General features: G+C 72.6%; 45 protein-coding genes (1 of these 45 running past the window's edge). 26 read left to right on the top strand and 19 right to left on the bottom strand.

Features of this window, described 5'->3' with window-relative positions; all coding sequences use genetic code 11:
- Nucleotide 1: 1 nt before the first annotated feature.
- The 12 genes from AB0A69_RS22740 to AB0A69_RS22685 all read left to right on the top strand — a co-directional run bounded on the left by AB0A69_RS22740 (nt 2) and on the right by AB0A69_RS22685 (nt 10321).
- Nucleotides 2–61, top strand: a complete 60-nt coding sequence (locus AB0A69_RS22740) for a putative leader peptide (RefSeq protein ID WP_361424838.1) — start codon at nt 2–4, stop codon at nt 59–61.
- A gap of 126 nt (nt 62–187) precedes the next feature.
- The gene (locus AB0A69_RS22735) at nt 188–1885 is read left to right on the top strand and encodes a nitrite/sulfite reductase (protein WP_361424814.1); all 1698 of its coding nucleotides are present in this window, start codon (nt 188–190) and stop codon (nt 1883–1885) included.
- Complete coding sequence (locus AB0A69_RS22730; RefSeq protein ID WP_361424811.1) at nt 1882–2061, top strand: hypothetical protein; 180 nt, start codon at nt 1882–1884, stop codon at nt 2059–2061. Before AB0A69_RS22735 ends, AB0A69_RS22730 begins: the two co-directional genes overlap by 4 nt.
- Nucleotides 2058–2759 (top strand): phosphoadenylyl-sulfate reductase, encoded by a 702-nt coding sequence (locus tag AB0A69_RS22725; RefSeq protein ID WP_361424808.1) that lies wholly within the window; start codon nt 2058–2060, stop codon nt 2757–2759. Before AB0A69_RS22730 ends, AB0A69_RS22725 begins: the two co-directional genes overlap by 4 nt.
- The gene (gene cysC, locus AB0A69_RS22720; protein ID WP_361424805.1) at nt 2759–3316 is read left to right on the top strand and encodes an adenylyl-sulfate kinase; all 558 of its coding nucleotides are present in this window, start codon (nt 2759–2761) and stop codon (nt 3314–3316) included. Before AB0A69_RS22725 ends, cysC begins: the two co-directional genes overlap by 1 nt.
- Nucleotides 3313–4254 carry a sulfate adenylyltransferase subunit CysD gene (gene cysD / locus AB0A69_RS22715; RefSeq protein ID WP_361424802.1) on the top strand — a complete coding sequence of 314 codons (942 nt, stop codon included), beginning with the start codon at nt 3313–3315 and terminating at the stop codon, nt 4252–4254. The genes cysC and cysD overlap by 4 nt, the downstream gene beginning before the upstream one ends.
- A 2-nt stretch (nt 4255–4256) precedes the next feature.
- Nucleotides 4257–5591, top strand: coding sequence for a GTP-binding protein (locus tag AB0A69_RS22710; RefSeq protein ID WP_361424799.1), 1335 nt, complete (start codon nt 4257–4259; stop codon nt 5589–5591).
- Nucleotides 5592–5820: 229 nt separating this feature from the next.
- On the top strand, nt 5821–6936 hold the full coding sequence (locus tag AB0A69_RS22705; RefSeq protein ID WP_361424796.1) for an aliphatic sulfonate ABC transporter substrate-binding protein: 1116 nt from the start codon (nt 5821–5823) through the stop codon (nt 6934–6936).
- A gap of 64 nt (nt 6937–7000) precedes the next feature.
- Nucleotides 7001–7792: an ABC transporter ATP-binding protein gene (locus tag AB0A69_RS22700; RefSeq protein WP_361424793.1), complete on the top strand. Its 792-nt coding sequence runs from the start codon at nt 7001–7003 to the stop codon at nt 7790–7792.
- Complete coding sequence (locus AB0A69_RS22695; protein ID WP_361424790.1) at nt 7779–8678, top strand: ABC transporter permease; 900 nt, start codon at nt 7779–7781, stop codon at nt 8676–8678. Before AB0A69_RS22700 ends, AB0A69_RS22695 begins: the two co-directional genes overlap by 14 nt.
- Before the next feature lie 5 nt (nt 8679–8683).
- On the top strand, nt 8684–9418 hold the full coding sequence (locus AB0A69_RS22690) for a sirohydrochlorin chelatase (protein ID WP_361424787.1): 735 nt from the start codon (nt 8684–8686) through the stop codon (nt 9416–9418).
- 42 nt (nt 9419–9460) lie between these two features.
- Nucleotides 9461–10321 (top strand): aldo/keto reductase, encoded by an 861-nt coding sequence (locus AB0A69_RS22685; RefSeq protein ID WP_361424784.1) that lies wholly within the window; start codon nt 9461–9463, stop codon nt 10319–10321.
- Here AB0A69_RS22685 and AB0A69_RS22680 read toward each other — a convergent pair.
- The 4 genes from AB0A69_RS22680 to AB0A69_RS22665 form a co-directional block, all read right to left on the bottom strand.
- Nucleotides 10314–10703, bottom strand: coding sequence for a nuclear transport factor 2 family protein (locus AB0A69_RS22680; protein WP_361424781.1), 390 nt, complete (start codon nt 10701–10703; stop codon nt 10314–10316). The two genes, AB0A69_RS22685 and AB0A69_RS22680, sit on opposite strands and share 8 nt — an antisense overlap.
- Nucleotides 10696–11265, bottom strand: coding sequence for a DUF1697 domain-containing protein (locus AB0A69_RS22675; RefSeq protein WP_361424778.1), 570 nt, complete (start codon nt 11263–11265; stop codon nt 10696–10698). Before AB0A69_RS22675 ends, AB0A69_RS22680 begins: the two co-directional genes overlap by 8 nt.
- 76 nt (nt 11266–11341) lie before the next feature.
- Nucleotides 11342–12544 carry a S8 family serine peptidase gene (locus AB0A69_RS22670; protein ID WP_361424775.1) on the bottom strand — a complete coding sequence of 401 codons (1203 nt, stop codon included), beginning with the start codon at nt 12542–12544 and terminating at the stop codon, nt 11342–11344.
- Nucleotides 12545–12894: 350 nt separating this feature from the next.
- Nucleotides 12895–13326 carry a hypothetical protein gene (locus AB0A69_RS22665; RefSeq protein WP_361424772.1) on the bottom strand — a complete coding sequence of 144 codons (432 nt, stop codon included), beginning with the start codon at nt 13324–13326 and terminating at the stop codon, nt 12895–12897.
- Nucleotides 13327–13772: 446 nt separating this feature from the next.
- On the opposite strand from AB0A69_RS22665, the gene AB0A69_RS22660 reads away from it, so the two are divergent.
- Nucleotides 13773–14201: a VOC family protein gene (locus AB0A69_RS22660; protein WP_361424769.1), complete on the top strand. Its 429-nt coding sequence runs from the start codon at nt 13773–13775 to the stop codon at nt 14199–14201.
- A gap of 114 nt (nt 14202–14315) precedes the next feature.
- Here AB0A69_RS22660 and mgt read toward each other — a convergent pair whose 3' ends face one another.
- The 4 genes from mgt to AB0A69_RS22640 all read right to left on the bottom strand — a co-directional run bounded on the left by mgt (nt 14316) and on the right by AB0A69_RS22640 (nt 18832).
- The gene (gene mgt / locus AB0A69_RS22655; protein WP_361424766.1) at nt 14316–15515 is read right to left on the bottom strand and encodes a macrolide-inactivating glycosyltransferase; all 1200 of its coding nucleotides are present in this window, start codon (nt 15513–15515) and stop codon (nt 14316–14318) included.
- A 55-nt stretch (nt 15516–15570) separates the two neighbouring features.
- Nucleotides 15571–16869 (bottom strand): sugar ABC transporter substrate-binding protein, encoded by a 1299-nt coding sequence (locus tag AB0A69_RS22650; protein WP_361424763.1) that lies wholly within the window; start codon nt 16867–16869, stop codon nt 15571–15573.
- Nucleotides 16869–17648, bottom strand: a complete 780-nt coding sequence (locus tag AB0A69_RS22645; protein WP_361424835.1) for a carbohydrate ABC transporter permease — start codon at nt 17646–17648, stop codon at nt 16869–16871. Before AB0A69_RS22645 ends, AB0A69_RS22650 begins: the two co-directional genes overlap by 1 nt.
- A 302-nt stretch (nt 17649–17950) precedes the next feature.
- Nucleotides 17951–18832, bottom strand: coding sequence for a sugar ABC transporter permease (locus tag AB0A69_RS22640; protein WP_361424760.1), 882 nt, complete (start codon nt 18830–18832; stop codon nt 17951–17953).
- Nucleotides 18833–19081: 249 nt separating this feature from the next.
- On the opposite strand from AB0A69_RS22640, the gene AB0A69_RS22635 reads away from it, so the two are divergent.
- Nucleotides 19082–19933, top strand: a complete 852-nt coding sequence (locus AB0A69_RS22635; protein ID WP_361424757.1) for an aminoglycoside phosphotransferase family protein — start codon at nt 19082–19084, stop codon at nt 19931–19933.
- A 41-nt stretch (nt 19934–19974) separates the two neighbouring features.
- Nucleotides 19975–20823, top strand: coding sequence for an alpha/beta fold hydrolase (locus tag AB0A69_RS22630; RefSeq protein ID WP_361424754.1), 849 nt, complete (start codon nt 19975–19977; stop codon nt 20821–20823).
- Between the two features lie 7 nt (nt 20824–20830).
- Here AB0A69_RS22630 and AB0A69_RS22625 read toward each other — a convergent pair whose 3' ends face one another.
- Nucleotides 20831–21565: a 3'-5' exonuclease gene (locus AB0A69_RS22625; RefSeq protein ID WP_361424751.1), complete on the bottom strand. Its 735-nt coding sequence runs from the start codon at nt 21563–21565 to the stop codon at nt 20831–20833.
- A 119-nt stretch (nt 21566–21684) separates the two neighbouring features.
- Nucleotides 21685–22926, bottom strand: coding sequence for an SAV2148 family HEPN domain-containing protein (locus AB0A69_RS22620; RefSeq protein WP_361424748.1), 1242 nt, complete (start codon nt 22924–22926; stop codon nt 21685–21687).
- Between the two features lie 414 nt (nt 22927–23340).
- Between AB0A69_RS22620 and glgX the strand changes: the two genes are divergently transcribed.
- Nucleotides 23341–25545 carry a glycogen debranching protein GlgX gene (gene glgX / locus AB0A69_RS22615; protein ID WP_361424745.1) on the top strand — a complete coding sequence of 735 codons (2205 nt, stop codon included), beginning with the start codon at nt 23341–23343 and terminating at the stop codon, nt 25543–25545.
- Here the strand turns inward: glgX and AB0A69_RS22610 are convergent.
- A complete protein-coding gene (locus tag AB0A69_RS22610; protein ID WP_361424832.1) occupies nt 25542–26756 on the bottom strand; it encodes an MFS transporter in 1215 nt (404 codons plus the stop codon). The genes glgX and AB0A69_RS22610 overlap by 4 nt on opposite strands.
- A 90-nt stretch (nt 26757–26846) precedes the next feature.
- Between AB0A69_RS22610 and treY the strand changes: the two genes are divergently transcribed.
- A complete protein-coding gene (treY, locus tag AB0A69_RS22605) occupies nt 26847–29171 on the top strand; it encodes a malto-oligosyltrehalose synthase (protein ID WP_361424742.1) in 2325 nt (774 codons plus the stop codon).
- 47 nt (nt 29172–29218) lie between these two features.
- Here the strand turns inward: treY and AB0A69_RS22600 are convergent, their stop codons facing one another.
- Nucleotides 29219–29776: a DUF1707 and FHA domain-containing protein gene (locus AB0A69_RS22600; protein ID WP_361424739.1), complete on the bottom strand. Its 558-nt coding sequence runs from the start codon at nt 29774–29776 to the stop codon at nt 29219–29221.
- Nucleotides 29777–29904: 128 nt separating this feature from the next.
- Here AB0A69_RS22600 and AB0A69_RS22595 point away from each other — a divergent pair, with 128 nt between their 5' ends.
- Both AB0A69_RS22595 and treZ read left to right on the top strand, forming a co-directional pair.
- The gene (locus AB0A69_RS22595) at nt 29905–30813 is read left to right on the top strand and encodes a GNAT family N-acetyltransferase (protein ID WP_361424736.1); all 909 of its coding nucleotides are present in this window, start codon (nt 29905–29907) and stop codon (nt 30811–30813) included.
- 141 nt (nt 30814–30954) lie between these two features.
- Nucleotides 30955–32709 carry a malto-oligosyltrehalose trehalohydrolase gene (gene treZ, locus AB0A69_RS22590; RefSeq protein ID WP_361424733.1) on the top strand — a complete coding sequence of 585 codons (1755 nt, stop codon included), beginning with the start codon at nt 30955–30957 and terminating at the stop codon, nt 32707–32709.
- Nucleotides 32710–32725: 16 nt separating this feature from the next.
- Here treZ and AB0A69_RS22585 read toward each other — a convergent pair whose 3' ends face one another.
- A complete protein-coding gene (locus AB0A69_RS22585) occupies nt 32726–33850 on the bottom strand; it encodes an aminopeptidase P family protein (protein WP_361424730.1) in 1125 nt (374 codons plus the stop codon).
- A 99-nt stretch (nt 33851–33949) separates the two neighbouring features.
- Nucleotides 33950–34585, bottom strand: coding sequence for a nucleoside/nucleotide kinase family protein (locus AB0A69_RS22580; RefSeq protein WP_361424830.1), 636 nt, complete (start codon nt 34583–34585; stop codon nt 33950–33952).
- Nucleotides 34586–34634: 49 nt separating this feature from the next.
- Here AB0A69_RS22580 and AB0A69_RS22575 point away from each other — a divergent pair, with 49 nt between their 5' ends.
- The 4 genes from AB0A69_RS22575 to AB0A69_RS22560 all read left to right on the top strand — a co-directional run bounded on the left by AB0A69_RS22575 (nt 34635) and on the right by AB0A69_RS22560 (nt 39114).
- Complete coding sequence (locus AB0A69_RS22575; protein ID WP_361424727.1) at nt 34635–35033, top strand: VOC family protein; 399 nt, start codon at nt 34635–34637, stop codon at nt 35031–35033.
- 33 nt (nt 35034–35066) lie between these two features.
- Complete coding sequence (locus AB0A69_RS22570) at nt 35067–35897, top strand: PaaX family transcriptional regulator C-terminal domain-containing protein (protein WP_361424724.1); 831 nt, start codon at nt 35067–35069, stop codon at nt 35895–35897.
- A gap of 308 nt (nt 35898–36205) precedes the next feature.
- On the top strand, nt 36206–37519 hold the full coding sequence (locus tag AB0A69_RS22565; protein WP_361424827.1) for an MFS transporter: 1314 nt from the start codon (nt 36206–36208) through the stop codon (nt 37517–37519).
- A complete protein-coding gene (locus AB0A69_RS22560; RefSeq protein ID WP_361424721.1) occupies nt 37516–39114 on the top strand; it encodes a prolyl oligopeptidase family serine peptidase in 1599 nt (532 codons plus the stop codon). Before AB0A69_RS22565 ends, AB0A69_RS22560 begins: the two co-directional genes overlap by 4 nt.
- Here AB0A69_RS22560 and AB0A69_RS22555 read toward each other — a convergent pair.
- The 5 genes from AB0A69_RS22555 to AB0A69_RS22535 form a co-directional block, all read right to left on the bottom strand.
- A complete protein-coding gene (locus AB0A69_RS22555) occupies nt 39034–39954 on the bottom strand; it encodes a squalene/phytoene synthase family protein (RefSeq protein WP_361424718.1) in 921 nt (306 codons plus the stop codon). The genes AB0A69_RS22560 and AB0A69_RS22555 overlap by 81 nt on opposite strands.
- A 15-nt stretch (nt 39955–39969) precedes the next feature.
- Nucleotides 39970–40377 (bottom strand): peptide-methionine (R)-S-oxide reductase MsrB, encoded by a 408-nt coding sequence (msrB, locus tag AB0A69_RS22550; protein ID WP_361424715.1) that lies wholly within the window; start codon nt 40375–40377, stop codon nt 39970–39972.
- 10 nt (nt 40378–40387) lie between these two features.
- Nucleotides 40388–41818: a UDP-N-acetylmuramate--L-alanine ligase gene (gene murC, locus AB0A69_RS22545; RefSeq protein WP_361424712.1), complete on the bottom strand. Its 1431-nt coding sequence runs from the start codon at nt 41816–41818 to the stop codon at nt 40388–40390.
- A 43-nt stretch (nt 41819–41861) separates the two neighbouring features.
- Nucleotides 41862–42347 (bottom strand): indole-3-glycerol phosphate synthase, encoded by a 486-nt coding sequence (locus AB0A69_RS22540; protein ID WP_361424709.1) that lies wholly within the window; start codon nt 42345–42347, stop codon nt 41862–41864.
- Between the two features lie 136 nt (nt 42348–42483).
- Nucleotides 42484–43284, bottom strand: coding sequence for a pyrimidine reductase family protein (locus AB0A69_RS22535; RefSeq protein WP_361424706.1), 801 nt, complete (start codon nt 43282–43284; stop codon nt 42484–42486).
- 60 nt (nt 43285–43344) lie between these two features.
- On the opposite strand from AB0A69_RS22535, the gene zapE reads away from it, so the two are divergent.
- The 3 genes from zapE to AB0A69_RS22520 form a co-directional block, all read left to right on the top strand.
- Nucleotides 43345–44409, top strand: a complete 1065-nt coding sequence (gene zapE / locus AB0A69_RS22530; RefSeq protein ID WP_361424824.1) for a cell division protein ZapE — start codon at nt 43345–43347, stop codon at nt 44407–44409.
- Between the two features lie 41 nt (nt 44410–44450).
- The gene (locus AB0A69_RS22525; RefSeq protein ID WP_361424703.1) at nt 44451–44876 is read left to right on the top strand and encodes an OsmC family protein; all 426 of its coding nucleotides are present in this window, start codon (nt 44451–44453) and stop codon (nt 44874–44876) included.
- 229 nt (nt 44877–45105) lie between these two features.
- A protein-coding gene (locus AB0A69_RS22520) for an alkaline phosphatase PhoX (RefSeq protein WP_361424700.1) crosses the window boundary here: on the top strand, nt 45106–46156 show its 5' portion. 305 nt of this gene lie beyond the right edge of the window; 1051 of the gene's 1356 nt are visible here — the first part of the coding sequence; it begins with the start codon at nt 45106–45108; the stop codon falls past the right edge of the window.

Raw genomic sequence — 46156 nt, 5'->3', positions numbered from 1 at the left:
GGTGAGTCGGCGGCACGTCGACCTCGGCCGCATGTCCAGCGCCATCTGTCCGGTGAGCTGAGCCCAGCAGCACCACCGCGATCCCCGAACCCCCGCAATCCACTGCGCACCGCCGCGCCGCGCCTTGTGCCGCGCGCGAGTGTGCAGGTCAGAGCCGCCCTCCTGCAGTCCCGAAGGACGTATCGTCATGGCCTCCACCCCGGAAACGCCCGCCTCCGCCACGCCCCGCCGCAAGCCCGGGCGGCACCGTGGTGAGGGTCAGTGGGCCAGGGGCCACTTCACGCCCCTCAACGGCAACGAGCAGTTCAAGAAGGACGACGACGGTCTCAACGTGCGGACACGCATTGAGACGATCTACTCCAAGGCCGGCTTCGACTCGATCGACCCCAACGACCTGCGCGGCCGCATGCGCTGGTGGGGCCTGTACACCCAGCGCAAGCCCGGGATCGACGGCGGCAAGACCGCGATCCTGGAGCCGGAGGAGCTGGACGACGAGTACTTCATGCTGCGCGTCCGCATCGACGGCGGCCGGCTGACGACGCAGCAGCTGCGGGTGATCGGCGAGATCTCGCAGGAGTTCGCGCGCGGCACCGCCGACATCACGGACCGGCAGAACATCCAGTACCACTGGATCCGCATCGAGGACGTGCCCGAGATCTGGCGCCGCCTCGAAGAGGTCGGCCTGTCCACGACCGAGGCGTGCGGTGACACCCCGCGTGTCATCCTCGGCTCCCCCGTCGCCGGCATCGCCGAGGACGAGATCATCGACGGCACCCCCGCCATCGACGAGATCCACCGCCGCATCGTGGGCAACAAGGACTTCTCCAACCTGCCCCGCAAGTTCAAGTCGGCGGTCTCCGGCTCCCCGCTGCTCGACGTGGCGCACGAGATCAACGACATCGCCTTCGTCGGCGTCGAGCACCCCGAGCACGGCCCGGGCTTCGACGTCTGGGTCGGCGGCGGCCTCTCCACCAACCCCAAGATCGGTGTGCGGCTCGGCACCTGGGTCTCGCTCGACGAGGTCCCGGACGTGTACGAGGGCGTCATCTCGATCTTCCGCGACTACGGCTACCGCCGGCTGCGCAACCGCGCCCGCCTGAAGTTCCTCGTCGCCGACTGGGGTGCGGAGAAGTTCCGCCAGGTCCTGGAGGACGAGTACCTGAAGCGCAAGCTGTCCGACGGCCCCGCGCCCGCGCAGCCCGTACAGCAGTGGCGCGACCACGTCGGTGTGCACCGGCAGAAGGACGGCCGCTTCTACGTCGGCTTCGCGCCGCGCGTCGGCCGTGTCGACGGCGCCACGCTCACCAAGATCGCCGAGGTCGCGGAGGCGCACGGCTCCGGCCGGCTGCGTACCACCGTCGAGCAGAAGATGATCGTCCTCGACGTCGAGGAGGCGCAGGTCGAGCCGCTGGTCTCCGCTCTGGAGGCGCTGGACCTCACCGTCACGCCGTCGCCGTTCCGGCGCGGCACGATGGCCTGCACCGGCATCGAGTTCTGCAAGCTGGCCATCGTCGAGACCAAGGCGCGCGGTGCCTCGCTCATCGACGAGCTGGAGCGCCGCATCCCGGACTTCGACGAGCCGATCACCATCAACATCAACGGCTGCCCCAACGCCTGCGCCCGTATCCAGGTGGCGGACATCGGTCTCAAGGGCCAGCTGGTCCTGGACGACGACGGCAACCAGGTCGAGGGCTACCAGGTCCACCTCGGCGGCGCGCTGGGCCTCGAGCCCGGCTTCGGCCGCAAGGTGCGCGGTCTGAAGGTGACCTCGGACGAGCTGCCCGACTACGTCGAGCGGGTCCTCAAGCGCTTCCAGGCGGAGCGCGAGGACGGCGAGCGCTTCGCCACCTGGGCGGCGCGCGCGTCGGAGGAGGCCCTCTCATGAGCGAGCGCGCGGCGCCGTTCTACTGCCCGTACTGCGGCGACGAGGACCTGCGGCCCAGCGAGACCGGGCACGGCACCTGGGAATGCGCGGCGTGCAATCGAGCCTTCCAGCTGAAGTTCCTCGGGCTGCTGGCCCGGGGGGTTCAGCGCAACGACGGCGGAGGGGAAACGTCATGACGGCGGTTCAGAGCAAGGAAGAGCTGAAGGCGCTCGCCGAGCAGGCGGGCCGTGACCTCGAAGAGGCCACGCCCCTGGAGATCCTGACGTGGGCGGCCGAGACGTTCGGCAAGCGCTTCTGCGTCACCTCCTCCATGGAGGACGCGGTCGTCGCCCACCTCGCCTCCCGCGCCTTCCCGGGCGTCGACGTCGTCTTCCTCGACACCGGCTACCACTTCCCGGAGACCATCGGCACCCGTGACGCCGTGGACGCCGTGATGGACGTCAACGTCATCACGCTGACCCCGCGCCAGACGGTGGCCGAGCAGGACGCCGAGTACGGCCCGAAGCTGCACGACCGCGACCCGGACCTGTGCTGCGCGCTGCGCAAGGTCAAGCCGCTCGAAGAGGGCCTGACCGCGTACGACGCGTGGGCGACCGGGCTGCGCCGCGACGAGTCCCCGACCCGGGCGAACACCCCGGTCGTCGGCTGGGACGAGAAGCGCCGGAAGGTCAAGGTGTCGCCGATCGCCCGCTGGACGCAGGACGACGTGGACGCGTACGTCGCCGAGCACGGCGTCCTGACGAACCCGCTGCTGATGGACGGGTACGCCTCCGTCGGCTGCGCGCCCTGCACGCGCCGGGTGCTGGAGGGCGAGGACGCGCGCGCCGGCCGCTGGGCGGGGCGCGCCAAGACCGAGTGCGGGCTGCACGGCTGATGACGACTGTGGGAGAAGAGAACGTGACTGGGGCCACCATCTGGCTCACCGGGCTGCCGAGCGCCGGCAAGACCACCATCGCGTACGCGCTGGCGGACCGGCTGCGCGGCGAGGGCCACCGCGTCGAGGTGCTGGACGGCGACGAGATCCGCGAGTTCCTCTCGGCGGGCCTCGGCTTCAGCCGTGAGGACCGGCACACCAACGTGCAGCGGATCGGCTTCGTCGCCGAGCTGCTGGCGTCGAACGGCGTGAAGGTCCTGGTGCCGGTGATCGCCCCGTACGCGGACAGCCGTGAGGCGGTGCGCAAGCGCCACCAGCAGGAGGGCACCGGGTACGTCGAGGTGCACGTGGCCACGCCCGTCGAGGTGTGCTCGGAGCGCGATGTGAAGGGCCTGTACGCCAAGCAGGCGGCGGGCGAGATCAGCGGCCTGACCGGCGTCGACGACCCGTACGAGGAGCCGGACTCCCCGGATCTGCGTATCGAGTCCCAGAACCAGACCGTGCAGGAGTCCGCGGCAGCGGTCCATGCGCTGCTCACCGAAAGGGGTCTCGCGTGACCACCACCGCTGCCAACGCCCTCGACGAGGCGACCGACACCCCGTACGCCCTGAGCCACCTGGACGCACTCGAGTCCGAGGCGGTGCACATCTTCCGCGAGGTGGCGGGCGAGTTCGAGCGGCCGGTGATCCTCTTCTCCGGCGGCAAGGACTCCATCGTCATGCTGCACCTGGCGCTGAAGGCGTTCGCCCCCGCGGCGGTCCCCTTCTCGCTGCTGCACGTGGACACCGGGCACAACTTCCCCGAGGTCATCGAGTACCGCGACCGCACGGTCGAGAAGCACGGGCTGCGGCTGCACGTCGCCTCCGTGCAGGAGTACATCGACGCCGGCAAGCTGCGCGAGCGCCCCGACGGGACGCGCAACCCGCTGCAGACGGTGCCGCTGACCGAGGCGATCCAGCAGCACCGCTTCGACGCCGTGTTCGGCGGCGGGCGCCGCGACGAGGAGAAGGCGCGCGCCAAGGAGCGGGTGTTCTCGCTGCGCGACGAGTTCTCGCAGTGGGACCCGCGCCGCCAGCGCCCCGAGCTGTGGCAGCTCTACAACGGCCGCCACGCGCCCGGCGAGCACGTGCGCGTCTTCCCGCTGTCCAACTGGACCGAGCTGGACGTGTGGCAGTACATCGCCCGCGAGAACATCGAGCTGCCCGAGATCTACTTCGCGCACGAGCGCGAGGTGTTCCTGCGCAACGGTATGTGGCTGACCGCCGGCGAGTGGGGCGGCCCGAAGGACACCGAGACGGTCGAGAAGCGGCTCATCCGCTACCGCACCGTCGGCGACATGTCCTGCACCGGCGCGGTGGACTCCGACGCCACCACGCTGGACGCCGTGATCGCCGAGATCGCCGCCTCCCGGCTCACCGAGCGGGGCGCGACCCGTGCCGACGACAAGCTGTCCGAGGCCGCGATGGAAGACCGCAAGCGCGAAGGGTACTTCTAACCATGACCAGCACCACCGAGCAGCTCAGCGCCACCACGCTGCTGCGCTTCGCGACCGCGGGCTCCGTCGACGACGGCAAGTCGACCCTCGTCGGCCGGCTGCTGCACGACTCCAAGTCGGTCCTCGCCGACCAGCTGGAGGCCGTCGAGGCCGCGTCCATCAAGCGCGGCCAGGAGGCACCGGACCTGGCGCTGCTCACCGACGGCCTGCGTGCCGAGCGCGAGCAGGGCATCACCATCGACGTCGCGTACCGCTACTTCGCCACGCCCCGGCGCCGGTTCATCCTGGCCGACACCCCGGGCCACGTGCAGTACACCCGCAACATGGTCACCGGCGCCTCCACCGCCGAGCTGACCGTGATCCTGGTCGACGCCCGCAACGGCGTCGTCGAGCAGACCCGCCGCCACGCGGCCCTCGCGGCGCTGCTGCGCGTCCCGCACGCCGTCCTCGCCGTCAACAAGATGGACCTGGTCGGGTACGAGGAGTCCGTCTTCGCCGCGATCGCCGAGGAGTTCACGGCGTACGCGACCGAGCTGGGCGTCCCGGAGGTCACCGCGATCCCGATCTCGGCGCTCGCCGGGGACAACGTGGTGGAGCCGTCGGCGCACATGGACTGGTACGGCGGTCCGACCGTCCTGGAGCACCTGGAGACGGTGCCGGTCAGCCACGACCTGACGGGCTGCCACGCGCGCTTCCCGGTGCAGTACGTGATCCGCCCGCAGACCGCCGAGCACCCCGACTACCGGGGGTACGCCGGCCAGATCGCGGCCGGTACCTTCCGGGTCGGCGAGCAGGTGAAGGTCCTGCCCTCCGGGCGTACGTCGACGATCACCGGGATCGACCTGCTGGGCGAGCCGGTGGACGTGGCGTGGACCCCGCAGTCGGTGACGCTGCTGCTCGCGGACGACATCGACATCTCGCGCGGCGACCTGATCGTGCCCGCCTCGGACGCGCCCGCCACCACGCAGGACGTCGAGGCGACCGTGTGCCACGTCGCCGACCAGCCGCTCACCGTGGGGCAGCGGGTGCTGCTCAAGCACACCACCCGCACGGTCAAGGCGATCGTCAAGGACATCCCGTCCAAGCTGACGCTGGACGACCTCTCCCAGCACCCGGCGCCGGGGCAGCTCGTCGCCAACGACATCGGCCGCGTCCGGGTCCGTACGGCCGAGCCGCTCGCGCTCGACGCGTACGCCGACTCGCGCCGTACCGGTTCCTTCCTGCTGATCGACCCGGCCGACGGCACCACGCTCGCGGCCGGCATGGCGGGCGAGTCCTTCGCCGGGGCCAAGGCGGCCGCGGCCGTCGAGACCGACGACGAGGGCTGGGACTTCTGACGTGACCACAACCGACGTCTACGCGACCTTCGCCAAGGAGGGCGGCCGGGTCGGCAGCGGCTCCCTCGGCGCGGGAACCGGGGGTGTCGCGCGATGTGCCCGATGACGCCGCGCCCGCTCCCGTACCACGCGTACCGCCGAAGAACGACGACACCGCCGACTTCCCGGCCGCGCCCCTGACGACGATCAGGAGGGCGTAGCGCCGGGCCGACGAGAGGAACGCCCTCCCGTGCCTGCCACCATCCGCGTCACCGCCCTGCGCCTGCGCCGCCGCTTCGCCGCGGCGATCGCCCTGCCGCTGCTGTTCGGCACGCTCGCCTCCTGCGGCTACGGCTCGCAGGCCCCGAAGGAGACCCGGGCGGAGGCCAAGGGCGAGAAGCTCTCGGCCGACCGGGTGCGGCTCGGGTACTTCCCGAACCTCACCCACGGCACGGCTCTCGTGGGTGACCAGGAGGGCTTCCTCCAGAAGGAGTTGGGCGGCACCCGGCTGGACGTGTCGCTCTTCAACGCGGGCCCGTCCGCGATCGAGGCGCTCAACGCCGACTCGATCGACATCGGTTTCATCGGCCCCTCCCCCGCGATCAACGGCTACACCAAGTCCAAGGGCGGCAACCTGCGCATCATCGGCGGGGCGGCCTCCGGCGGGGTCAAGCTGGTCGTGAACCCGGAGAAGATCAAGACCCTGGACGACGTCAAGGGCAAGAAGATCGCGACCCCGCAGCTGGGCAACACGCAGGACGTCGCCTTCCTCCACTGGGCCGCCACGAAGGGCTGGAAGGTCGACTCGCAGAGCGGCCAGGGCGACGTCTCGGTGGTCCGTACGGACAACAAGGTGACGCCGAACGCCTACCAGACCGGCGCCATCGACGGCGCCTGGGTGCCGGAGCCGACCGCGTCGAAGCTGGTCAGCGAGGGCGCGAAGGTGCTGCTCGACGAGTCGGCGCTGTGGCCCGGGAAGAAGTTCGTGATCACGAACATCGTCGTCTCGCAGAAGTTCCTCAAGGCGCACCCGGACGTCGTCGAGGCGGTGCTGCGCGGTGTGGTGAGGACGAACGACTGGATCAACGCCAACCCCGACAAGGCGAAGGCGTCCGCGAACGCCAAGCTGAAGACCATCACGGGCAAGCCGCTGGGCGCGGACGTGATCGACGCCGCCTGGCCGTCGATCCAGTTCGTCGACGACCCGCTGGCCGCCACCCTCAAGGCGCAGGCCGACCACGCGGTGCAGGCGGGTCTGCTGGAGAAGCCCGACCTGAACGGCATCTACGACCTGGGGCCGCTCAACAAGGTCCTCAAGGCCGAGGGCAAGCCCGCGGTCGCCGACGCCGGTCTCGGCGTCAAGTGAGACCGGCCCGCCTCTCCCCCGCACCCGCACCCGCTCTGAACGACTCTTCCAGGAGGTGACGACCATGGCCACCACGCTCGCCAAGGCCGAGGACCGTACCGCGGTGACCACGCACGCCGCCCGTCTCGAGCACGTCTCGAAGTCCTTCACCACCCCGGCCGGGCGGCAGCTCGTCCTCGACGACATCTCGCTCGACGTCGCGCCGGGCGAGTTCGTGACCCTCCTGGGCGCCTCGGGCTGCGGCAAGTCCACGCTGCTCAACCTGGTCGCGGGGCTCGACCGGCCGTCCGCGGGGTCGATCGACACCCCGGGCGGGCGGCCGGCGCTGATGTTCCAGGAGCACGCGCTCTTCCCGTGGCTGACGGCGGGCAAGAACATCGAGCTGGCACTGCGGCTGCGCGGCGTCCCGAAGAACGAGCGGCGCGACGAGGCGGAGCGGCTGCTGGAGCTCGTCCGGCTGAAGGGCTCGTACGGCAAGCGGGTGCACGAACTGTCCGGCGGCATGCGGCAGCGCGTGGCGCTGGCGCGGGCGCTCGCGCAGGACAGCGACCTGCTGCTGATGGACGAGCCGTTCGCGGCGCTGGACGCCATCACCCGGGACGTGCTGCACGACGAGCTGACCCGGATCTGGAGTGAGACGCGGCTGTCGGTGCTGTTCGTCACGCACAACGTGCGCGAGGCGGTACGGCTGGCCGAGCGCGTGGTGCTGCTGTCGTCCCGTCCCGGGCGCATCGCCCGGGAGTGGGAGATCGGCATCCCGCAGCCGCGCCGCATCGAGGACGCCGCGGTGGCGGAGCTGTCCATCGAGATCACCGAAGAACTGCGTGGGGAGATCCGCCGTCATGGCCAGCACTGATACGACGACCGTCACGAAGGGCGCCCGGTCCGACGACCTCGCCGGTCTGGAGGCGGGTCTCGACGCGCTGGACGCCGTGCAGGTGGCGCGGACCCCGGTGCGCGACGTCCTGCTGAAGAAGGTGCTGCCGCCGCTGCTGGCCATCGCGCTGGTGCTGGTGGTGTGGCAGTTGCTGGTGTGGGCGAAGGTCACGGACGAGTACAAGCTCCCCGCGCCGTCCGCCGTGTGGGACAGCCTGTCCACCATGTGGCTGCAGGGCACGCTCTTCGACGTGCTGTGGACCAGCGTGTCGCGGGCGCTGCTGGGCTTCCTGATGGCGCTGGCGATCGGTACGCCGCTGGGTCTGCTGGTCGCCCGGGTGAAGTTCGTGCGGGCGGCGATCGGGCCGGTGCTCTCGGGGCTCCAGTCGCTTCCGTCGGTGGCGTGGGTGGCTCCCGCGGTGCTCTGGATCGGCCTCAACGACTCGATGATGTACACGGTGATCCTGCTGGGCGCCGTGCCGTCGATCGCCAACGGCCTGGTGGCGGGCGTCGACCAGGTGCCGCCGCTGTTCCTGCGGGCCGGGCGGACGCTCGGCGCGACCGGGCTGCGGGGCGCCTGGCACATCGTGATGCCGGCCGCGCTGCCCGGCTACCTGGCCGGCCTGAAGCAGGGCTGGGCGTTCTCGTGGCGGTCGCTGATGGCCGCCGAGATCATCGCCTCCTCGCCCGAGCTGGGCCTGGGTCTCGGCCAGTTGCTGGAGCACGGGCGCAACAACATCGACATGCCGGGGATCTTCCTGGCGATCATCCTGATCCTGGTCGTCGGCATCGCCATCGACCTGCTGATCTTCAGCCCCCTGGAGCGGGCCGTGCTGCGCAGCCGCGGCCTGCTGGTGAAGAGCTGATCCCCATGAACGATCCCGTCCTGCTCGTCATCGCCCACGGCAGCCGCGACCCGCGGCACGCCGCGACCGTCCACGCCCTGGTGCGGGCGGCGGGCGCGCTGCGCCCGGGGCTGCGGGCGGAGACGGCGTTCCTGGACTTCAACGTCCCGTCGGTACCGGCCGTGCTGGAGCGGCTGGCGGCGGAGGGGGCGCGCGAGGTGGTCGCGCTCCCGCTGCTGCTGACGCGCGCCTTCCACGCGAAGGCCGACATCCCCGCCGTACTGCGCGAGGCCCCTCCGTCGCTGCGTGTGCGGCAGGCGGAGGTCCTCGGCCCGTCGCCGCTGCTCCTGGCGGCGGTGGAGCGGCGGTTGTACGAGGCGGGGCTCACCCCCGCCGACAAGGGCTCGACCGGGGTCGTCCTGGCCTCGGCGGGCTCCACGGACCCGGAGGCGATCGCAGTGATCGCAGAAACGGCGCGGGAGCTGCGGCGCACTGGTTGGTGTGCCGTGCGGCCTGCGTTCGCCTCCGCATCTCTTCCCAGGACCGAGGACGCGGTACGGGCGCTCCGCGCCGACGGGGTGCGCCGCGTGGCGGTGGCGCCGTACGTCATCGCGCCCGGCCGCCTGCCGGACCGCATCGCCGAGGGCGCGGCCGGGGCGGACGTCCTCGCCGATGTGCTGGGCCCGTCACCGGAGCTGGCGCGGCTGCTGGTCGAGCGGTACGACGGGGCGCGCGCGGAGGAGCGGGCGGCCGCGGCGTAGGGAACCCGCGGCGCCCCGCGGGTCGCACCGTACAGTGGCGTCGTGATCTCGGAGACGTTCAGGCTCGGCGGCGACCTGCCCGTACGGCGGCTCGGCTTCGGTACGGCGCAGTTGACCGGTCCCGGTTACTGGGGGCCGCGCGGTACGCGCGCGGACGCGGTCGCGGTGCTGCGCCGGGCGGTCGAGCGGGGCGTCACGCTCATCGACACGGCCGACAACTACGGTCCCGGCCTCGCCGAGGAGTTGGTGGCCGAGGCGCTGCATCCGTACGCGTCGGGCCTGGTCGTGGCGACCAAGGGCGGTGTGGTGCGCACCAGCGACAGCGCCTGGCACGTGGCGGGCCGCCCCGAGCAGCTGCGCGCGATGTGCGAGGCGAGCCTGCGGCGGCTGCGTACGGAGACGATCGACCTGTACCAACTGCACCGGCTCGACCCCGAGGTGCCGTTGGAGGAGCAGCTCGGGGCGCTGGCGGAGCTGCGGCGGGAGGGGAAGATCCGGTACGTCGGGCTGGACACGGTGTCCGCCGGGCAGCTGGAGCGGGCGCTCGCGCTGGACGTGGTCCCGGTCGCGTCCGTGCAGAACCGTTTCAACCTGCTCGACCGGTCCTCGGAGGCCGTCCTGCGGGTGTGCGAGGCGCACGGCCTGGCGTTCCTGCCGTGGTTCCCGCTGGCGAACGGTTCCCTGACCGGTTCCCCGGCGGCCGGCCTCGACGCGGTCGCCGCCCGGCACGGCGCCACCCGTGGCCAGATCGCCCTGGCGTGGCTGCTGCACCGCTCACCGGTCCTGCTGCCCACCCCGGGCACCGGCTCGCTCGCCCATCTCGACGAGAACCTCGACGCCGCGTCCGTACGCCTGGACGCGGACGATCTGGCGCGGCTGGACGGGCTCGCCGCCGCTAGCTGAACGGCGTGCCCTGGTGGAAGTAGAGCAGCCAGCCCCGGCCGGTGCGGCGCCACACCGAACTGCGGTGGGTCCAGTGGCCGTTGCGTTCGGTGTCGAAGGTCAGGTGCACCACGTCGTCGGCCAGCTGCACGCCGCGCATGCGCGAGGTGGTGAGGGGCGCGGACGGCGAGGCGTCGTCCGCGGTGGCCGTGGTGATCTCGGCGATCATGGAGGCCCGGTCCCAGTGGCGGCCGGACCTGCCGAACTCGTGGAAGTCCGGGTGCAGCAACGCCGCGAAGAGGGCGGGGTCGCTGCGTACGGCGGGGTCGAGCAGGCGGAGTTCCCCCTCGATCGCCGCCGCGACCGCCGGGGTGTGGTCGCGGTCCCGGGCGCGGTCAGTCACGGGTGAGCTCCACCAGTTTGACGACGGTGTTCCAGTTGCGGGTGGTGCCGATGATGCCCTTGGTGAGGGCCGGGCGTCCGAGCGCCTCGGCCAGTTTGGAGCGGCCCAGGCCCTCGGGGGCGTACAGGTAGAGCGCCCGGTCGCCGATCCGGAACTCCTCGGGCAGGAAGGCGGCTTGGTCGAGCGCGGCGAACCGCTCCGGGCCGACCCGCTCGGAGAAGAAGGTGACGTGCAGCTGCTTGCCCTCCAGCTCGGCGGCGGGGAAAGGGCAGGCGTCGGCGATGGCGCGCAGGTACGTTCCCTCACGGACGACGCAGTCGACGGGGAAGCCGAAGTGCTTCTCGACGGCCCGCTCCAGCCGGACGCGGAGCGCCTCCTCGCCGTCCTCGACGTCCTCGCCGTCGTCGGATCCGCTGCTGAAGACCGCGTTGCCACTCTGCAGATACGTCTGTACGTCACCGAGTCCGAGCCCCGCGAGCACCGTGCGCAGCTCGGCCATCGGAACCTTCCGGTGGCCGCTGACATTGATGCCGCGCAGCAGCGCGGCGTACCTCGTCGCCATGAGCACACCATAGGACGGCCGCCGTGCCCCGTGGGGGAGGGCACGGCGGCCGCCGGTCAGGGGCTCCGCGGAGCTGCTACTCGACGATCTTCAGCAGCTTGTTGGGGGTGGAGCCGGTGGGGTTGGAGATCTTGCCGGGCGTGGCGCCGTCGACGAGGGCCTTGGCGACCTGCTCCGGGGTGGCGTCCTTGTGGCCCGCGAGATAGACGGCGGCGGCGCCGACGACGTGGGGCGTCGCCATGGAGGTGCCGGAGATGGTCTTGGTGCCCTCGTCGCTGTCGTTCCAGGCGGAGGTGATGTCGGAGCCCGGGGCGTAGAGGTCCACGACCGCACCGTGGTTGGAGAAGTCCGACTGCTGGTCGTCCTTGGTGGAGGAGGCCACGGTGATGGCCTCCTGGACGCGGGACGGGGAGCCCTGGCCGGCGTCCTGGGACTCGTTGCCGGCGGCCACGCCGAAGGTGACGCCGGCGGCGATGGCCTTGCGGACGGCCTCGTCGAGGGCCTCGTCGGCGCCGCCGCCGAGGCTCATGTTGGCGACGGACGGGCCCTGGTGGTTCTTGGTGACCCAGTCGATGCCCGCGACGACCTGCTCGGTGGTGCCGGAGCCGTTGTCGTCGAGGACGCGTACGGCGACGATCTTCGCCTTCTTCGCGACGCCGTGGGCGGCGCCGGCGATGGTGCCGGCGACGTGGGTGCCGTGGCCGTTGCCGTCGTCGGCATCGTTGTCGTTGTCGACGGCGTCGAAGCCGGAGACGGCGCGGCCCTCGAAGTCCTTGTGACTGACGCGGACGCCGGTGTCGATGACGTACGCGGTGACGCCCTCGCCCGCGCCGTCGGGGTAGGTGTACGCGCTGTCGCCCGCGGTGTCGGCCTGGTCGACGCGGTCGAGGCCCCAGGACGGCGGGTTGGCCTGCGTGGCGTCGATGGTGAACTTCTTGTTCTGGACGACCTTGGCGACGGCCGGGTCGGCCGCCAGTCGCTTGGCCTCGGTCTCCGAAAGCCCGTTGGCGGAGAAGCCGTTGACGGCCGAGCTGTACGCGCGCTGGAGCTTGCCGCCGTACTCCTGCGCGAGCTTCGCCTTGTCCGCCTTCTCGTCCAGCAGGACGATGTAGCTCCCGGCGACGGCGCCTTCGGCGCCCAGGCCGTACACGGTGCCCTCGGCCGCGGCCTCGGGCGCGGTACCGGCGGAGGCGTGGGGCGCGCTGAGGGCGGTCACTCCGGCGACGGCGGCGATGGCCGCGGCGAGCTTGATCCGGCGGGCGCGCTTGTGGGTGGTCATGAAGAGGGGTCTCCTCGTCATCATTTGTGGGGGGATTGACCTCCGGACGGAAGATCTCCGGGGGTTGGTTCGAAACCCTGACCGATTGACGCGCCTAGATCAAGAGCTTCATACGCCTGTGACTTACTCAACAAGTGTTCGTAATGAGAAATGGGGGCAAGTCGAGTAAAGCGGTCTGCTTGAATCCTTTACGACCCCATCGACTTCACGAGACCTCCACGAAAGGTCCGCAGGCCAGAGGGCCTCCTTCGCCCCAACTCCGCGCCGGGATCGAGGCGTTCGCCGACCACACCGGGCGTGCGGCCTGGCGCGAGCCGGAGCTCCGGCGCTCAGCAGGAGCCGGAATATCCTCACGGTTCCGGAATGAAGGCGGGGTCGATGCCCATCGCGGCCACGCCCTCGCGCACGGAGCGGTCGAACCGCTTGATCTCCGCCACGAGAACGCCCCAGGCGACGGGTGCGGTCCAGAAGTCCGGCGAGAAATCCGAGCCGATGCGCCAGCCCTCAGCGGAGTTCACCATGCGGATCAGCCCTGGTTCCGCCTGCATCGAGTCGAGCGCGAAGTCCGCATGGCCGGCATCCGGGCTCCGGAGCCAGAGCGCCAGGTGGTACGCCAGCTCGGCCACGGGGAACGCCTCCTCGGACCACACCTCACGCCCTGACTCCCGGATGGACAGCTCCGCCTCGATGTCGAGGAGCAGCACCTCCGCGGGTGCCTCCCCCGGGGTGAGCCCGCGCCGTGGCAGGTCCGACAGTCCGAAGTTCCGGCACACGAACCGCACCGCCCGGCCTCCATGAGAGCTGAGGCCCGCTGAACGTCCAGGCCGACCAAATGCGGACAACCGTACCAACGGGCTCCAGGCGTGCCACCGAGCCCTCCCCGAGCCGGACGGTACGGACGCCGACTCGGCTCGTCAGCGGCTGGGCCCGACCCCGCGCACCTACGTCTCTACCGCGGGCCCCGGGCCGTCGACGCGTTGCGGGTCTCGGTCCGAAAGGCCACCTGTCTGCGAGGGAGGGCGGCGGCGTCCCGTCGTCACGCACAAAGGCGCACGCCCATCAGCAACCGCGTCCGCCATGGGTGCCACAGCGCCCGGAGGAGGTGTTGGGCTGTCGCCCGCCGGTACTCCTCACCGTGCGCCACAGTGCGTCGAGCGACTGGGATCATGCGAAGCACCGTCGGACGGCAGCGTGTTGGGGAGATGGAGCACCTTGCTATGGTGCGCCGATGTCATCGATCAAGGAGTTCCAGGTCACCTTCGACTGCGCGGAACCCGAGCGCGTCGCTCGTTTCTGGTGCGAGGTGCTGGGGTACGTCGTGGCTCCTCCGCCGAAGGGGTTCGCCTCGTGGGAGGCTTTCGATCGCTCTCGGCCTCCTGAGCGGCGGGGTGCGGCGTTCGCCTGCGTCGACCCCTCGGGGGCGGGTCCGCGCCTGTTCTTCCAGCGCGTTCCCGAAGGGAAGGTCGTCAAGAACCGGGTACATCTCGACGTGCGGGTCGCCACCGGGCTCGTGGGTGAAGAGCGCCTGGCCAAGCTCGAGGCCGAGTGCGCACGACTGGTCGCGCTCGGCGCGGTTCACGTGCAGACGCTGTATGACGGCAATGAGGCGTGCATCCCGATGCTGGACATCGAGGGCAACGAGTTCTGTCTCGACTGAGCGCCCCTGCCCCGGCACCTCGGGACCCGCGCCCAGGGGCCCCGCGCCCCGCGCCCTTCGCCCTTCGCCCTTCGCCCTTCGCCCTTCGCCCTTCGCCCTTCGCCCCGGCAAGGGTCACGCCATCGGCAGCTCCGCCTCGATGAGGTCCGCCGCGCGCGGCGTGCCGCCCTCGGTCGACATCTGCCGGCGGATGGTCTCGGCGCGCGCGGCGACCCGGGGGTCGGCGACCAGGTCGAGCACGGCCGTGCGCAGGGCGTCGGCCGTGGCGTCGGCCATCGGGAGGTGGCGGGCGACGCCGAGGGACTCCAGCATGTCGGCGTTGCCGAACTGGTCGACGGCCTGCGGGACCGCGACCATCGGCGTGCCCGTCGCGAGGCCCTCCTGGCAGCCGCCCGCACCCGCGTGGGTGATGAACGCGTCGGCCTGGCGCAGGATCGCCAACTGGGGCACCCAGTCGTGGACTTCGATGGTGTCCGGTACGTCACCGAGTTCGGCCGGGTCGACGTACTTGCCGATCTGGAGGACGACGTGCCACCCGGGCAGGTCGCCGAAGGCCTTGACGCACTCCCGGTAGAAGTCCGGCTGCTTGGTGAACGTCGAGCCCAGCGACACCAGCAGGACCTTCTCCGCGCCGGCCGGCCGCTGCCAGTCGCCCTGCTCTACGCGGTCGTCCCGGCAGGCGCCGACGAAGGTGAACACGGACCCGTCGACCCGGTCGGCGTGGGGCTGGAGCGCCTTGGGGATCAGGACGACCGCCTTGCGGGGCCGGGATATCAGCCGGTCGGGGTGGGTGTCGACGCCGTTCTCGGCGAGCCATGCCTCGAAGCGGGCGTAGTACGCCTTGCCGCGCTCGGACGCCTTGAGGTCCGCGAACATCGGCTCCGCGACCTCCTCCTCGTACCCCTCCCAGGGGACGAGGTTCGGCCACAGGGATACGGCGGGGACGCCCCACCGGTGGGCGAGGACGGGCGCCGGATAGGAGGTGATGTCGTGGAGGACGAGGTCCGGTTCGTCGCCGTCGAACGCCGCGGCGAGCTGCGGGAGGACGTGGATGGCGTCGTCGAGGAACGGCTCGATGTTGTCGATCAGTTCCGTCCCCCAGGCCTCCGGGTCGCCGTCCGTCGGCAGGGTGGAGGTGTAGACGACCGGCTCGGCGCCGGTGGCGGCGACCTTGTCCGCGAAGGAGGCGGGGATCGCGTAGCTGACGCGGTGGCCCCGGGCGACGAGCTCCCGGATGACGTCGAGGCTGGGGTTCACATGGCCGTGGGCGGCGATGGAGAACATGGCGATGTGGGCGCGGGCGACTGAGGTCATGCCCCCACCATAGGCGAGACGAGACGTCTCGTGCAACTTCGACTTTCCAGTCGGCCTATCTCTGGTAGCGGGCCAGCACCAGGTTCCCGTCCCGCACCAGACGTTTCTCCAGTTCCTCGACGTCGATGGCGCCGCTGTAGTACTCCTGGAACGCGGGGGTGGCGACCTTGTCCTTCCACTCCGGATACCCGCGTACCGACTGCGCCGGAGCCGGACGCAGGTGCTCCGCGAGCGCCACGCCGGTCGCCCAGCCGTCCTTCGCGGTGTGCAGCGACGGGTCCCCGAGCGCCTGCGTCCCGGTCGGCAGCATCCAGTCGCCGCGCGCCAGGCGGACCATGTTGCGCGGCTGCAGCAGGAAGTCGATGAAGCGCGCGGCCTCCTTCTTGTACGGACTGTCCTCGGCGATCGACAGGGTCTGCGGACTGACCCCCTGGGCGAGCCCGCCCTCCCCCGCCGGCGCGGGCAGCACCATCCACTCGAAGCCCTCGGGCGCCTGCTGCGCGATCTGCTGGCGGTACGAGAAACCGAGCGGCACCATCGCGTACCGGCCGCCGAAGAAACCGGGCAGGGTGTCCGAGCCGCCCATGCCGAGGGTGGAGCGGGGCGCGGTGCGGTCGGCGGTGATCTGGTCGTGGACGGTGCCGGGCATGACGGCGTCGCCGTCGGTGAAACGGATGCGGACCTTGCCGTCGCCCTCGCGGTGGAAGAGCCGACCGCCCGCCGACAGGCCCAGGTTGAGGGAGACGGAGACCGGCTCCTTCAGCGGCCAGGCGACGGCGTACCGGCCCTCCCCCATCGTCGCCGTGAGGTCGCGCGCGACCTGGCGGAACTCCTCCCAGCTCCACGGTTTCGCGGGCGTGGGGATGCGGACGCCCGACGCCTCCAGGAGCTTCTTGTTCGCCATGATCACGCGCGGCTCCTGGAGGAACGGCACGCCGTACACGCCGCCGCCGAAGGTCGTCGTCTGCCAGCTGCGCTCGGGTATGTCCGCCGTCAGGCGGTCGGGCAGCAGGCCGCGCAGGTCGGCGAGGTAGCCGCCGTAGGCGAAGTCGGCGAGGTCGTCGGAGGCGTCGTGGATGACGTCGGGCGCCTCGCCGCCCTCGAAGGAGGTGAGGAGCTGGTCGTGGACGCTGTCCCAGCTGCCCTGGACGTACCGCACCTGGACGTCGGGGTGGGCGGCGTTCCACTCCGCGACGAGCTGTTTGTTGGCCTCGACCGACTCCTGCTGCCAGGCGAGGGACTGGAAGCGCAGCACGATGCGCCCGGGCGTGCGGTCGGCTCCGCCGCCGGAACAGCCGGCCAGCAGCAGCCCGAGCGCGGCGACCACGGCGATGACGGTCCGTCGCGGATCCATCAGGACTTCACCGCCCCGGCGAGCATGCCGCCCGTGATCCGTTTCTGGATGACGGCGAAGACGACCAGCGACGGCAGCGTCGCGAGGAACGCGGCCGCGGCGAGCGGGCCGAGGTCGGCGACGCCCTCCGCGCCGAGGAAGTGGGTGAGGACGACCGGCAACGTCTGCTTCTCCGGGGTCTTGAGCAGGACGAGCGCGAAGAAGAACTCGTTCCACGCGGTGATGAAGGCGAAGAGCGCGGTGGCGACGATGCCGGGCGCCAGCAGTGGCGCGGTGACCGAGACGAGCGTACGGAGCCGGCCCGCCCCGTCGACGGCGGCCGCCTCCTCCAGCTCGGCCGGCACGGCCCGTACGTAACCCGCCAGCATCCACAGCGCGAACGGCAGCGACCACACCACGTACACCATGACCAGCCCGGGCAGCGTGTTGATCAGCTGCAGTTTCTTCAGCACCAGGAAGAGCGGAATGATCACCAGGACGAACGGGAACGCCTGGCTGACCACGACCCACCCGGTGGCGGCGGCCGAGAGTCTGCCGCGGTGCCGCGCCATGACGTAGGCCATGGGCGTGGCGAGGGCGACGGTGATCAGGGCGGCGCCGAGCGCCGCCGTCAGGCTGTTGGCGGCGGCCTGGAGCAGGGGCTGTTCGCCGAGGGCCTGCCGGAAGTTGGCGAGGGTGGGGTCCTCGGGGATCCAGGTGGGGTGCAGGGAGCCGAGCTCGCGGGCGGGCTTGAAGGCGGTGGAGACCAGCCAGAGGAAGGGGAAGGCGAGGAAGACCAGGTACGCGAGGAGGGCGGCGTACTGCCCGGCCCGGCCGGCCCGCCGGGACCGCCGGACATGGCCGGCCGGGGCGGTACGCCGGAACCGGCCGGCATGACCGGCATGGCCGACATGGCCGACATGGCCGACATGGCCGGCCGGGGCGCCCGCACGGTGCGCACGTCCGAGCCGGGCGGCCACGCCCCGGACCCGCCCGAGCCGACCACCCGCCTTCCGGGCCCCTCCGGGCCGCGCACCCGCACCGTGGCCCCCTCCGGGCCGCGCACCCGCGCCGGGGGCGCCGAAATCCGTGCGTGCATCCCTCACCGCTCCTCGCCTCCCCTCAGCCGCCCCACGAGATACAGCGCCAGGAGTACGGAGATGACGGCGACCATCACGCAGCCCATCGCCGCCGCGTAGCCGAACTGCCCGTAGCGGAAGGCCTCCTCGTAGGCGAAGAGCATGGGCAGCCGGGTACGGCCGCCGGGACCGCCGCTGGTCAGGACGTACACCAGCGCGAAGGAGTTGAAGTTCCAGATGAAGTTGAGCGCGGTGATGGCGAGGGCGACGGGCCTCAGCGCGGGCCAGGTGACGGTTCGGAACCGGCGCCACGCGCCCGCGCCGTCGAGGGCCGCCGCCTCGTGGAGTTCGCGCGGGGTGTTCTGGAGCCCGGCGAGCAGCGCGACCGTCGTCTGCGGCATGCCCGCCCAGATGCCGACGAGGATCACCGCGGGCAGCGCGGTGGCGAGGCCGGTGAGCCAGGCCCGGCCGTCACCGAGGCCCAGGTCGCGCAGGGTCTCGTTGAGGACCCCGGCGTCCGGGTGGTAGACCAGCCGCCACATGATGCCGACGACCACCTCGGGCATGGCCCAGGGGATGATCGCGAGCGCCCGCGCCAGCCAGCGGAAGCGGAGATTCTGGTTCAGCAGCAGGGCGAGGCCCAGGGCGAGGAAGAACTGCGGAACGGTGACGCCCAGCGCCCAGAGCAGCCCGATGCGGAACGACTCCCAGAAGAGCGTGTCGTGCAGCAGGTCCTGGAAATTGAGCGTGCCGACCCAGCGCGTGGCCTGGGTGCGCCCGGACTGGGCGTCCGTGAAGGCCAGAGCGATGCCGTAGAGGAGGGGGCCGACGCTGAGCACCAGGATGGGGATCAGGGCGGGCAGGACCAGGAACCAGGCCCCGTGGTCCAGGGGCCGGCGCCGCACCGGTCGGCGCTCCGACCGACGTGGGGGTCCGCCCGCTTTCCCACCGGACCGCTCCGTCGCGGTGGCCAATGTCACGGAATCGCCCCCTTTGTAAAGGTGAGCCAGCCTTGCGTCATCGTCCTGAGGGGCAGTCGGTTCGTCAAGCGGGCCTGCGCGAATGCGAGACTGTGCCGTTCGGAACGGATGCGGAACGGATGCGAACGGCACCGACGGGTACGGCCGTGTACAGCCGTGTACAGGAGGGACGCCATGGACGAGGCGCGGGCGCGCGAGGTCCTGGACGCCGCCGGAGTGGAGCCGGGGGCGGCACTGCTGGCGCTGGGTGAGAACGCGGTCTTCGCCGCGGGTGACCTGGTGGTCAAGGTGGGCCGCGGCGCCGAGTTGCTGGAGCGGGCCGCGCGGGAGGTGGCCGTCGCCTCCTGGCTGGAGCAGTCGGGTATCCCGGCCGTACGGGCCGCCGAGCCGAAGCCCCGGCTGGTGGAAGGCCACCCGGTGACCGTCTGGCACCGGCTGCCGGACGCCGTGCGCCCGGCCGAGCCCAGGGACCTCGCGCCGCTGCTGCGCCGCGTCCACGCGCTGCCCGAACCGGCGTTCGGGTTGCCGCGCCGTGACCTGCTCGGCGGGGTCGAGCGCTGGCTGCGCCTGGCGGGTGACGCGATCGACCCGGCGGACGCGGAGTACCTGCGGGAGCGGCGCGACGGTTTCGCGTCGGCGGCGGCCGCCCTGATCCCGCGCCTGGCGCCGGGCCCCGTCCACGGTGACGCGCTCACCCGCAACGTCCACGTCGGCCCGGACGGCCCGGTCCTGGTCGACCTGGAGACCTTCTCGTCGGACCTGCGGGAGCACGATCTGGTGGTGCTCGCCCTCTCCCGGGACCGGTACGGGCTCGACCCGGCGGCGTACGACGCCTTCACCGCGGCGTACGGCTGGGACGTACGCGAGTGGGAGGGGTGTGCCGTGCTGCGCGGCGCGCGGGAGACGGCGAGCTGCGCCTGGGTCGCCCAGCACGCCCCCACCAACCCGAAGGCGCTCGCGGAGTTCCGCCGCCGGGTGGCGTCGCTGCGGGAGGGCGACCCCGGGGTGCGCTGGTACCCGTTCTGACATGATGGTGATCAACTCCCTTCCCCGACCGGAGGCTTGCGATGCGGGTGGAACTCGGCGAAGTGGCGCTGGAGGTGCAGGACAGCGGGGTGGCGACGACGGACGGCCGCGCCCCCGTCCTGCTCGTGCACGGCTTCCCGGACAGCCATGACCTCTGGCGCCACCAGGTGGCCGCGCTGAACGCCGCCGGCTACCGCACCATCGCCCCCGACCTGCGCGGCTTCGGCGGCTCCGACCGCCCGGAGGGCATCGAGGCGTACGCCCCCGGCCACTTCGTGGCCGATCTGGTCGAGTTGCTCGGCCGGCTGGACGTCGACCGCTTCCACCTGGTCGGGCACGACTGGGGCTCCGGCATCGCGCAGGGGCTGGCCGGGACGGTCCCGGACCGGGTGGCGAGCCTGTCCCTGCTGTCGGTGGGGAACCTGGGCGGGATGCTGTCGGCCGGCTGGGAGCAGCTGGCCCGTTCCTGGTACATGCTGCTGTTCCGCATGGAGGGGCTCGCCGAGGAGTGGCTGTCCCGCGACGACTTCGCGAACCTCCGCGAGATGCTCGCCGAGCACCCCGACCGCGACGAGAGGGTCGAAGCGCTGCGTGAGCCGGGCGCGCTGACCGCCGCACTGGCGCTGTACCGCACGGGCCTGCCGCCCGAGGTGCTGTTCGGTCCGCCGCTGGAGCTGCCGCCGCTCCCGGGCCCGGTCCTGGGCGTGTGGAGCACGGGCGACCGGTTCCTCACCGAGCAGTCGATGACCGGCACGGAGAAGTACGTGGACGGCTCCTGGCGGTACGAGCGGGTCGAGGGCGCCGGTCACTGGCTCCCATTGGACGCCCCGGAGCGGGTCAACGAGCTGCTGCTCGACTTCCTGGCCGAGCACGGCTCCCCGGAGCGCTGACGCGCGCTCAGCCCGCAGCGGGCGCGGCCGCCGGCGCCAGGTCGCGCAGCGGCCACGCCGGGTCTATGACGGCGTCGGCCGTGCCCTTGCGGCGCAGGAAGCTCTGGAAGTCGGCGGCCCACTCCGCGTACCAGCGGATCTGCCGCTCGTGCAGCTCCGCCGCCGTCAGCGCCCCGACCGGGGCGTGCCGCTCCGCTATCGCGCAGGCCACCAGCACGGCCGCCAGCGCGTCCGCGGCCGCCTCGTGGGCGCCGTCCAGCGCGACGCCGTACTCCCCGCAGACCGCCTCAAGGTTCCGCTTGCCGCGGCGGTACCGGTCGACGGCGCGGTCGATGGTGTACGGGTCGACCACCGGACCGATCGGCGCGCCGCCCAGCCGTTCGGCCAGGCCCGGCAGCCCGTGCCGCCGCAACTCGGCCGTCAGGAGCGTCAGGTCGAAGGCGGCGTTGTACGCCACGACCGGCACGCCGCGCGACCAGTAGCCGACGAGGGTGTCGGCGAGCTCGTCGGCCACCTCGCGGGCGGGGCGGCCCTCGGCCGCGGCGCGCTCACTGCTGATGCCGTGGATCGCCGAGGCCTGGGCGGGGATGAGGATGCCCGGATCGGCCAGCCACTCGCGGCGCACCACCGTCTCCCCGCCCCGTACCTCCACGATCGCGGCCGTCACGATGCGCGCTTCGAGCGGCTCCGTGCCCGTCGTCTCCAGGTCGAAGCCGACCAGCGTCTCCCCGTGCCAGCCCATGCTGAACCTCCTTGTGGTGCGGTGGTGCGCCCCCGTGCGGTGCACTCCCCCCGTCGCGTCTTGGTCTTCACCTTCGCACGCACCACTGACAATCGGCCGGGACGAACCGGGACCGCAGGTCAGGAGACCGGGCGCGAGTCGGCCCACACCGACTCGAACTCCTCGCGGTAGGTCTCGAACAGCCCGTGGTCCGGCTCGGTTCCCGAGGTGACGACCGGTCGCCGGCCGCCGCGCAGCACCAGGACCGGCGCCTCCATGCCCCGGGCCCGGCGCAGGTACGTCTGGACGACGCCGACGCCGTCCGGGCCGTCCCCGTCGACCAGGTACGCGGTAAAGCGGGGCGTCTCGTCGAAGACCTGGATCTCGAAGGCGCCGGGGTCGCGCAGCCGGGACCGGACACGCCGCATGTGGAGGATGTTCATCTCCACCGAGCGACTCAATTCGCCCTTTTTGATCCCCAATTCCCTTTCGCGCCGTTTAACGGCGCTGCTGGCCGGGTTGAGGAAGAGCAGCCGTATCCGGCAGCCCGACTCGGCGAGCCGCACCAGCCGCCGCCCGGAGAAGTTCTGCACCAGCAGGTTGAGGCCTATGCCGATGGCGTCGAGGCGCCGCGCCCCGCCGAAGAGGTCCTCGGCCGGCAGCTGCCGCTGGAGCCGCACCCGGTCCGGGTGGACCGAGACCACGTCCGCGTACCGGTCGCCGACGAGGTCCTCCACCGCGTCGACGGGCAGCCGGTGCGCGGACGGCACGCCCGCGCCGCCGCCCAGGATCTCCAGCAGCCGGGCGGATGCCCGCTCGGACTGGTCGAGCACGGTGCGCGACAGCGCCCGGTTGCGGGAGACCACGTTGCGCGTGACCTCCAGTTCGTCGAGGGCGAGCTCCACCTCGCGGCGGTCGTCGAAGTACGGCTCGAAGCAGGGCCAGTGCTGGACCATCAGCTCGCGCAGCTGCGGCAGCGTGAGGAAGCTGAGGACGTTGTCGTCGGCGGGGTCCAGGAGGTAGCCCTTGCGGCGGGAGACCTCGCGCACGGCGACGGCGCGCTGCACCCACTCCTGCCCGGCGGGCCCGGCCGCGGCCACCACCCAGTCCTCGCCGTGGACCGGCTCGTAGATGGGCCGCAGCACGGCGGCCACCACCGCGCGCAGCCGCTGTTCGACGAGATTCAGCCAGATGTACGCGCGCCCCGCCCGCTGGGCGCGGGTACGCACCTCGTTCCAGGCCTCCGCACCCCAGTCCAGCTCCGCACCGATCTCCATCGGCCGGGCGAGTGAGACCGCGCCGGGCGGGACATCAGCGGGGTCAGTGGAGTCCCCCTCATGACCTGCGTCACCTGGGGGCAGCTCCAACCCTCCCGAGCTCACCCGCGCACCGCCTTCAGCTCTCCGGACACCCGTCTCCAACGATCAAGGAAGGGTACTCCGGGAGCGGGAGCCGGTGCAGCCGGATGCACAGGCTCTTTTCCCAACGTCCGCTTCGGAACCGGCCGTTCCGGGGCCGCCGCCCGGACGGAGTGAGCGGATTCATAATGGTCGCGTCCATGCCCGGCCGCCGCCCGGCCGCCCCGGCGGCCCCCGCGCACCGGTCGCACTCCCCTCAGCGCTCCGGGCGACACGCCGGAACGCGAGGTTGACCCGGGCAACCGCGCACCTCCCGCCACACCGGCCCCGGGCCCACCGGACACGGCCACCGCAGTCCTATGCGCTCGCTCCACTTTCGTGGAGGATCTGGCTCGAACCATCCCCAGAACCCGGATCAGAAGTGGAAGAGTCTTATCTATGCAGGTCTGGCCGGGACAGGCGTATCCCCTCGGCGCCACGTACGACGGCGCCGGAACCAACTTCGCGGTCTTCTCCGAGGCCGCCGACCGAGTCGAGCTGTGCCTACTGCACGACGACGGCTCAGAAACCGCGGTGGAGCTGCGCGAAACCGACGCGTTCGTACGGCACGCGTACCTGCCCGGCGTGATGCCGGGCCAGCGGTACGGGTTCCGGGTCCACGGACCGTACGCGCCGGAGCGCGGGCAGCGCTGCAACTCCGCGAAACTGCTCCTCGACCCGTACGCGCGGGCGGTCGCCGGCGCCATCGACTGGGGTGAGGCGGTGTACGGCTACCACTTCGGCAGGCCGGACTCCCGCAACGACCTCGACTCGGCGCCGCACATGATGGCGTCGGTCGTGGTCAACCCCTACTTCGACTGGGGCGACGACCGCCCGCCGCGTACCGACTACCACCGCACGGTGATCTACGAGGCCCATGTGAAGGGCCTGACGATGCTCCATCCGGCCCTCCCGGAGGAGCTGCGCGGTACATACGCGGGGCTCGCGCACCCCGCCGTGATCGAGCACCTGACCGAACTGGGGGTGACAGCGCTTGAATTGATGCCGGTCCACCAGTTCGTCAACGACCACCGGCTGGTGGACTCCGGGCTCGCGAACTACTGGGGCTACAACACCATCGGCTTCTTCGCGCCGCACAACGCCTACGCCTCCTGGGGCGACCGGGGCCAGCAGGTGCTGGAGTTCAAGTCGGCGGTGCGCGCGCTGCACCAGGCGGGCATCGAGGTCATCCTCGACGTGGTGTACAACCACACGGCCGAGGGCAACCACCTGGGCCCGACGCTCTCCTTCCGGGGCCTGGACAACGCCTCGTACTACCGCCTCGCCGACAATCCCCGGTACTACATGGACACCACGGGCACCGGGAACTCGCTGCTGATGCGCTCGCCGCACGTACTGCAGCTGATCATGGACTCGCTGCGGTACTGGGTGACGGAGATGCACGTCGACGGGTTCCGCTTCGACCTGGCGGCGACGCTGGCGCGGCAGTTCCACGAGGTGGACCGGCTGTCGTCGTTCTTCGACCTGGTGCAGCAGGACCCCGTGGTCAGCCAGGTGAAGCTGATCGCCGAGCCGTGGGACGTCGGCGAGGGCGGCTACCAGGTGGGCAACTTCCCGCCCCTGTGGACCGAGTGGAACGGCAAGTACCGGGACACCGTACGGGACCTGTGGCGGGGCGAGCCGCGCACGCTCGCGGAGTTCGCCTCGCGGCTGACCGGCTCCTCGGACCTCTACCAGGACGACGGCCGGCGCCCGCTGGCCTCGGTCAACTTCGTGACCTGCCACGACGGCTTCACGCTGCGCGACCTCGTCTCGTACAACGACAAGCACAACGAGGCGAACGGCGAGGGCAACCGCGATGGCGAGAGCTACAACCGCTCGTGGAACTGCGGTGTGGAGGGCGGGACCGACGACGAGGGCGTGCGCGAGCTGCGCATGCGCCAGATGCGCAACTTCATCGCCACCCTGATGCTGTCCCAGGGGGTGCCGATGCTGAGCCACGGCGACGAGTTCGGGCGTACGCAGGGCGGCAACAACAACGCCTACTGCCAGGACAACGAGATCGCCTGGGTGCACTGGCCCGATCCGGGACCTGAACCGGGGTCCGAACCGGGGTCCGAACCGGGGTCCGAACCCAAGTCCGAACCCGGGTCCGGGGAAGAACCCGCGCTGAACGCGGAGGAGGCCAGGTCGCTGCTGGAGTTCACCCGTTCGATGGTGTGGCTGCGGCGCGACCACCCGGTCTTCCGGCGCCGCCGGTTCTTCCACGGGCGGCCGGTGGAGGGCACGCACGACGAGCTGTCGGACATCGCCTGGTTCACCCCCGAGGGTGAGGAGATGGGGGTACGCGACTGGCAGGCGGCACACGCGAAGGCCCTGTCGGTGTTCCTGAACGGCAGCGCCATCTCCGAGCCGGGCCCGCGCGGGGAGCGGATCGCGGACGACTCCTTCCTGCTGATGTTCAACGCGAGCGCCGAGGAGCTGGAGTTCGCCGTTCCGGTGAACCACGGGCGCCAGTGGCAGGTGATCGTGGACACCGCCGTCCCGGAGGGCATCGAACCGGGCCAGGGCGCCAAGCTGGCCGCGGGCGACCGGCTCACACTGATCGGCCGCAGCCTGACGGTCCTGCGCCGGCCGGCCTAGGCGGTTTCCGTGACGACGGGGGCGGGGGCAGCCGGGGTACGGGGCCGGGTGCGGACCGTCCAGGACAGCACCGCACAGGCCACCGCCCCGGCCGCCGCCACCGCGAAGGCGGCGGCCGGGCCGTAGGTGTCCGCGAGGCGTCCGGACAGGGCCAGCGCCAGCGCCTGGCCGCCGACGATGCCGCTCGTCAGGAAGGCCATGCACTCGGCGAGGCGGCCGGGCGGGACGATCCGCTCCGTGAGGCCGAAGACGGTGATCAGGTGCGGGGCGTACGCGACGCCGAGCACGACCACCGCGGCGTACAGCGACCAGAGCGCGTCCACGAAGAGCAGCGGGACGGAGAGCGCCACCAGGGCGACGGTGGCCGCCCGCCAGCGTACGGTCAGGCCGATGCGGGAGGGGACGGCGGCCATCGCGAGCCCGGCCGCCGCGCTCATGACGCCCATCGCGGCGTAGACGAGCCCCGCCTGGGCGGGCTGCCCGAGCCTCTCGGTGAGGGCCGTGATCCCCGCCTGGGAGGCGCCGAACATGGCGCCCTGGAGGACCATCGTCACGCGCAGCGCGTGCGTGGCGCCCGGCAGCTTCGTACGGTCCCGGCCCGCGCGGGCGGTGACGGCCCCGACCTTCGTCGCCGTCGGGTGCAGCGCGAAGGCGGTGCCGCACACCGCGAGCAGCCCCGAGGCGACGAGCAGCGCCGCCGCCGGGTGCGCCAGGGCGGCGGCGAGGCCCACCAGGGCGGGGCCCAGCACGAACGACACCTCGTCCACCGTGCCCTCGAAGGACAGCACCGCGCCCACCGTCCGGTCGTCGGCCCCGGCCCGCCGGGCCAGCGCGACCGAGCGGGTCCTGGCCAGCGGCCCCACCTGCGGCACCGTCGCCCCGGCGAGCGCCCCGAGCACCACCAGCCAGCCCGTCGCGGCCTGCGCCAGGGCGGCGGCCACCAGCGCGGCGACGGCCGCGGCGTTGGCGAGGGAGGCGACGAGCACCACGCCCCGCTGGCCGTGCCGGTCGGCGGCGCGGCCCAGCAGGGGCCCGGCGACCGTCTGTCCGGCGGCCAGCGCCCCGCCCGCGAGCCCGGCGGTGGTCAGGGAGCCGCTGGTCTCGGCGACCAGCAGGAGGCTGCCGAGCTGGCACATGGCGGTGGGCAGCCGTCCGAGGAAGGACACCACCGGGAGCAGGGGCCCTATGAGGGCGATGACGTCGCGATACATCCGGAACATCACGCGAACGTAACGTAGCGTCGGACGTAAATCGCATGGGGTGATGCACCAGAAGCCCCCCAAGCGGGTACGTACGTTCGCATGACGCCCAACTCGACCTATCGTCTCCAGATCCAGCCGGAGTTCCCCTTTTCCGCCGCCGCGGAAGCGGTGCCGTACCTCGCCTCCCTGGGGGTGTCGCACCTGCACCTGTCGCCGGTCCTGGAGGCCGTCCCCGGGTCGACGCACGGCTACGACGTCACCGACCACAGCCGGGTGCGGGAGGAGCTGGGCGGCGAGGACGGGCTGCGTGCCCTCGCCCGGACCGCACGCGCGCACGGGCTGGGCCTGGTGGTGGACCTGGTGCCCAACCACATGGCGGCCGCTCCCCGCCACAACCGGGCCCTGTGGGAGGTCCTGCGGGAGGGCCCGGAGTCCCCGTACGCCCGCTGGTTCGACATCGACTGGGCGGCGGGCGGCGGCAAGGTGCTGCTGCCGGTGCTGGGCGGGCGGATCGGCGACGAGCTGGACCGCCTGAGCGTCGTCGGCGGGACGCTGCGCTACTACGACCAGGAGTTCCCGCTGCGCGCCGGTACGGAGGGGCTGGCGCTCCCGGAGCTGCTGGACGCCCAGTGGTACCGGCTCGGCTGGTGGCGGCTGGCCCGTACGGAGCTGAACTACCGCCGGTTCTTCACCATCTCGGACCTCATCGGAGTGCGGGTCGAGGATCCGGAGGTGTTCGCCGCGACCCACGCCAAGATCGTGGAACTGGTGCGGGACGGGGTGATCGAAGGGCTGCGGATCGACCACCCGGACGGGCTGGCGGATCCGCGCGCGTACCTGAGCGAGCTTCGGGAGGCGACGGGCGGGGCCTGCTGGACGGTGGTGGAGAAGATCCTCACCGGGGAGGAGCGGCTGCCCGCGCGGTGGCCGGTCGCGGGCACCACCGGCTATGACGCGCTGTACCGCGTCGACGGCCTCTTCGTCGACGAGGCGGGCGCGGAGGAACTGGCCGAGCTGTACCGGCGCTACGCGCACCCGGCCGGAGACCGGGGCGGCCACTGGGAGGCGACGGCGCGCCGAGCGGCGTACAAGGTGGTGACGCACGCACTCGCCTCGGAGGTGGCCTTCCTGACCCGGACGGCCGCCCGCGTCTGCGCCGCCGACCCGGCTCTGCGCGACCACGCGCCCTGGGCGCTGCGGGCCGCCGTCCGGGAGCTGCTGATCCGGGTGCCGATCTACCGGCCGTACGGGCCCGGCGCGGAGGACGTCCTCACCGCCGACGCGGCCCGTGAGGCGAAGGCCACCTTCACGGTGCCGGAGGAGGCGGACGCGGTCGACGTCGTACGGGACCTGGCGCTCGGCCGGCTCGGGGACGGTCCGGACCACCGGGCGTTCCTGGTGCGCTTCGCGCAGACGTCGTCGGCGCTGCGGGCGAAGTCCGTCGAGGACACGGCCTTCTACCGGTACACGCCCCTGGTGTCGGCGAACGAGGTGGGCGGGGAGCCCGGTCGGCCCGCCGTGAGCCCGGAGGAGTTCCACGCGTACTGCGCGCGGCTGGCCCGCGACTGGCCGGCCACCGGGACCGCGCTGTCCACGCACGACACCAAGCGCAGCGCGGACGTACGGGCGCGGATCGCGGTCCTGTCCCAGTGCCCGCAGCGGTGGGAGAAGCTGCTGGACGACGTGGCCGGGCGGACGGCGGCGCCCGCGCCGGACGGGCAGCTCGCGTGGGTGGCGTGGCAGACGGCGTTCGGGCTCGGACGGGCCGCGCCGGAGCGGCTGGAGCAGGCCCTGCTGAAGTCCGTACGGGAGGCGGGGCTGCACACCAGCTGGACGGAGTCCGACCCGGCGTACGAGCGGGCCGTGGCGGACTTCACGGCGGCGGGCCCGGCGGGTGCGCCGCAGTACCTGGCCGGGGAGCTGGCGCGCGAACTGGAGCCGTACGTACGGGCCAACGCGCTGGGCGCGGCCCTGCTGCACCTGACCATGCCGGGGGTGCCGGACGTGTACCAGGGCACCGAGCGGGAGTACCGGGCACTGGTCGACCCGGACAACCGGGACCCGTTCCGGGAGGGCCCGCCCGACGAGAAGACGGCGCTCACGCGTGCGGCGCTCCTGCTGCGGCGGCGCCGTCCGGACGCCTTCGGTACGTCGGGGACGTACGAGCCGCTGAGCGCGGCGGGGCCGGCGGCGGAGCACTGCGTCGCCTTCTGCCGCTCCGGGGAGGCGGTCACGGCGGTGACCCGGCTGGCGCTGCGGCTGGCGGAGGCGGGCGGCTGGGGCGACACGGCGCTGAGGCTGCCGGACGGGATCTGGTACGACGCGCTGGACGGGCGGGAGTTCGGCGGAGTGGTGCCCCTGGCGGAGCTGTTCGCCGCCCGGCCGGTGGCGCTGCTGACCAGGGAGCGCGCGTCGGCGGGTTGACGAGCCTCGCCCCGTGGCTCCCTGACCGCGTGCCCCTTGACCGCGCGTCAGCGGGTGGAGCGCGCGGTGAGGCGGAAGCTCATCTGTCCGAACGCCACCAGGTCGCCGGCCCGTACGACGACCGTGCCGGTGACGCGACGGCCGTTGACGGTGGTGCCGTTGGTGGAGCCGAGGTCGCGCAGCAGCCAGTGGTCGCCCTGCAGGGACAGCTCGGCGTGCGCCCGGGACACCGTCTCGTGGCTGAGCCGCAGGCCGTTGGCGGGGTCTCGGCCGATGCGCAGGGGGTACGGGCCGGGTTCGGGGAGCAGCAGCTTCGGCAGCCGCTCCGCCTGCCACGCCCGCCCCAGCCGTACGGTGAAGGCGGACATCCGCTCGACGACGCCGAACACCCGCTTCGCCCAGCGGCCTTCGGTGCGCAGGTCGGCGGTGAGCGCGGCCAGTTGGTCGGGGCGCTGGGCGACGAGGGCGAGCTCCATGCGGTGCAGGAAGGTGTCGTGCGACAGCTTGCCCTGAGCGGCGCCCTCGCGGAGCATCCCCAGGACACGGTCCCGTTCGGCGTCCGACAGCCGGGCGGAATACGTGTGGAACTCGGAATGCGACGTCACATGGGTGATTGTCGGCCTGGTCGGGCCTGGGTGTCCAGACAGAACCCCGTTGTCAGACGCCCTTGGTACGGTCTTGGTACGTGATCCCTCCGAGGGACCGCGGGGGACTCCAGGGGGAAGAAGAGCACATGAGCGATCTGACCGTACGCGCTCTCGGCGCGGACGAGGCGCGGCTGTTCCACACGCTGCGGGACCCCGGGCTGGTGGGCCGGGTCATCACCGGTGTCGACTACCGCACGGTGGCGGAGGGCGGCGACTACCGCCCGGAGTGGACCTGGGTCGCCGAGCGGGACGGCGAGGTGGTCGCCCGCGCCGCCTGGTGGGGCGGGCCGGACGACACCGAGCCCATGCTGCTCAACTGGTTCGACTTCGCCGACGGCGAGGACGAGGCCGGCGCCGAACTGCTGCGCCGCGCCGCACACCGGACCGAGTACGAACTGATCCTGCCGGCCGGGTGGCGCGAGCAGCCCGACGTGCGGGCGGCGGGTGAGGCACGCATAGCGGCCGCCCAGGCGGCGGGGATGCGGCTCCTCGTCGAGCGGTTCCGGTACCACTGGACGCCGGAGTGCGGGCTCCCGGAGCGGCCCGGCCGGCTGGAGTTCCGGCCGGAGCCGGACGACGACGTGATATTCGAGATCCTGCGCCGGGTCCACTCCGTCACGCTGGACGCGCACGCGCTCCACGCCATCGCCCAGGGCGGCCCGGACGCGGCCGCGCAGGAGGAGCTGGACTTCTTCCGCTGGTGGCCGTCGCCGCGCGAGTGGTGGCAGGTGGCGTACACGCCGGACGGCGAGGTCGTCGGCCTCCAGATACCCGCGCGCAACACCGCCGGTCCGATCGTCGGCTTCATCGGCGTCGTACCGGAGCAGCGCGGACACGGGTACGCGTACGACCTGTTGGTCGAGTGCACGCACTTCCAGGCCGAGCGGGGCGCGCAGTTCATCGCCGGGGCGACCGACCAGGGCAACTTCCCCATGGCGAAGCACTTCGCCCGGGCCAACCACCCCATCGTGCAGGAGCGCGTGCACCTGGTGTGACCGACGGCCGCCGCGGGCCCGCGGCGCGGCTCGCCACGCGGCTCGCGACGCGGCTCGCGCGTTCGGCCAAGTGTCGTGCTTCCGGTTCTCGATCTTGCCAGGATGGAGGCATCGGGGGATTCGACGACAAGGGGATCGCCAGTGCTGTTCGAGGTGTGGGCGCCGGAGGCGGAGGAACGGGTCGAGCTCCAGTTGGAGGGTGCCCGGCACCCCATGGCGCGCGACATGCGGCGGGACGGCTGGTGGCTGGCCGAGGCGGCGGCCGGCGAGGGCGCGCGGTACGGCTTCGCGCTGGACGGCGGGCCCGTCCTGCCGGATCCGCGCTCGCGCCGCCAGCCCGACGGGCCCGACGGGCTGAGCGCGGTCGTGGACCACGCGGTGTACGAGTGGCGGCACGGCTCGCCCCCGCGCGGGCTGCGCGGCGCCGTGCTGTACGAGCTGCACATCGGCACGTACACGCGCGAGGGCACGTTCGACGCGGCGGCCGCGCGGCTGGACCACCTCGTCGAGCTGGGCATCACGCACGTGGAGCTGATGCCGCTGTGCCCCTTCCCCGGCCGGCACGGCTGGGGCTACGAAGGGGTGTCGCTGTGGGCGGTGCACGAGCCCTACGGCGGCCCCGAGGCGCTGAAGCGGTTCGTCGACACCGCCCATGGCCTGGGCCTCGGCGTGGTGCTGGACGTGGTCCACAACCACCTGGGCCCGTCCGGCAACTACCTCCCCGCCTTCGGTCCGTACTTCACCGACACCCACCACACCCCGTGGGGCGCGGCCGTGAACCTGGACGCGCCCGGGTCGGACGAGGTCCGCGCGTACCTGCTGGGCAGCGCGCTCGCCTGGCTGCGCGACTACCGGATCGACGGCCTCCGCCTCGACGCGGTGCACGCGCTCGCCGACACGCGGGCGCTGCCGTTCCTGGAGGAGCTGTCGGCGGCGGTGGACGAACTCGCCGCCGAGCAGGGCCGTGAGCTGTTCCTGATCGCCGAGTCCGACCAGGCCGACCCGCGCACGACGAGGCCGCGCGAGGAGGGGGGCCTCGGGCTGCACGCCCAGTGGAACGACGACTTCCACCACGCCCTGCACACCACGCTCACCGGCGAGTCCCAGGGCTACTACGCCGACTTCGCACGCGCCCCGCTCGCCGCGCTCGCCAAGACGCTCCAGCACGTCTTCTTCCACGACGGCACCTACTCCACCTTCCGGGGCCGCACGCACGGCCGGCCGGTCGACCGGGAGACGACGCCCGCGCACCGGTTCCTCGGCTACGCCCAGACCCACGACCAGATCGGCAACCGCGCCACCGGCGACCGGCTTTCGGCGTCCTGCTCCCCCGGGCTGCTCGCGTGCGCGGCGGCTCTGGTGCTGACCTCGCCGTTCACGCCGATGCTCTTCATGGGCGAGGAGTGGGGCGCGGGCACGCCCTGGCAGTTCTTCACCGACCACACGGACCCGGAGCTGGCCGAGGCCGTACGCAACGGGCGGCGGCGGGAGTTCGCGGCGCACGGCTGGGCCGAGGAGGACGTGCCGGACCCTCAGGACCCGGCCACGCGGGAGCGGTCCTGTCTGGACTGGGCGGAGCGCGAGCGGGAGCCGCACGCGCGGCTGCTGGCCTGGCACCGGGAGCTGATCGCGCTGCGGGCCGCCCACCCCGATCTGACCGACCCGGACCTGGCGGCGATCCGCGTCTCCTACGACGCGTCGGCGCGCTGGCTGGCGTACCGGCGCGGGGACCTGCGCGTGGTCGTCAACTTCGCGAAGGAGCCCGCCCGGGTGCCGCTGGGTGCGCCCGCGCGGGTGCTGGCGGCCTGGGAGCCGGTCGAGGACCCGGACGGCGAGGGGACGGTGCTCCTGCCCCCGGAGTCCTGCGTGGTCCTCACGGACGCGACCGACCACTGAGCGCGTCCACCCGCGGTCACTCCACGATCGCGAGCTCGCGCGGGGTGGTGTTGAAGCGGCGGGCACCGTCCTCCGTGACCGTGACGATGTCCTCGATCCGCACGCCGAAGCGGCCCGGGAGGTAGATCCCGGGCTCGACGGAGAAGCACATGCCGGGGACGAGCGGCAGCTCCTCGCCCTCGATCATGTACGGCGGTTCGTGGGTGGTGACGCCGATGCCGTGGCCGGTGCGGTGGATGAAGTGCTCGCCGTACCCGGCCTCGGTGATCACGGCGCGGGCGGCCCGGTCCACCTCCTGGCACGCCACCCCGGGCCGGACCGCCTCGCACCCGGCCTGCTGCGCCTCCCGTACGAGGTCGTGGACGCGGCGCTCCTCGGGGGTGGGCTCGCCGACGTGGACGGTACGGGAGGTGTCGGAGCCGTACCCGTGCTTCAGGCCGCCGAAGTCGAGGACGACCATGTCGCCCTCCTCGATGGTGCGGTCGCCCGCCTCATGGTGCGGGTTGGCGCCGTTGGGGCCGGAGCCGACGACGGTGAAGTCCACCTGGGAGTGGCCGAAGTTCAGCAGCAGCGCCGCGAGGTCGGCGGCGACGTCGGTCTCCTTGCGCCCGGAGAAGCGCACCTTGAGGATCTCGCGGTACGCCGCGTCGGCGGCGGCCCCGGCCGCCTCCATGCGCTCCAGCTCCCGTGCGTCCTTGACGGCGCGCAGCATGGGGAGCGCCTCGGTGAGCGCGGCGTACGCGCTGTCGGGCAGGCGCCGCTGGAGCCCGAGGAGGTGCATGGCCCAGGCGTTGTCGCTGACGCCGAAGCGGCCCTTGGGGTCGAGGAGCGGCGCGGCGACGGCGTACGGGTCCACGGCGTCGGTCCAGTCCCGCAGCGTGAGCGCGGCGGCGCCCGCGGCCCGCGCGGCGTCGGGCGCCTCCAGCGCCGGTACGACGAGCACCGGCTCCTCGCCGGGCACGAGCACGAGGAGCGTGAGCCGCTCGGTGTCGGCGGGAACGCGGTACCCGGTGAGGTACACCAGGTCGGGGCCGGGCGCGACGAGCAGCCCCGCGAGCCCGGCCGCCGCCGCGGCGTCGGCGGCGCGGGCCATGCGGGCACGGTAGTCGTCGGCGGTGAACGGAGCGGGCGTGCTGTCCATGGGGTGCTTCCTCCCTGGTCCTCGGCCAGGCCATCCTCCGCGGCGGCTCGCCGACCGCGCAACCGAAACGCTCGCGGCCGACGACCGTGTGCGAGAGGTTCAGGACACCGGCACCACGAGGTCCGCGCGGTCGCGGCCGGCGGCGACCAGGCGGGCGTTGGCCTCGTCGGACTCGCGGACCCAGCGCTCGGCGTACGGCCGCGCCTTGCCGAAGCGGACGTGGCGTTCGACGAGCCGGCGGACGCGGCGGCGGTCGTCCAGCTCCAGGAACCAGACTTCGTCGAGGAGTCCCCGCACGGCGGCCCACTGCCCCTCGCCGTACAGCAGGTAGTTGCCCTCGGTGATGACGAGCGGGACGTCGGCGGGGACGGGGATGCTGCCGGCGACCGGTTCCTCCAGGGCGCGGTCGAAGGCGGGCGCGTAGACGGTGACGCCGGGTTCGGCGGCGCGCAGCCGCGTGAGGAGGGCGGCGTATCCGGCGGCGTCGAAGGTGTCGGGGGCGCCCTTGCGGTCGGCGCGACCGAGGCGCCGCAGCTCGGCCTGGGCGAGGTGGAAGCCGTCCATCGGGACGAGGACGGCCAGCCCGTCGAGGCGGTCGACCAGGCGGCCCGCGAGTGTGGACTTGCCCGCGCCGGGTGCGCCGGCGAGGCCCAGGACGCGGCGGGCCCCGGGGACGGCGAGGCGGCGGGCGCGGGCGGTGAGCTCGGCGAGTTGCTGCGCATCCATGGACGGCATTGTTCCCAGGTGCCCCACCTGGTGCCCGTCATACGTATAACCTGACTCCATGAGCCCCACCTCGTACATCGCCCTCGTCACTCTCGTCGTCCGTGACTACGACGAAGCCCTCGCCTTCTACACCGGCGCGCTCGGCTTCGAGCTCGTCGAGGACAGCCCCCGGCCGGACGACGGCCGCTGGGTGGTCGTCCGCCCGCGTGGCGCCGGCGCGGGCACGGGGCTGCTCCTCGCCCGGGCGGCGGGCGAGGAGCAGGAGGCGAGCGTGGGCGCCCAGACCGGCGGGCGCGTCGGGTTCTTCCTCCACACCGGGGACTTCGCCGCCGACCACGCCCGGATGCGCGCGGCGGGCGTGCGCTTCCTGGAGGAGCCGCGCCACGAGCCGTACGGCACGGTGGCGGTCTTCGAGGACCTGTACGGCAACCGCTGGGACCTGCTGCAGCCCGCGTGACCCCTGGTTGACGTGGGGGCGTACGGTGGCCGCGTGACCACGCAAGAGTCGCTGCGGCCCCAGTCCCTCATGCTGACGTTCCTGGGCGACCAGGTGCTCGGGCGAGACGTGTGCGTGTACTCGGGCAGTGTCATCGAGGTCTTCGCCCGCGCCGGAGTGGGCGAGCAGGCGACGCGCTCGACGCTGACCCGCATGGCCGCCCGGGGACTGCTGCGCCGTCAGCGGGAGGGCCGCCGGATGTACTTCGGCCTGACCGAACGCTCCGCGGCCGTGCTGCGCGACGGCGAGCAGCGGATCTGGCGGGCGGGTGCCGTGAACCGGCACTGGGACGGCACCTGGACCCTGCTCGGCTTCTCGCTGCCCGAGTCCTGGCAGCGCCAGCGCCACGACCTGCGCTCGCAGCTGACCTGGAGCGGCTTCGGACCGCTGTTCAGCGGCCTGTGGATCGCACCCGGCGAGGTGGACGCGTCGTCACTGGTGGCCGAGCTCGGTCTGTCCGGGCACGTGAAGGTCTTCCGCGCGCACGCCGACGCCGGCATGGACATCGGCGCGATGATCGGGGAGACCTGGGAGCTGGCCGAACTGGCGGCGCGCTACGAGGCGTTCGCACTGCGCTGGCGGCCGTGGGAGACGCAGCCGCCGGAGGCGGACGACGCCCTCGCACTGCGCCTGCGGCTCCAGACGGAGTGGCTGGAGGTCATCCGCCGCGACCCGCGTCTGCCGGTCGAGCACCTGCCTGCCGCGTGGCCGGCCGAGCAGGCGGAGAAGACGTTCCGCACGGTGCACGAGCGGCTCACGCCACTCGCCGAGGATGCCTCCGCGCGCCTTCTCGACCTCGTACCCGTACGCGACGAGCACGCGTAGCAGCGCGCGAGCACGCGAGGAGACACGCGAGCACGCGGGGAAGCGCGCCAGCACGCGGGGAAGCACGACAGCCCCTCCGCACAGGGGCGCAGGCCGCCCTCGCCGCCGGGCTCCGCTCACCGGTGGGGCCCCGGCCACGCGTCTGCCTGTCCTCTGATGTTGTGCAAAAGATTGACGGCCGCACCGTCTTTGCCTAACTTCGGGGCTCCGTCACGGCACCGGCACCAAGGGAGCTCGTCGTGCAGCCACCCCGCTCATCCGCCCACGCCCCTTCCACCACCCCCCACCCCGCGTCCGATGCGGGGCAGTTGCGCCGTGTCGCGCTCTCCGGACTGCTCGGCACGGCAGTCGAGTTCTACGACTTCCTCGTGTACGGCACCGTCGCCGCGCTCGTCTTCGGCGACCTGTTCTTCCCCGATGCCGACCCCGCGGTCGGCACCATCGCGGCCTTCGGCACCTTCGCCGCCGGCTATGTGGCCCGCCCGCTGGGCGGCATCGTCTTCGGCCACTTCGGCGACCGGCTCGGCCGCAAGTCGATGATGCTGCTGACCATGGCCCTGATGGGCTGCGGCAGCTTCCTCATCGGCGTGCTGCCGACCTACGACGCGATCGGTGTGTGGGCGCCCGTGCTGCTGGTGGCGCTGCGCGTCGTGCAGGGCATCGCGATCGGCGGCGAGTGGGGCGGCGCGACCCTGATGGTCGTGGAGCACGCCGAACACGCCCAGGGCTCGCGCCGCCGCGGGCTGTGGTCGAGCTTCACCCAGCTCGGCGCCCCGCTCGGCTCCGTGCTCTCGGCCGGGGTGGTCACCGTGGTCTCCGCTCTCCCCGACGACGACTTCCGCTCCTGGGGCTGGCGCGTGCCGTTCCTGCTGAGCATCGTGCTGCTGGCCGTCGGCCTGTTCGTACGTCTGAAGGTCGCGGAGAGCCCGCTGTTCGAGCAGATGAGGCGCGAGCCGCTCGACCGGCCGCCGGTCGTCGAGGTGCTGCGCCGTCCGCAGCCGGTGCTCCGCGCCACCTGCGTCGGCATCGGCGCGTTCACGGCCCAGTCGCTCCTGACCGGCTTCATGATCTCGTACGCGGTCGACCGCGGCTACAGCCGACCGCAGGTGCTCACGGCGGTGACCATCGCCTCCTGCGTGGCCCTGCTCGTGCTGCCCGCCGCCTCCGCACTCTCCGACAGGGTCGGCCGCCGCCCCGTCGTCCTCGCCGGCGCCGTCGCCTCGGCCGCGCTCGCCTTCCCGGTGCTCGCCCTGGTGGACTCCGGCGCGCCGGGCCTGCTGATCCTCGCCCTCATCCTCGGTCACGGCGTCGCCCAGTCCACGATGTACGGCCCGCTCGGCGCCCTGCTCACCGAGATGTTCGGCACCCGCGTCCGCTACACCGGCGCCTCCCTCGGCTACCAGGCGGCGACGCTGGTGGGCGCCGGATTCTCGCCGCTGATCGCCGGCAGCCTCGTCGCGTCGTACGGCGGCAGCGGCACACCGGTCTCGCTGCTGCTGTGCGGCGGCGCGGCGATCACCGCACTCGCCGTGTGGCGCCTGCGCGAGACGCACGCGGATGCCCTGGACTCCCCCGCGCACCGAGCCGACGCCACCCCGATCGCGGAAGGAACACCCCGTTGAGAACCGGACCCCGTACCCGCAGCCGCAGCCGCGCCCGATCCCGGACCCGTGCCCGTACCGCCGTGCTCACCCTGGCCCTGTGCGTGGCGACCGCGCTGCCCTCGCCGCTCACACGGGCCACCGAGGCCAGGCAGGCCGCCACGGATGCCCACGTCGAGGGCAAGCTGCCCTCCGGCGCCGCGTACCTGATGGACGTGCCCGCCGCCTGGAACGGCACCGTCCTCCTCTACAGCCACGGCTACCGCGCCGCCGGGTGGCCCAACCCCGCCGAGAACGCTCCGAGTCCGGAGACCCGGGCCAGGCTGCTCGCCCGGGGATACGCGCTCATCGGCTCCTCGTACGCGACGAACGGCTGGGCGGTGACGGACGCGGTGCCCGACCAACTCGCCACCCTGGACCTGTTCACGGAGAAGTTCGGCACGGCGCGGCGGACGCTCGCCTGGGGCACCTCGTACGGCGGGCTGGTCACCACGAGGCTCGCCGAGCGGCACGCCGACCGCTTCGACGGCTCCCTGTCCATGTGCGGGCTCCTACAGGGCGGAGTCGCCAACTGGAACAGCACACTGGATCCGGTGTTCGCGCTGAAGACGCTGCTCGCTCCGCGGACGGACATCCGGCTCACCGGGTTCGCCGACCAGGCGGCCGCGCGGAGCGCCGCCGACGCGCTCACCTCGAAGGTCACCGCCGCCCAGCAGACCCCCGAGGGCCGTGCCCGCATCGCGCTCGCCGCCGCCCTGCACCGCATCCCCGGCCACAACGACGTCGCGCAGGCCGAACCGGCACCGACCGACTGGGACGCACGGCAGGCCAACCAGTACGCGGCCGTCAGGGGGCTCCTCCAGTTCCCCGCCTTCAGCTGGCGGCAGGAGGCCGAGCACCGGGCGGGCGGCAACCCCTCCTGGAACACGGGCGTCGACTACACGGCGATGCTCCACCGCTCACCGGGGTACGCCGAGGTGTCGGCGCTCTACCGGAAGGCGGGCCTGTCCTTGGGAGCCGACCTCACGGCCCTGGCCCGCGCTCCCCGGATCTCCGCCGACCCCACGGCCGTACGGTGGATGCGGCACACCAGTGTCCTCACGGGCCGGCTGAGCGACCCGCAGCTCACCGTCCACACCACCGGCGACGCGCTGATCCCGGTGCAGTCCGAGAGCGCCTACCGGCGGGCCGCCACCGCCGCCGGTGCGGGCGCCCTGCTCAGCCAGGCCTACGTCGACCGCCCCGGGCACTGCACCTTCACGCCGGGCGAGGTACTCGGCGCCCTGCGCACCCTGGAGCACCGCCTGGACACCGGCCGCTGGGACACCGCACCCGGCATGCTCAACGCCCGTGCGCGGCAGGAGGACCCCACGACCGAGCCTCGCTACGCCCGGTACCGTCCGGGCCCCTACCCGCGGCCGTACGACCTCGCCCACCGCGGGGACACCTCGGCCCCCGTCGCGGGCTTCCTCAGTCCCCGTCCGGGACCAACCGCAGTCGCCGCCGCAGATGGGTCACACGCACCGACGCGGGCGTCAGCCTCGGCTGCGGTGCCGCCGCCGTGCGGCGGTCTCCCGTGCCAGCAAGCCGAGGCTGCCCAGCGCCGAAGGACCTGACGAGCGTTCGATGAGTCCGGCGCCGACCGACCGCACGGCTTCGAGACGGAGCCGCTGCACGCCGATCAACGCCCGGACGAACGGCCTGCCGGCCGGCCGCACCCCGTGCTCCAGGGGCATCGCCGCGTGCAACGCGGCCGCGGCGACGTCGGCCTGGGTCCGGACCAGACAGGTGACGGCCGGGCTCCGCGGTCTGCCCGGCAGCAGGTCCGCCCGGCTGACGCCGCAACCGTCGAGAGCCTCCATGGGGATACCGAGGCGCCCCGCGCGGAGGTCCTCCGCCAGGTCCTCCAGGAAGTCGAGACGCTGCATCGCCGAGATCAGCCGCTCGCAGCAGTGGGTGAAGTCCTCCGAGGCGGGAGACCCGGACGGAGCCAGAAAGCCGGCCAGGAGCATGAAGGCGGGCAGGGAGTAGCCGGTGACGTACCGGTCGAACTCCGCCTCCGTCGCGAACTCCTCCCAGGCGACCTCCCACGCGGCCCCGTCGAGGAAGTCCCCGACCCGGGCCCGCATGTCCGGGTGCCGTTCGACGGTGTGCGCCAGTACGCGCAGCACCGGGAGGTCGGAGTCCCCGGTGGTGCAGGCCTTCTCCACGAGCCCGGTCCACTCCACCAGGGCGGCCGAGCGCTCGGCCGCCTCTCCCCGGTCGACGCGGTCGTCCGTCTCGTGCATGAAGGCGACGGCCGCGACGACGTCGGGCTGGAGGGCCGGCGGCAGCAGAAGCCGTACGGCCAGGTACTCCGCCCGCGCGAACCGGGCCACCACCCGCCGCTGAAGCGCGTAGTCGCGCCGCAGGGACGGCTCCGCTATGCCGGCCTGCCGTAGAACCCGCCCCCACATACGTCGCCCCCGCGCTCAGTCCCCGTCGGGGACGAGGCGCAGCGAGACCGAGTTGATGCAGTACCGCTGGTCCGTCGGCGTCGGGTAGCCCTCGCCCTCGAAGACGTGCCCGAGGTGCGAGCCGCAGCGGGCGCAGCGGACCTCGGTGCGGACCATGCCGTACGAGCGGTCCTCGATCAGCTCGACGGCGTCGCTCTTCTTCGGGTCGTAGAAGGAGGGCCAGCCGCAGTGCGACGCGAACTTCGTCTCGGAGGTGAAGAGTTCCGCGCCGCACGCGCGGCAGGAGTAGACGCCCTTGGTCTTGGTGTCGGTGTACTCACCGGTGAAGGGGCGCTCCGTGCCGGCCTCGCGCAGGACGTGGTACTCCTCCGGGGACAGCTCCGCACGCCACTGCTCGTCCGGCTTCTCGACCTCGTACGCCATCGGGCCCTCCTCAGTTCGCCAGGCGGGCGATGCGGTCCAGGATCCTCGGCCCGAGGTCCGTGACGTCGCCCGCGCCCATCGTCAGAACGAGGTCGCCGGGCCCGGCCATTCCCGCGACGACGTCCGGCACGGTGGTCTTGTCGGACACCGGCGTGACGTCGGCGCCCGCCGCGCGGGCCGCGTCGATGATCAGGGCGCTGGTCACGCCCGGGATCGGGTCCTCGCGGGCCGGGTAGATGTCGAGGACCACGGAGGCGTCGGCGAGCGCCAGCGCCTGGCCCATCTCGGTGCCCAGCTCCTGGGTGCGGGAGAACAGGTGCGGCTGGAAGACGACCAGCAGGCGGCGCTCGGACCCGGCGGCGGCGCGCATCGCCTCCAGGTCGGCGGTCATCTCGGTGGGGTGGTGCGCGTACGAGTCGATGACCTGGACGCCCGCGGCCTCGCCCTTGAGCTGGAGGCGCCGGCCGACGCCGGTGTACGCGGTGAGGGCCTGGGCGAGGGCGGCCGGGTCGATGCCGAGGCGGGCACCGGCGGCGAGGGCGGCGGCGGCGTTGTGGGCGTAGTGGCGGCCGGGCACCGAGACGGTGAAGACGATCTCGTCGTGGCGGTCCGGGAGGACCACGCTGACCTCGCTGGTCATGCCCTTGGGCGTGATCCTGCGGATCCAGACGTCGGAGTGCTCCGCCTCGCCCACGGTCACCACGTGCAGGTCCGGCCGGCCCGAGACCCGGCCCGCCAGCTCGCGGGCGCCCGCGTGCTCGCCGACGACCAGGGTCCCGCCCGGGTGGATCTTGGCGACGAAGGCCTCGAAGGACTCGTAGATCTCGTCCATGGAGGCGTAGTTCGCGTGGTGGTCCAGCTCGACGTTGAGGACGATGGCGACCTCGGGGTCGTACTTCTGGAAGCTGCGGTCGCTCTCGTCGGCCTCCGCGACGAAGATCCCGCCGTCGCCGTGGAGCGCGTTGGTGCCCGGCCCGTCGAGGTCGCCGCCGATGGCGTACGAGGGGTCGAGGCCGAGCTCGGTGAGGGCGACGGCGAGCATCGACGTGGTCGTGGTCTTGCCGTGCGTGCCGGCCACGGCGATGGAGCGCAGGCCGGTCATGAGGGCGGCGAGCGCGTCGGAGCGGTGGACGACGGGGATGGCGAGCTCGGTGGCGCGGGCCAGCTCCGGGTTGTCGGCGCGGATGGCGCTGGAGACGACGACGCAGCTGGTGTCGGCGGCGAGGTGCTCGGCGGCGTGCCCGATGTGGACGGTGGCGCCCAGGGCGCGCAGGGCGGCGGCGGTCTCGGAGTCGCGCGCGTCGCTGCCGGCGACCTTCGCCCCGCGCTGGGCGAGGATCTTGGCGATGCCCGACATTCCGGCGCCGCCGATGCCGATGAAGTGCGGCCGTTCCATGGCTGCGGGAATCGCGGCAGCGGCGGCAGGGATGGCGGGTGCCATGCGTGTGTCTCCCCGGGTGTGGCGGTACGTGAGCGGCCCCAGCCTATTCGGTCGGCGCCTCGTCGTTGTGCGCGAACAGCTTCAGCACCGGTACGCCGACCTTGTGGCGGGCGCGGGAAGCCCAGTCGCGGTGGAAGAACTCCTCGACGTAGTGGGGTGCGGTCAGCACGATGACCTCGTCCGCCTGCGCCTCCTCCACGACGGCTTTCAGCTTGTCGAGGGGGTGGTCCTCGACGACCTGGCCCACGGCTTCGCAGCCCGCGTCGCGCAGCGCCTGGAGCGAGTGCTCCAGGGCCTGCTGGGCGGGCAGCTCGGCGGCTCTTCCCTCGGGCTGCTTGCCCTCGCGGACCGCTTCCCTCAGGTCGCCCATGGCGACGTCGTCGATGGCCCGGAGCAGGACGACGGACTGGTCGCCGCGGGGCTGCATCAGCACGATGAAGGAAGCGCCCTCGTCTCCGTGCAGATCCGTGACGAAATCCACGTCCACCCGGGACAGCGGCTTTTCGATCATGAGAACGCTTGTGAACACCTCGGATGCCCTTCTGCGGAAACCATCCTTCCCCGTGGCCGCACGGGGACTGCGAGATTAGTGTGCCCACCCGGAGCGAACCGGAACGACCTATTCCGCTTATTGTCACCAGCGGGAGGGTCCCCGGGGCACGCCCTCAGGGGCGCCGGTACCGGGTGAAGAGAAAACCTTCCTCCTCCAGGATCGAGTCGAGCGCGAATCGTTCCGGCACCGCCAGCGACGGCCCGCCGGCGATGCGCTGCGCGTTCCCCGCGGTGAGGGTGGGCGAAACCGTCAGGCACAGTTCGTCCAGCACCCCGGCCGCCACCAGCTGCCCCAGCAGCCGCGGGCCGCCCTCCGTGAGCTGGCGGGTCAGGCCGCGCTCGGCGAGCACCCGTACCGCCCGCGCCGGCTCGACGCCCGGCCCGTCGCCCGCGACGAGCACCTCGGCGCCCGCCCGCTCGGCCTCCCGCACCCGCTCCGGGGGCGCCGCGGCCCCGGTGAGCAGCAGCGTCGGCACGAGGGGCTGCGTGAACAGCGGAGCCGAGAAGTCCAGGGCCAGCGAGGCGCTGACCACCGCGATCGCGGGCGCGGGCCCCTGTCCGGCCGCCGCCCGGCGCGCCGCGAAGGCCTCACGCGCGCGTGCCGGGCGGTAGCCCTCCGCCCGTACGGTCTCGGCGCCGACGATCACCACGTCGGCGAGCGCCCGCAGGGTACCGAAGATCCGCATGTCGGCGGCGGACGAGATGGGCTCGGAGCGGCCGTCGTGCTGGGCGGCCCCGTCCAGGGAGGACACCATGTTGGCGCGCAGCCACGACAGGCCTCCCGGCGAGGCACCGGGCCGGGGGTCCGGCTGGCGGTCGGGGTACGCGTAGGCCTCCGCCAGCTCGTCGAGGGACCACTCGCGGTGCTCGGCCGCCGCGGGTGTCGGGTCGGTCACAGGGAACAGGCGTCGCATGCCGTGCAGTCTGACACGGCGCTTAGAGTGGGAAACGTGTCCACCAGTGCCCCCCGTGCCATGACCACCGAAGCGGCCCCGGCCCCGCTGTCCCTGTGTGCCCGCGAGCCGCACGTCCCCGCCGAGCGGCTGGTCGCCGAGATGGTGCCGCCGCCGCGGTTCGACGCGGTGCGCTTCGACACGTACATCCCCGACCCGAACCAGCCCAGCCAGACCCAGGCGGTCGAGGTGCTGAGCTCGTTCGCCGCCGGGCTGGGGGGCGCGCACGCGAGCGGCGCCGGCAAGCGCCGCTGGTTCCAGCGGAAGCCCGCCGCGCCCGCCGCGCCGCGCGGGGTGTACCTGGACGGCGGGTACGGCGTCGGCAAGACGCACCTGCTGGCCTCGCTGTGGCACGCCACGCCGGCGGAGCCGTCGCTCAAGGCCTTCGGCACCTTCGTGGAGCTGACGAACCTGGTGGGGGCGCTCGGCTTCCAGCAGACCGTCGCCACGCTCAGCGGGCACCGGCTGCTGTGCATCGACGAGTTCGAGCTGGACGACCCGGGCGACACCGTGCTCGTGTCGACGCTCCTCGGCAAGCTGGTCGAGGCGGGCGTGGCGCTGGCCGCCACGTCCAACACGCTGCCGGGCAAGCTCGGCGAGGGCCGGTTCGCCGCCGCGGACTTCCTCCGCGAGATCCAGGGCCTCTCCGCCCACTTCCGGCCGCTGCGCATCGACGGCGAGGACTACCGCCACCGCGGGCTGCCCGAGGCCCCGCCGCCGTACGCCGACGAGCAGGTGGCGAAGGCGGCGCACGCCACGCCCGGCGCTTCGCTCGACTCCTTCCCGCGCCTGCTGGAGCACCTGGCCCGGGTCCATCCGAGCCGGTACGGGGCGCTGACCGACGGCGTCGCGGCGGTCTGCCTCACCGGCGTGGAGCCGGTGCCGGACCAGTCGACGGCGCTGCGGCTGGTCGTCCTGGCCGACCGGCTGTACGACCGGGAGGTGCCGGTCCTCGCCTCCGGGCTGCCGTTCGATCAGCTGTTCAGTGACGAGATGCTGAACGGCGGGTACCGCAAGAAGTACTTCCGGGCGATCTCGCGGCTCACCGCGTTGGCGCGCGACGCGAAGCGGCTGGTGGAGCAGTAGGTTTGGGGCCAGTCGGGACCGTCCTTCCGAAGGGAACCCACATGGCCACCACGCGTCACGCGCACACCGTCTGGGAAGGCAACCTCACCGAGGGCACGGGCACCGTGTCCCTCGACTCGTCCGGCATCGGCAGCTACCCGGTCTCCTGGCCGGCCCGCGCCGAGGAGCCGAACGGCAAGACGAGCCCGGAGGAGCTCATCGCCGCCGCGCACTCCAGCTGCTTCTCGATGTTCCTCACCGGCTCCCTCACCAAGGCGGGCAACCCTCCCACCCGCCTGAACACCCAGGCCGACGTGACCTTCCAGCCCGGCAAGGGCATCACCGGCATCCACCTCACCGTGGAGGGCGAGGTGCCGGGGCTGGACGAGGCCGGCTTCGTCAAGGCCGCCGAGGAAGCGAAGGCGGGCTGCCCGGTCAGCCAGGCCCTCACGGGCACGGAGATCACCCTCACGGCGAAGCTCGCCTGACGCTCCGCCCGAGGCTCCACCTGTCTCTCCGCCCTGTCGGGCGCCTGACGGCCGCCCGACGGTCGCCTGACGCTTCCGTCCGGCTCCTCTCGTACGGATGAGGCGACGTGGCCCGCACGGCCCCCGCGGTTCACACCGTCCGTAGTGTTCACGTGTCACCAAACCGCGTGATACACACGTGCGGGTCACGTCACACCTCCTGTCGCCATCAGCAGGGAGTTGGTGCCTCATGTCCGCAACACGCCGTCAGATCCTCGCCCGTACGGGGGCGTCCGTCGCCTCCATCGCCTTCACCGGGGCCGTCTCCGAGCTCTTCGCGGGTACGGCCGCCGCCCGCGGCCACGCCGGTTACGGCCCGCTCGTACCCGATCCCGCCGGCCTGCTCGACCTGCCGAAGGGCTTCCGCTACAAGGTCCTCTCCCGCGAGGGCGGGCCGCTCGGCTCCGAGGGCCGGGTGCCGAGCAACCCCGACGGCATGGGCGCCTTCCGCGGCCCGCGCGGCCGGGTCCTGCTCGTGCGCAACCACGAGAACAGCCACAGCGGCAGGGCTCCGGTGCCGACGATAGGGGGACTGACCTACGACCCCGGGGCACGGGGCGGCTGCACGGTCATAGAGCTCGACGCACGCAACAACGTCCTCGGCGAGCGCGTCGGCGTCGCCGGCACGGCCGTCAACTGCGCGGGCGGGCCGACCCCTTGGAACACCTGGCTCACCTGCGAGGAGAACGAGTCCAAGGCGGGCACCAACGGCTACACCAAGGACCACGGCTTCATCTTCGAGGTCGACCCCGTCGACCCGCGGCGCACCGGGGCCGTCCCGCTGACCGCGATGGGCCGCTTCCAGCACGAGGCGATCGCCGTCGACCCGTACAGCGGGATCGTGTACGAGACGGAGGACGCCTTCCAGCAGCCGTTCGGCCTCTTCTACCGCTTCCTGCCGGACAAGCCGCTCGGCGGCACCGGCTCGCTGCGCGCGGGCGGCGAGCTGGAGGCGATGCGGGTGCCGGGCGTGCCGGACCTGTCCGCGATCCAGGAGACCGGGGCGGTGTTCGAGGGCATCGAGTGGGTGCCCGTACCGGACCCGCAGGCGCGCGAGACCCCCATCCGCATCCAGGACTTCGGGCGCAAGGGCATCACGCACGCCCAGAAGCTGGAGGGCTGCTACTGGGGCGGCCGGTCCGTCTACTTCGTCTCCAGCTTCGCGCGCGCCTCGCAGGGCTCGGCGGCCGACCACTACGGCCAGGTGTGGAGGTACGAGCCGCACCGGCGCCGGCTCACGC

It is taken from the genome of Streptomyces sp. NPDC045431, from assembly GCF_040646655.1.
GTDB lineage: Bacteria > Actinomycetota > Actinomycetes > Streptomycetales > Streptomycetaceae > Streptomyces.
This window is presented reverse-complemented; position numbering and strand designations above follow the sequence as displayed.

Bases quoted from the DNA above. Each gene is read 5' to 3' on its own strand.
- AB0A69_RS22735 (WP_361424814.1), top strand. From the start codon at position 188: ATGGCCTCCACCCCGGAAACGCCCGCCTCCGCCACGCCCCGCCGCAAG.
- AB0A69_RS22730 (WP_361424811.1), top strand. From the start codon at position 1,882: ATGAGCGAGCGCGCGGCGCCGTTCTACTGCCCGTACTGCGGCGACGAG.
- AB0A69_RS22725 (WP_361424808.1), top strand. From the start codon at position 2,058: ATGACGGCGGTTCAGAGCAAGGAAGAGCTGAAGGCGCTCGCCGAGCAG.
- cysC (WP_361424805.1), top strand. From the start codon at position 2,759: ATGACGACTGTGGGAGAAGAGAACGTGACTGGGGCCACCATCTGGCTC.
- AB0A69_RS22710 (WP_361424799.1), top strand. From the start codon at position 4,257: ATGACCAGCACCACCGAGCAGCTCAGCGCCACCACGCTGCTGCGCTTC.
- AB0A69_RS22700 (WP_361424793.1), top strand. From the start codon at position 7,001: ATGGCCACCACGCTCGCCAAGGCCGAGGACCGTACCGCGGTGACCACG.
- AB0A69_RS22695 (WP_361424790.1), top strand. From the start codon at position 7,779: ATGGCCAGCACTGATACGACGACCGTCACGAAGGGCGCCCGGTCCGAC.
- AB0A69_RS22690 (WP_361424787.1), top strand. From the start codon at position 8,684: ATGAACGATCCCGTCCTGCTCGTCATCGCCCACGGCAGCCGCGACCCG.
- AB0A69_RS22675 (WP_361424778.1), bottom strand. From the start codon at position 11,265: ATGGCGACGAGGTACGCCGCGCTGCTGCGCGGCATCAATGTCAGCGGC.
- AB0A69_RS22670 (WP_361424775.1), bottom strand. From the start codon at position 12,544: ATGACCACCCACAAGCGCGCCCGCCGGATCAAGCTCGCCGCGGCCATC.
- AB0A69_RS22660 (WP_361424769.1), top strand. From the start codon at position 13,773: ATGTCATCGATCAAGGAGTTCCAGGTCACCTTCGACTGCGCGGAACCC.
- mgt (WP_361424766.1), bottom strand. From the start codon at position 15,515: ATGACCTCAGTCGCCCGCGCCCACATCGCCATGTTCTCCATCGCCGCC.
- AB0A69_RS22650 (WP_361424763.1), bottom strand. From the start codon at position 16,869: ATGGATCCGCGACGGACCGTCATCGCCGTGGTCGCCGCGCTCGGGCTG.
- AB0A69_RS22635 (WP_361424757.1), top strand. From the start codon at position 19,082: ATGGACGAGGCGCGGGCGCGCGAGGTCCTGGACGCCGCCGGAGTGGAG.
- AB0A69_RS22630 (WP_361424754.1), top strand. From the start codon at position 19,975: ATGCGGGTGGAACTCGGCGAAGTGGCGCTGGAGGTGCAGGACAGCGGG.
- AB0A69_RS22625 (WP_361424751.1), bottom strand. From the start codon at position 21,565: ATGGGCTGGCACGGGGAGACGCTGGTCGGCTTCGACCTGGAGACGACG.
- glgX (WP_361424745.1), top strand. From the start codon at position 23,341: ATGCAGGTCTGGCCGGGACAGGCGTATCCCCTCGGCGCCACGTACGAC.
- AB0A69_RS22610 (WP_361424832.1), bottom strand. From the start codon at position 26,756: ATGTATCGCGACGTCATCGCCCTCATAGGGCCCCTGCTCCCGGTGGTG.
- treY (WP_361424742.1), top strand. From the start codon at position 26,847: ATGACGCCCAACTCGACCTATCGTCTCCAGATCCAGCCGGAGTTCCCC.
- AB0A69_RS22595 (WP_361424736.1), top strand. From the start codon at position 29,905: ATGAGCGATCTGACCGTACGCGCTCTCGGCGCGGACGAGGCGCGGCTG.
- AB0A69_RS22585 (WP_361424730.1), bottom strand. From the start codon at position 33,850: ATGGACAGCACGCCCGCTCCGTTCACCGCCGACGACTACCGTGCCCGC.
- AB0A69_RS22580 (WP_361424830.1), bottom strand. From the start codon at position 34,585: ATGCCGTCCATGGATGCGCAGCAACTCGCCGAGCTCACCGCCCGCGCC.
- AB0A69_RS22575 (WP_361424727.1), top strand. From the start codon at position 34,635: ATGAGCCCCACCTCGTACATCGCCCTCGTCACTCTCGTCGTCCGTGAC.
- AB0A69_RS22555 (WP_361424718.1), bottom strand. From the start codon at position 39,954: ATGTGGGGGCGGGTTCTACGGCAGGCCGGCATAGCGGAGCCGTCCCTG.
- msrB (WP_361424715.1), bottom strand. From the start codon at position 40,377: ATGGCGTACGAGGTCGAGAAGCCGGACGAGCAGTGGCGTGCGGAGCTG.
- murC (WP_361424712.1), bottom strand. From the start codon at position 41,818: ATGGCACCCGCCATCCCTGCCGCCGCTGCCGCGATTCCCGCAGCCATG.
- AB0A69_RS22535 (WP_361424706.1), bottom strand. From the start codon at position 43,284: ATGCGACGCCTGTTCCCTGTGACCGACCCGACACCCGCGGCGGCCGAG.
- zapE (WP_361424824.1), top strand. From the start codon at position 43,345: ATGACCACCGAAGCGGCCCCGGCCCCGCTGTCCCTGTGTGCCCGCGAG.
- AB0A69_RS22525 (WP_361424703.1), top strand. From the start codon at position 44,451: ATGGCCACCACGCGTCACGCGCACACCGTCTGGGAAGGCAACCTCACC.